Here is a 56455-nt window from a genome sequence, read left to right as displayed (position 1 = left end):
TCGCGTTACAGCAGGAAAACGTTCTGGCACGCCTCCGGTGGCACCCGTTCGAGTTAAACCCGAATATGCCACCCGAGGGCCAAAACCTGCGGGAGCACATAACCGAGAAATACGGCTCGACGGCGGAACAAAGCCAACAGGCCCGCGAGCGCTTGGTTCAAATCGGGGGCGAACTTGGCTTTACCTTTAACTTCAACGACGACAGCCGGATCGTTAACACATTCGCAGCCCACCAACTCTTGGATTGGGCTGAGTCACAGGGCAAACAACACCCGCTGAAACTAACGCTGTTCAAAACTTATTTCACGGATGGCCTGGATGTATCAGACACCGAGGTGCTGCTGAAAGCGGTGCAAGCTGCAGGGTTGGATCGTGACGCAGCACAGGCAGCGCTTGCATCTGGTGCGCATGTAGGGCCGGTACGCGAAAAGCAGCGGTTTTGGACCAGCCGTGGAATCTCGGGCGTGCCATCCATGGTCTTTGGGGGCAAATACTTGCTAACAGGCGCTCAGGGCTCCGAGACCTATTCCCAAGTACTACAGCGGTGCCTGACCGAGGCCGCCTGACCTCTTTTCAACGCTTCGTCTGCGGGGTATGAGGCCCTCATGGAATGGAAGATCACAGACGGTTTGACCGACTATGACGAGGCTTTGTCCTTTATGGAAAAGCGCGTTGCGGCTATCGCAGCCGGCGACGCGGATGAGTGTATCTGGCTTCTGGAACACCCGCCGCTTTACACGGCTGGCACCTCGGCCAAAGCAAGTGATCTGACCGATCCCGACCGGTTCCCTGTCTACGAGGCAAAGCGGGGCGGCGAATATACCTATCATGGCCCTGGCCAACGGGTTGCTTATGTGATGCTTGACCTGAACAAGCGCGGCAAGGACGTGCGGCGCTTTGTAAAGCAACTTGAGGAATGGGTTATCGCGTCCTTGGCCGAGTTTAATGTCACCGGTGAAATCCGCGACGGTCGTGTTGGTGTCTGGGTGCGTCGGGATGACAAACCGCTGACCCCGACTGGTCAACCTGCCGAAGATAAGGTTGCCGCCATTGGGTTGCGCCTGCGCAAATGGGTTAGCTTTCACGGTATTTCGATTAACGTCGAACCCAACCTCGAACACTTCTCAGGCATCGTTCCCTGCGGCATCAGTGAACACGGCGTCACCTCGCTGGTCGATCTAGGGCTGCCCGTTACAACAGCTGACGTGGACATTGCGCTGCAAAAAACCTTTGCTCGCGTGTTCGAGCCGATCGCGCCAATCCCATAGAGACCCGAATCGCGCAACACTCGGGAAGATCACGGACAATTCGTTTCGTGACAGCGTCACTGTTTCCAAAAGAGGTTTGATCTTTAGGGCGTAGCCCGGTGCAAAAGCTAAAATTTACCCAAAAACCACTCAAATGAATACACGAGACCGTTTCAAGAGTAAGATGTATTCACCGTTCTAGAGTGAGTGGTGTGTTAACCGGTCAGCACCGGAAGCCCCCAGTGCATCGGAAAAGTTCTTGTTAACGAGTCTGCCGTTCCGACCCCAAATCGGAACGGCAATTCTATTCCAGAGACGGTTTTGTTGTACGGTCAGACGCTTGCAGTTGCTCGGTCGATTTATTGACCCAATGCGGCTTTGATCTTTTCGGCATGCTGCGCGATCAGATCGAAATCCCCCATTTTTCCCGGCGCACGCAACGGCACGGCTTCGTGACGTGGCAGAACGTGGAAATGCAGGTGAAAGACTTCCTGCCCTCCGGCGGCTTCGTTGAACTGCTGTACGGTGACGCCATCAGCCTCAAATGCGTTCATCACAGCTTTCGATAGCTTTTGAACTGTTGCGATGACTGCCGCCAGCTGCTGAGGCGTCGCGTCCAGAAGATTGCGGCACGGAGTTTTCGGGATCACCAGCAAATGCCCGTCAGACCGAGGCATAATATCCATGAACGCCAAACTCTCGTCATCCTCGTACACACGTGTCGAAGGGATTTCCCCACGCAAGATCTTGGCGAAGATGTTGTCGGTATCGTAAGCGGTCATGTTTGTTCTCCAAGCGCGATATCGACACCAGTTCTGCTGTGCGCCCCAGCGCGGGTCAAGCGACGAATTGAAACCCAAGGCCGAGCCCTTGAAAATCCTGACGTGATACCCAGCTAACAGCTGATTTTGGTCGAAAATAAGCGAGTGGCCCCGCGACCCGCGACAATTATTCTTGATCCAGATCAAACTCGACCATTGAAGGCGCCCCATTCGCAATCTAAAACCAGCAGGAATCCCGCGCGTCGGAGACTTTCAGCTGCGCGGTAGAATTGTAACAGGAGGCACCTAATGGCAGACGCAGCCATTCATGGTCATGATCATGAAGACGAGCGCAGCTTTTTTCAGCGCTGGTTCATGTCGACCAACCACAAGGATATCGGGATTCTTTACCTGATCTTCTCGGCTTTGGCCGGTTTGATTTCGGTTTTGATGACTGTCTATATGCGGCTCGAGCTGATGCACCCCGGTGTGCAGTATATGTGCCTCGAAGGGTTCATGGCTGATCCGTGTACCCCGAATGGTCACCTGTGGAACGTGATGATCACCTACCATGGTGTTCTGATGATGTTCTTCGTAGTCATCCCGGCCCTGTTCGGCGGATTTGGCAACTATTTCATGCCGTTGCAGATCGGTGCGCCTGATATGGCGTTCCCGCGGATGAACAACCTGTCCTTCTGGCTGTACGTCGCTGGTACGTCGCTGGGTGTGGCTTCGCTGCTCAGCCCCGGTGGTAACGATCAGCTCGGTTCGGGTGTTGGCTGGGTTCTCTACCCGCCGCTGTCCACGACCGAGGGCGGCATGTCCATGGACCTTGCGATCTTTGCCGTACACGTATCGGGCGCCTCCTCGATCCTCGGCGCGATCAACATGATCACCACCTTCCTGAACATGCGTGCTCCGGGCATGACCCTGTTCAAGGTGCCGCTGTTCAGCTGGTCGATCTTCGTCACCTCGTGGCTGATTCTGTTGTCCCTGCCGGTTCTGGCAGGCGCGATCACCATGCTGCTGATGGACCGCAACTTTGGCTTCACCTTCTTTGATCCGGCCGGTGGCGGCGATCCGATCCTGTATCAGCACATTCTGTGGTTCTTCGGCCACCCGGAAGTGTATATCGTGATCCTGCCCGGTTTCGGCATCATCAGCCACGTGATTGCGACCTTCGCGCGCAAACCGATCTTTGGCTATCTGCCGATGGTCTGGGCGATTATCGCGATCGGTGTTCTGGGCTTTGTCGTGTGGGCGCACCACATGTACACCGTCGGCATGTCGCTGCGTCAGCAGGCATACTTCATGTTGGCCACGATGGTCATCGCGGTTCCGACTGGGGTTAAGGTCTTCTCGTGGATTGCGACCATGTGGGGCGGTTCCATCGAGTTCAAGACACCGATGCTGTTCGCGTTTGGCTTCCTGTTCCTGTTCACCGTCGGCGGTGTGACCGGTGTGGTTCTGTCGCAGGCCGGTATCGACCGCGCCTATCACGACACCTACTACGTGGTTGCTCACTTCCACTACGTGATGTCGCTGGGGGCCGTGTTCGCGATCTTTGCAGGCGTGTACTTCTACTTCAGCAAGATGACCGGTCGTCAGTATTCCGAGTTTTGGGGCAAGATCCACTTCTGGATGTTCTTCATCGGCGCTAACCTGACGTTCTTCCCGCAGCACTTCCTGGGTCGTCAGGGCATGCCGCGTCGCTATATCGACTATCCCGAGGCATTCGCCCAGTGGAACTTTGTATCGTCGATTGGTGCGTTCATTTCGTTCGCCTCGTTCCTGCTGTTCTTCGGCATCGTGTTCTACGCCCTGTTCCGTGGCGCTAAGGAAACGCGGAACAACCCGTGGAACGAATATGCGGATACGCTGGAATGGACCCTGCCCACCCCGCCGCCCGAACACACGTTCGAGCAGCTGCCGAAGCAGGAAGACTGGGACAAGGGCCACGCCCACTGATCCCAAAAGATCTAAAGAAAGCCCCGCCAAATTGGCGGGGCTTTTCATTTTGCATTCCCTTGTTTTCAGAATATTCGCCAGAACCTGCACGACAGGCTATTCTAGGGGCAACTCCTTATCCAACAGGTCCGGAGGAATCCAATGTCCAAGATTGATTTCTGGTTTTCGATAGGCAGTACATATAGCTTTCTAACCATCATGCGGATGGATGACTGGTGCGTTGAAAACAACACAACAGTCAATTGGCGTCCATTCAATGTACGCGCCATTATGTCCGAACAGAAGAACATCCCCTTCGCCGGGAAACCTGCAAAATCCGCCTATATGTGGCGCGATATCGAGCGTCGTGCAGCCAAGTATCGTTTGCATGCCAACCTGCCCGCGCCCTATCCCGTGTCCGATCTGGCGCTGGCCAATCAGGTTACATTGCTGGGAATGCGTGATGGTTGGGGTAAGTCCTTTGCACAGAACATCTACCGTATCTGGTTCGAGGACGGAATCGAAGCTGGCAGCGAAGCCGCAATGACCGAAGCCCTGCACAGATGCCAGCAGGATCCTCGCATCGTTCTGGCCCGTGCGCGCAGTCCGGACATCGTGTCCGCGCTAGAGGTTGAAACGGATCAGGCCCTTCGGCTCGGCATTTTCGGTGCCCCAAGCCTCGTTGTCCGCGGTGAGGTTTTCTGGGGTGATGATCGCCTGGACGACGCTTTGTCATGGGCCCGCGTCGGGCACGTGACCTGAGCATTTTCCGTCGACACCAAAAGCTGCCGCGCTATTTTCGATCTATGCCTTACCAGTGGAATCAAACCTCAAATACCGAACAAGAGCTGCGACTTTGGCCGCATAACTCTCTGCCGCCTCGCTGGGCGATCCGAGTCGTGTTTTCGCTTTTTATATTCGGACTGCTTCCGCTGATGGCTGTGCTTGGCTCAGCGGTGCTGTGGGGCTTGTTGCCGTTCCTATTGGTGACGGTTTTGGGGCTTTGGCTGGCTATTCAGGCGAACTACAGATCTCGCAGTGTGTTCGAAGTGTTCACTCTGACGGGAACTCAGGCGCGTCTTGTGCACCATAACCCCCGCACCGGCCAGCAGGAATGGGTTTGCAACCGTTATTGGGCTCGGCCAGAGATGCACAAACACGGCGGCCCGGTTCCGAACTACGTAACCCTGACAGGCGACGGTAGAGAAGTGGAAATCGGCGCGTTTCTCTCAGAAGAAGAGCGCATAGCGTTGTACGGTGATCTGACGCAAAAACTGCGCGAACCTGTCGCGCAGTAATTGTTGCTCTTTGCCAGAAAAAGATCAGCAGCCGTTGCTTGATGCCGCACAAAGATGGTCTTTGACCATCGGTCCGACCTTTCCGAAATCCATCTGGCCGGTGTAACGCGTCTTGAGCTCGCCCATCACCTTGCCCATGTCCCGGATCGAGCCAGCACCTGTGGTCGTAATGGCCGTCTGAATCGCCTGAGAGACCTCATCATCATCCAACTGCTTGGGCAGGAATTCTTCGATGACTTCAACCTCACGCAGTTCACGTTCAGCTAGGTCCAGCCGTCCACCCTCTTCATAGGCACGGGCGCTTTCCTTGCGCTGCTTGGTCATTTTTCCAAGGATTTCAAGAACCTCGGCATCACCGCAGCCCTTGACTTCTTCGTTGTCCGAGGCGCGCGATGCGATATCGCGGTCCTTGATTGCAGCATTGATCAGCCGCAGCGTCGACAGACGCTCGGCCTCCTTGTCTTTCATTGCTTGCTTCAGGGCAGAGTTCACCCGTGATCGCATATCCATATGATCTGTCCATCCCCATGGAAAAGGAACCCCGACCATATCGAAACAAAAAGCGTGATACAACAGGGGGTGAATATCGCTAAGTTATTGATTTTTATATATAGCCCAAAATTTGAACAGGCTTGACCCAAGCGCTTAACCCTCTTAGGTATGCGCCGGTTTACCTTGCAGGAGAGTCGCGCCATGGCCCAGAACGCCCCGTCCAAGCCCACCGCATGTCTGGCTTTGGCCGACGGAACACTGTTCTACGGGATGGGTTTCGGTGCCACAGGTCAAACCGTGGCTGAACTGTGCTTTAACACCGCCATGACCGGGTATCAGGAGATCATGACCGACCCATCTTACGCAGGTCAGGTCGTAACCTTCACCTTCCCGCATATCGGCAATGTTGGCGTGAACCCCGAGGATGACGAAACCGGCGATCCTGTCGCCGCTGGCATGGTGGTAAAATGGGATCCGACCGAACCATCGAACTGGCGTTCGGCGGAAGAGTTGAAGACATGGTTGGCGCGCCGTGGACGCATCGCAATCGGTGGCGTAGATACCCGCCGCCTGACCCGCGCAATCCGGCAGCAAGGCGCCCCTCATGTTGCGTTGGCGCATGATCCCAACGGTAATTTCGATATTGAAGCACTAGTCTCTGCCGCCCGTGGCTTTGCCGGGCTGGAAGGCATGGACCTGGCCAAAGATGTCACCTGCGCCCAAAGCTATCGTTGGGACGAAATGCGTTGGGCTTGGCCCGATGGCTACACACGGCAAGAAGCGCCTGCCCATAAGGTCGTGGCGCTGGATTTTGGCGCCAAGCGCAATATCCTGCGGTGTCTGGCCTCGGCCGGTTGTGACGTGACCGTTTTGCCTGCCACAGCCACTGCTGCCGAAGTACTGGCCCACAATCCTGACGGTGTGTTCCTGTCCAACGGCCCAGGCGACCCGGCGGCGACGGGCGAATATGCTGTACCAATGATCAAAGAGGTTCTGGACACCACAGATCTGCCTGTTTTCGGCATTTGCCTGGGTCACCAGATGCTGGCCCTCGCACTGGGCGGTGAAACGGTCAAAATGAACCACGGCCACCACGGCGCAAACCACCCCGTCAAGGATTTGGAAACCGGCAAGGTCGAGATTACCTCGATGAACCACGGCTTTGCTGTCGACGCGCAAACACTGCCTGAGGGCGTGGTTGAAACGCATCGTTCGCTGTTCGACGGTTCCAACTGCGGTATCCGCATGACCAACCGGCCCGTTTATTCGGTACAATACCACCCCGAGGCCTCGCCCGGACCGCAAGACAGCTTTTACCTGTTCGAGCGCTTCGCCACGGCAATGGCTGACAAAAAAGCGCAAGCATAAGATTGCATTGAACAAGGTTAACCGGTTGTTAACCTTAATAGATGAACCCTGACAGCGGTCAAACGTGTCAGGGTTTTTTCATGGTCGCACTGAACCGGCAGCATTTTGCGCGGGCAAGACCGATACCACCAAAGGTCAGGAAACCCTTGGGCGCCTGCCTGTTGGATCGTGGGTTGATTACCCACAATCAGTTGGAAAAAGCGTTGCACCTTCAGACCCGGCAGAACGCTCCACTGGGCGAAATACTGGTTGGCGAAGGTTGGGTGGACAGGCAGGATGTCCTACATGCACTGGCGGAACAGTCCGGGCTGCAAATCGCGGATTTGGATCTTTTTCCCGCGGAAAGTGACGCGTGCCGCCTGAAACCCGTGGATTTCTGGCTACAGAACAATGTCGTCCCATGGAAACACGTTGGTCCGATCCTTTTGATAGCGACATCTCGGCCCGACCATTTTGATACGGTACGCGCCGCGTTCAAAAACACAGATTACACCGTAATACCTGTCCTAGCGCCGGCCGAACACATCGACCGGGAAATCGCTCGTGTACATTCATGCCACCTTGCACAAGCCGCGGAGGTTCGTGTCCCCGCTGAACAAAGCTGCCGTTCATGGACGTTAAACGCGCGGATGAAGCCTGTTGTCGGCGTGATCACCATTGCGTTCCTGTTCACAGTCTTCCCCGCCAGTGGATTAGCCCTTCTAGTCACCTTAGCGACGCTCTCGCTAATCTTGTTCATGGTGCTTCGCGTCGCGGGATTGATAGCCTTTCTAACGAAACCTCAAAACGACCACGACATTGACGACAAACATACGACAGTTGGCAAACGGCCTTGTGTATCGATCCTAGTCCCTCTGTACAAGGAGCGCGAAATCGCGAACGCTCTGATCAGACGGTTGCATCGTCTGACCTATCCCAAAGCGCTGCTGGACGTCATTCTTGTGCTAGAGGAATCCGACGAGGTCACGCGTACTGCGCTTTCCAGTGTCGACCTGCCCAGTTGGATCCGGATAGTTGAAGTCCCCGCGTTGAACGGGCTGACGACAAAGCCTCGCGCCATGAACTACGCGCTGGATTTTTGCAGAGGTGATATCTTGGGGGTTTGGGACGCCGAAGATGCACCGCAGCCCGATCAACTTGAACGCGTCGTTTCCACATTCGCGCGCATGGACGAGGACGTAGTCTGCCTTCAGGGCGTCCTGGATTATTACAATCCCAGAACAAACTGGCGCTCGCGCTGTTTTACGATCGAATACAGCAGCTGGTTCCGCGTCATATTGCAAGGAATTGCCCGCATGGGTCTGGTCGTTCCGTTGGGGGGCACAACCTTTTTCTTTCGACGCGACAAGCTGGTCGAACTGGGTGGGTGGGACGCGCATAACGTCACCGAGGATGCCGACCTTGGGGTAAGGCTCAGCCGCGCTGGATACCGGACCGAGATGGTCGACACCACCACGTTTGAAGAAGCGAATTTCCGCGCCTGGCCCTGGGTCAAGCAAAGGTCGCGTTGGCTCAAGGGGTTCATGGTCACTTATCTTGTGCACATGCGCGCGCCGTTGCGCCTGCTTAATGATCTGGGGTTAAAACGGTTTCTGGGCGTGCAGGCGTTCTTTCTGGGTACAGTCGGACAGTTTCTACTGGCCCCGGTCCTGTGGTTGTTCTGGCTGACAACCCTGGGTCAGCCCGGCCCGCTGGATCAGATCCTGTCAAACAATGTCATTTTCGATCTTATTTGTCTTTTCGTCGCCGCCGAGATCACCAATCTGCTCGTCGGAATTCTGGCTGTAGCAGCCAAGGAAAGACGTTTTCTACTGCCCTGGGTTCCAACCATGCCCCTGTATTTTCCGCTGGGCGTTCTGGCGGCCTACAAAGCCCTGTGGGAGTTGGTCAACAATCCTTTCTTCTGGGACAAAACACAGCACGGACAGGCAGGAGAAGACGTGAAACTGCCCTGACGCTTAGGCTTCGCGCCGAACGGCATCCTGTTTCAGACGAGTCATGAAGGCGACCGAGATATGTTCCTTCAACGCGCGTGCGGCGGCCTCTTCGTCGCGTGCAGCGATAGCCTCGACGATTGCCTTGTGTTCACTTTGGGCAATCTCTCCACGCCCGCGAACAGCCAGCGAGGTCGTTGCCATCAACGCCATAGTGCGATGCACCAGGTCCAACTGCTGCACCAGATAGCGGTTATGCGAGGCCAAATGGATTTGCTCATGAAACCGACGGTTGGCGCGCGACAGCGCGGTGGGGTCATCGACCAGCGCATCATCGGCGGCGACCATATCCTGTAGCACCCGGATTTCCTCTTCGGTCGCATGCTTGGCGGCCAGGCTTGCGGCCAGCCCTTCCAACTCGCGTCGCACCACATAAAGTTCAGCCATCTGGTTATGGTCCAGCGAAGCTACGATCAGCGAACGCCCGTCCCGTTCCAATAGCGATTGCGTCTCTAGCCGCTGCAATGCCTCACGGATGGGGGTGCGCGACACGCCAAACCGTTCGGCAAGCTCGCTTTCGACCAGCCGGTCGCCAGGCTTGTAAACGCCCACATCAATCGCTTCGAGTATCAGGCTATAAGCGTCTTTGGACGGCTGTCTGGATTGGGGCATCGGGTGGTTCATCTCCTGGTTCGAACATGTCTATCCGCCTCCGGCCCTTCGGATCAAGTGCGGCATTGAAAACCAACTCGCCACGCCCTAAACCCAACCCCATGGTCAAACCTGCCTTTTCCCACGTCACCCAATGGGTGTTCGATCTGGACAATACGCTTTACCCGCCTCACATGCGCCTGTTCGATCAGATCGAGGTGCTGATGACCGACTACGTGGTGCAGGCCATCGGGGTCGACCGGGCTGAGGCGGATCGGCTGCGGTCGCACTACTGGCGCGCATATGGCACCACGCTGGCCGGGTTGATGGCCGAGCATGATCTGGACCCCGACCCTTATCTGCACGCGGTTCATCAAGTTGACCTAAGCCATATGGACCCCGACGCCGAGCTGGCTGATCACATTCGGTCCCTGCCCGGCCGCCGGATCGTCTATACCAACGGTAGCGCACCTTACGCCGAGCGCGTTTTGGCCGCGCGTGGCCTCAGCGGATTGTTCGATGCGATCTACGGAGTCGAACATGCGGGCTATCGCCCCAAACCCGAACAGGTCGCGTTCGAGGCGATTTTTGCCCAAGACGGAATCGACGCCAAGCAAGCCGCCATGTTCGAAGATGACCCACGCAATCTGGCCGCGCCGCACGCGATGGGAATGCGCACTGTCCACGTCGCGCCCGAGCCGCACAGGGCCGATCACATCCACCACCACACCGACGACCTGACGTCATTTCTGGCCCGCCTGCGATAGGCTGTCACACTGCGACCATCTGTGTATTTCGCGGGTGCAGCATCGCCCCTATATGCGCCTCAGCGACGAACAGAATCGGAGAAACCCATGAGCGCGATCGAGGCCCCTCGGCGCCTGCCGATCTGGCAGCGCCTGTTGTTTGCAATTCCACTGTTTGGCTGGATGGCCAAGGACGTCGCCCAGAGCGACGGCGACGATTGGGGTTATACAGCCCTGGCGATCTTCAGCATGTGGGGGTGTTCCATCTTGCTATTCGGCCTGCCGGGTCTCTACATCCCTGCCGTGATGATGGTTCCGGTGATGTTCCTGATCCTCATCCTGATTTCACGCGGGTGACATACGGGACAGGATGTCACTTGGCACCCCGCGTGGAACCGCACTAGGTTCTGCCCAAACGGAGGCCAAGCCCATGACAGATAGCTGTGACATCTTGATTTCCGGCGGCGGAATCGCCGGGTTGACCGCCGCGGCGGCATTCGGAACAGCCGGGTTCGACGTCATCTGCGTCGACCCCACCCCTCCGGTGATGGAACGCGACGTGGACGGGTCCGACATGCGGACCACGGCCTTTCTGCAACCGGCGCACGGGCTTTTGGATCAATGTGGGCTTTGGGCGCGGCTGGACGACCATGCAGCCCCGCTGCAGATCATGCGCATCGTGGACGCGGGCGGCGATGTGCCCGAACCCCGCGTCGTGCGTGATTTCAACGCCGCTGATATTTCGGACCAGCCGTTTGGCTGGAACCTGCCCAACTGGTTGCTGCGGCGCGAGATGGTGGCGCGTCTGTCCGATCTGCCCAACGTGGATTTCCGCCCCGGCACCGGCACGGTCAGCCTGTTCACTCGCACCAATGAGGCGCGCGTGGGCCTCAGCGACGGCAGCCGTGTCCGCTGCAAGCTGGTCGTGGCCGCGGACGGGCGCAGCTCCCCCATGCGCGAGGCGGCGGGGATCGGTGTCCAAACCACCCGCTATGGCCAAAAGGCGCTGGCCTTTGCCGTCACGCATCCAGTCCCGCACGAAAATGTCTCGACCGAGATCCACCGCTCGGGCGGGCCGTTCACGCTAGTCCCACTGCCCGACTGGCAGGATCAGCCTTCCTCAGCGATTGTGTGGATGGAGCGTGGGCCGCGCGCAGTTGAATTGCTGCACACTGAACCCGACGCGTTCGAGGCGCTGATGACCGAACGCTCGTGTGGATTGTTCGGGCCGCTGAAACTGGCTTCGCGCCGGACGATCTGGCCGATCATAAGCCAATCGGCCGAGCGTCTGTCCGGCGAACGCATCGCCCTGATGGCCGAGGCCGCCCATGTGGTGCCGCCCATCGGCGCGCAAGGATTGAACATGTCACTGGGTGATCTGCGCAGCCTGCTGGATCTCGCGACAGCCCGCCCCGAGGGGCTGGGCGACGCGCAGATGCTGGACGCCTATCACAAGTCCCGCCACGCCGAGATAGAGATGCGTGTTAAAGGCATCGATCTACTTAACCGCGCTTCGATGATCGAGGCACGGCCGCTGCGTGATGCGCGGGCCATGGGACTGAATGCGCTTTATTCCCTGCCGCCGGTGCGCAAGACGCTTATGCAGATGGGCCTGGGTGTGCGCTGATCAGCACTTAGATCACCTGATCCAGCACCCGCTTCAAACGCGCGATTGTGCCATCCACATCATAGAGCTTGTCCAGCCCGAACAAGCCCAGACGGAAAGTACTGAACCCCTCGGGCTCATCACACTGTAGGGGCACGCCCGCCGCAATCTGCATCCCCAAAGCCGCAAATTTCTTGCCGTTCTGCACTTCGGCATCGTCAGTGTAGCTGACAACAACGCCCGGCGCTCCGAACCCATCAGCCGCGACCGAGACAATGCCCTTGTCCTTCAGCATCGCCCGAACACCATTTCCTAGTGCCCATTGAGCCTCGCGCAGTTTTTCAAACCCATAGTCGCGGGTCTCGACCATCGTGTCGCGGAATTCCTTCAGCGCATCGGTGGGCATGGTGGCGTGATAGGCGTGCCCGCCCGCCTCGTACGCTTGCATGATCTGCCGCCATTTCTTGAGGTCCACGGCAAAACTGTCAGAACTTGTTTCCTCCAGTCGCGCCTCGGCGCGCTCTGACAGCATAACCAGACCGGCACAGGGCGACGCGCTCCATCCTTTTTGCGGAGCCGAGATCAATACATCCACGCCCGTCGCTTTCATATCGACCCAAGCACACCCAGAAGCGATGCAATCAAGCACCATCAAAGCACCGACCTCATGCGCCGCCTCAGCCATGGCCGTCACATAATCGTCCGGCAGAATAACCCCCGCCGAGGTTTCCACATGCGGGGCAAAAACCACATCCGGGCGTTGATCACGAATGGTCGCCACAACCTCGTCTATCGGTGCAGGTGCGAAAGGGGATGGGCTGGAATTCCCGGTTTGCCGCGCCTTGAGCACGGTGGCCGAGGCCGTCAACCCTCCGGCCTCGATGATCTGGCTCCAGCGATACGAGAACCAGCCGTTACGTACGACAACCACATTGGCGTTGCGGGCAAACTGCCGCGCGACAGCCTCCATCCCATAGGTGCCGCCGCCGGGTATGACAGCCACACCATCTGCATTGTAGACGTTCCTCAGCATGTCAGAAATATCCAGCATGACCCGTTGAAACTTAGCCGACATATGGTTCAGCGAACGATCGGTGAATACCACTGAAAACTCTTCAAACCCATCTGGGTCAACTGTGTCCAAAAGCGCTGCCATGAGTGTTCCTTTCAAATAAACCAGCTGACCAATCAGTTGGGCCAGTTCGGATCAGCGGCAATGTAACCTTCAAAATTGACCCAAGGGAACCCAGTAACTTCAACAAAAAATTTACTTTTTCGGGTGGCAATAGGTCAATAAATGACGCCAATTAGTGTCACCAGCTCTTTACACTCATACGTGTTTCTGACCAGATACATTCACTTTACGGAAGAAAGGTATTTCCTAACGTGACGGCGCCTAAGCGGATCAGTTTTCAAGTTGTTCGGGACGAGGTGAAGCGGAGGATAGAAACCCGCATCTGGCCGCAGGGAGCGTTGCTGCCCACCGAAACGCAGCTTGCCGAGGAATTCAACTGCGCGCGCGCGACCGTCAACCGCGCGTTGCGAGAACTGGCCGATCAAGGCTTTGTGGAACGCAAGCGCAAAAGCGGAACGCGGGTTAAGAAAGAACCCAGCAAACATGCCAAACTGGAGTTTTCACTGGCCCGCCAAACGGTCGAAAGACAAAACTCCACTTACAGGTATTCGCTGGTAGAACGAAACGTGGTCGATAGCCCGGGTTGGCTGGCATCGCAAATGAGCGTGGCTCACGATGCACGCGTTCTGCACGTGATCTGTATGCACTACGCCGACAACCGTCCCTTTCAGCTAGAGGAACGCTGGATCAATATCGCCGCGGTACCAGAGGTCGAGTTTGCAGACCTGAATGAGCATGGCCCGCATGAATGGCTGTTGAAGGCCGCCCCGTTTACCGAGGCCGAGGTCGCCTTTTGCGCCGTCTCGGCGGATGGTCGCCTTGCCGAATTCATGGGGACCACGACCGGGGCGTCAATGATACAGCTTGAGCGTACGACATGGCGAGATGGCCAACCGATGACTTTTGCGCGCATGACGCATCATCCCGGCTATTGCATCCGTACCAAATACTGATCAGCCAATTGGACCCGGCAACCTTTCTTCGCTGAGCAGAACGTTGGCCTCGACATCCCCGGCGCCCGGCAGTGTCATGATCCGGCGACGCAGCACGCGTTCGAAATCGGCAAGATCGCGCGCGACAACTCGAAGGCGATAGTCGTAAAGCCCCAGCACGTGCTCGACCGTTTGCACTTCGGGGATGGCGCTGACGGCACGTTCGAAATCTTCCAAGCTGATTTGCCCTTTCCGAGCCAGCTTTACCCCAAGAAAAACCGTAACCCCGAACCCAAGGGCTTCGGCGTTCAGGCGTAGCCGACGCCCCTTGATCACACCGGCCTGCTCCAGTCGTCTAATGCGGCGCCACGTCGCTGGTTGAGAAAGACCCAGCTTTCGCCCCAGGGCTCCGGCGCTCTGACCGGCATCCTGCACCAGTGCCCGTAGGATTTTGCGGTCAAGTTCGTCCAGTTCAATCATACCGGCAACACCAGATCACTTTTGACGCGCGCTATATGCATCAGCGCTTCGATATCCGCGATGTGCGGCAGCGTCAGAATCTGTTCCCGATAGACCTGCTGGTAATGCGACATGTCCCGTGCCAGAACCGAGAGCCGTACATCGACGCGCCCCAGAAAGGTCTGTATCTCGATGACCTCTGCCACACCTCGCGCTGCCGCAGTGAATTCATCAAAGGCGCGGGATTGCGTCTTGTCCAGAGTAACCCGCAAAGACACTTCAACTGCATATCCAAGCGCGGCCCAGTCGATCACGGCCTCTTGCCCTTGAATTATCCCGGCCTCGTGCATTTTTTCCAGACGTCGCCAGCAGAGGCTGGCGCTGATCCGGCTTCGCTCCGCCAATTCCGAAGTCGCCAGACTGGGGTCCGCCTGCAAGTGACGCAGAAGACGCCGGTCAATATCGTCGAGCATGATTTTTTCCATTATCTGACTGACTGCGAATAAATTCTCATCTGAGTGCGCGAATTTCAAGAAAAATGCCATCGCATTCCCCATCGCAAGCCAGTAGAACCATCCGCAATCGAAAACAGAAAGGACCGGCGACATGCGCGTCTATTACGATCGCGATTGCGACATCAACCTGATCAAAGACAAGAAAGTGGCAATCCTGGGCTATGGCTCGCAGGGCCACGCTCACGCGCTGAACCTGCGCGACTCGGGTGCGAAGAACCTTGTTGTGGCGCTGCGCGAAGGCTCGGCCTCGGCCAAGAAAGCCGAAGCTGAAGGTCTCACCGTTATGGGTATCGCCGAAGCCGCCGCCTGGTGTGACCTGATCATGTTCACCATGCCCGATGAACTGCAGGCCGAAACCTACAAGAAATACGTGCATGACAACATCAAGCCCGGCGCGGCCATCGCGTTCGCCCACGGCCTGAACGTCCACTTTGGCCTGATTGAGCCGAAAGAAGGCGTCGACGTCATCATGATGGCCCCCAAAGGCCCCGGCCACACCGTGCGCGGCGAATACGTCAAAGGCGGCGGCGTGCCCTGTCTGGTAGCTGTCGACAAAGACGAAACCGGCAAGGCGCTGGAAATCGGTCTGTCCTATTGCTCGGCCATCGGCGGCGGTCGTTCGGGCATCATCGAGACCAACTTCCGCGAAGAATGCGAAACCGACCTGTTCGGTGAGCAGGCCGTTCTGTGCGGTGGTCTGGTCGAACTAATCCGCTGCGGCTTTGAAACTCTGGTCGAAGCCGGTTACGCGCCTGAGATGGCCTATTTCGAGTGTCTGCACGAAGTGAAGCTGATCGTGGACCTGATCTATGAAGGCGGCATCGCGAACATGGATTACTCGATCTCGAACACGGCTGAGTACGGCCAGTACGTCACCGGCCCGCGTATCCTGAAATACGACGAGACCAAAGCGCGTATGAAAGAAGTTCTGAACGACATCCAACAGGGTAAATTCGTTCGCGACTTCATGCTGGAAAACGCCGTTGGCCAGCCGACCATCAAAGCGTCGCGCCGCGCCAATGACGAGCACATGATCGAGGAAACCGGTGCAAAACTTCGCGCCATGATGCCCTGGATCTCGGCCGGCAAAATGGTCGACAAAGAAAAGAACTGATCCCCACGGGATCACGCGAAAAGGCGGCCTTCGGGTCGCCTTTTTTGTCCCAATCGGAGGCCGCGCATGGTCGATCAACCCACATCCCGCGACTGGAGCGGCGTCATCGCACTTGGCCTGATATGGGGTGGCACCTTCATGGTCGTGGCTATGGCGTTGGAAGGGTACGGCCCCGTCACGGTTGCAACCGCACGGACCACTTTGGGGGCAGTCACTTTGTTGGCAATGATGGCTGTGACTGGTCGCAAATTGCCTGCGGGCGATACCAAGCTGTGGTTTTTTATTGCGATCATCGGCCTGTTATCGACCGCGTTGCCCTTTCTGCTGCTGAGTTGGGGGCAGCAATATGTACCTTCGGCCTTTGCAGGGCTGTCGATGGCAGCGATTCCGCTAATGGTACTGCCACTAGCGCATTTCTTCTCGGACGAGCCGTTGAATCTGCGCAGATTTCTAGGCGTATCGCTGGGTTTTTCCGGGGCTTTGGTGCTGATCGGCCCCGGTCTGGCGCAGATCGGACAAGGGGCTGAACCACTGGCGCAACTGGCCTGTATCGGGGCAGCACTCTGCTATTCCTGCGCGTCGATCTTCACCCGACGTTGTCCACCGATTGATCCGGTCGCGTTGGCGGCGTTGTCGCTGATGGTCGGGGCGGTTTTATTGTTGCCCGTCATGCTACTGACCGAGGGCGTCCCACAATGGCAGGGCACGCGCCCTGGCCTGGCAATCATCGCGCTTGGTCTGCTACCCACCGCCTTCGCCACCCTTTTACGCGTGTCCATCATCCGCAGCGCGGGGTCAGTGTTCCTGACGCTGGTCAACTATCAGGTGCCCATCTGGTCGATGGTCTTTGGTGCGTGGATTCTGTCCGAGGCGTTGCCACTGAGATTCTTCATAGCGCTGGCCATGATCCTCACCGGGTTGGCCATCAGCCAATGGTTCAGCCTGCGCCGGATGCTGATCGGGCGTTAACCAGCCACAGCCTCGACCTCGGCCACGATGCCGTCGACGACCTGCGCCAGAAGCGCGTCATCCTCGCACTCGGCCATCACACGGATCAAGGGTTCCGTCCCCGATTTACGGATCAGCAAACGGCCCTGTCCGTTGAGCCGCGCCTCGGCATCAGCAATGGCAGCCTGCACGCTGGCGACTTCCAGCGGAGTTTGACCTTCACCATAGCGCACATTCTTCAGCAGCTGCGGAACCGTCTCGAACTGTACGGCCAATTCCGAAGCTTTACGGCTGGAATGCACCATCTCGGCCAAGAAATGCAGCCCGGCCATCAGCCCGTCGCCCGTGGTGGCATAGTCGCTCATGACGATGTGGCCCGATTGTTCTCCGCCCAAGTTGAAGCCGCCTTCACGCATCCTCTCAACAACATAGCGGTCGCCAACCGCCGTTCGTTCAAGGCGCAGACCCAACGCGGTCAAGTGCCGCTCCAGCCCCAGATTGGACATAACCGTCGCAACCAGCGCTCCGCCCTGCAAGCGTCCCGCCTTTGACCAACTGCCAGCAAGCAGCGCCATCAACTGGTCGCCGTCGGCCACCTTGCCATGTTCGTCGACCATCACCACACGGTCCGCATCGCCGTCCAGACAAATGCCAACATCCGCGCCATGGGCCACCACAGTCTCGGCCGCCAACTGGGGATTGGTCGAGCCGCAATTCAGGTTGATGTTCTTTCCGTTTGGCGCAATCCCGACAGGGATGACGTCCGCCCCCAATTCCCACAACACTTCCGGGGCTGTTCGGTGTGCCGCACCATTGGCGCAATCGACCACCACTTTGAGGCCGTCCAACCGCAGATCGCGGGACAGAGAGGACTTTACCCGCTCGCCATATCGAAAGCGGGCATCATCAACGCGGCGCGCACGACCAATGTTCTGGGCTTGCGCGGGTTTGACACCTTCTTCGATCAGACGCTCGATCTCAATCTCGGCCTGATCCGATAGCTTGAACCCATCGGGGCCAAAAAACTTGATCCCGTTGTCTTCGGCCGGGTTGTGGCTGGCCGAGATCATCACGCCCAGATCCGCCCGCATCGACCGGGTCATCAACCCGACCGCAGGGGTCGGAACCGGCCCCAGCAGCAAAACGTTCATACCAGTCGAAGTCAGCCCCGCCGTTAGCGCGTTTTCCAGCATATAGCCTGACAGACGCGTGTCCTTGCCGATCACGACGCGATGTGCGCCAGACTGGTCACGACGGAAATACCGACCTACGGCTGCGCCAATGCGCAGGGCCATTTCGGCCGTGATCGGATGAGTATTGGCAGTGCCCCGCACCCCATCGGTTCCGAACAGCTTGCGCATTGATATGTCTCCGTCGTTTCTTGCCTGCGACCGGATTACCGGACGGCAGCCCACAGACGCAAGGCCTGAGCGGTCTCAGCCACGTCGTGAACCCGCAGGATCTGCACCCCTTGTGCCAGACCGGCCAACCCGACTGCAATCGAACCCGGAGCACGGGCGTCCTTGCGCGTCTCTTTGCCGATCTGCCCGATGAACCCCTTGCGCGATACGCCCAGCAGTATCGGACAGCCCAGCCCGTGAAACAGGCTGAGATTGCGCAGCAGCGTCAGGTTATGGGCCTCAGTCTTACCAAAACCAATGCCGGGATCGACGATGATGTGGTCTCGACGCAGCCCGAGGACTTCTAGGTTCTGTACCTGCTGGTCCAAAAAATCATACACGTCGAGCAGCACGTCATCATAGCGTGGTTCATCCTGCATCGTGGCGGGATCGCCCTGCATATGCATGACACAGACCGGCGCGCCAATTTGCGCACAAAACGGGGCCAGATCTGGATCGAAGGTAAAGCCCGAGACATCGTTGATCAGCCCCGCCCCTGCCCGCCACGCCGCTTTGGCAACGCTTGCTTTGCGCGTGTCTATCGAAATCAGCGCCTGCGTTTGTTCTCGGATCGCTTGGATCAGAGGCTCCGTCCGGGCGATCTCTTCATCTTCCGGGATGAAAGCAGCCCCGGGCCGGGTGGATTCGCCACCAATATCCAGGATCGTCGCATCCTGCGCGACCATCTGTTCGGCCGCACGGCATGCAGACTGGACTGAGTTATGCATCCCACCGTCCGAGAAACTATCCGGTGTCGCGTTGAGGATACCCATGATCTGAGCCCGATTCATGTCCAACCCCGCTATCGGCGCGCGAGGATGGGACAGAGATTCCAGGATATCGTCGGGCATGTCCTGTGCCGCGACAATGGAAGAGCATTCTGAGCGACTCAGCCGTTCCGCATGGGTAAACCAAAGCGCCTGCCCCGCCAAAGACACGGCGCCATCGGGCCGCCGCGCGCCGTTCTGGACCAGCGGACGGTAATAGGTTGTCACAGTTGCGCCTGCTCCACAGAGATTGCTCGCAGTGGTGTTTCAGGATCGCCCGGCAACGCACCACCGATGACCATCATCTCGCTGGCTTCGAACGTCGCTGCAAACCAAGCCGCCAGCGCCACGGCGTCCGATGGCGCAGCCGAAGGGCCATCAACCGCATCCAGAACAATCTTGGACGGCGCCCAGACGCAAATCTGCCCGTTTTTCATTGCCCAATCCAATTCCGTCCGCGTCGAGACGACGACGCAGCGGTGATCCCGTGCGGCCAGAACCCAGGCGTTTTGCTCGATCGCCAATAAGTCGATCCGGCGTTGTGTCATCGCATGTCCCGTTTGCGGAACAGCCATGTCAGCTGCGCCCACACACAGGATCAGCGGGCGCTGACGATTTTCCAACTGATCGATCCATCCAGTCAGGTTGCTCGACGCAATCGCCTCATTCGATAGAAAGACCAGACGGGGATGCGGGCGTTCTTCTTCGACCACATCATGGTGCACTGCGTCCTTGCCGCGCACAATTTCGACCCCCAAAGCACCGGGACCCCGATCCAGTTTTTCGATGCGAACAAAAGCCCTTACAGCCTGTGGCTCTAGCAAAATACGTTCTGCCACCCGGTCGGCCAGTGTTTCCAGAAGGTTCAACCTTTCAGCAGCCAGTTCAAAGGCGATCGCCTCGGTCACACGATCGTAAGACAAGATGCGGTCAACATCATCGTCAATCGGGTCTGTCAGTGGCCGCACCTCAACCACAATGTTAAAACAAACCCGCTGCGTTGTGCCGCGTTCAGCCTGAAAGGCACCGATCTCGACCTCGACAATATGATCCCGCAACGAAATGCGATCCAAGGGACCTCGGGTCGCGGTAGCCTCGGAACGCTCCGAAGGATGCGCGAAGGCAAGGCGGATTTCAGAACTCATAGGTCGGACCTTTTCGGGCTTTGGGACTGATCTGCCCAAATTAGACGTTGCGGGCGCGTATAGCACCGCAACAAACGCCTTTCCAGCCATCGAATGCGTCGTCAGGTCACGCGGAACCAACTCATCATACCCGATGCGGCATGACCCAGCATGTGACAATGCAACAACCAGCTGCCCGGATTGTCTGCAACCAGAACAACCTGGCGCGATTGCCCGCGCCCCAAAAGAACCGTATCGCGCCACGGACCAAGGCTGCCATCCGACAGAACGATGCGAAAGTGATGACCGTGCATGTGCATAGCATGAGGAAAGGCTGTTTCGTTGGCAAACTCAATCCGATGCGTTTCGCCCAATCGTGCGTCCAAAAACGGATCCTTTGGGCGCTCGGCATACCCGTTCAGCGCCCAGAAACGACCCAGCTGCGCCAGTTCCTGTCCTGACAACTCGGTCTCGCCCAGTTTGGCTGAACTTAACCAACGCATCGCGCCGCCTTGCATCGACATCCGATGCAAAGGCGTACCCTCGACCGAGAGTTCGGGCAGCGGATTGGGCGGTAGCGCCGCGATACCGGTTCGCACTGCTTCACCTGGGCCAGATACATCAAAGCGCACAAGACCAAAGCCCCCGTCCCGCTCAAAACTCACAAGGCTGGCTGTCTCGGACGCGGAGGCGCGCACGTCCACGATCATGTCCGCCCGTTGCGCCGGACCCAGTGGGAAACGATCGGTTATCTCCAGCGGAGTTTCCAGCGGCATCCCGTCTAGCGCCACGATCCAACCCGTCAGCCCATCTATGCCAAGATCAAATATTCGGGCGTTGGATGCATTGATCAGGCGCAGGCGCAGACGCTCGGAAGCTCTGACTTTATACGAAGGGTCGAACTGACCGTTGACCGTAACGATATTGCCCAATCGTCCGGCATGGCTGAGATCATGCCCGTTGTCGAAATCATTGGTGATCTGGGCTGTTTCAGAGTCCAGCCGCCAGTCATCCAACATCAGCGTCAGATCACGATCCACGTCGGGTTTATCGGATTCCTCGATGATCAGCGGGCCATAAAGTCCACGCGCCACCTGTTCGATTGTGCGGTTATGAGAATGATACCAATACGTCCCGGCGTCAGGCACGGCGAAATCATAGTCGAAAGTGGATCCGGGCTCGATGACGTCCTGCGTCAGGCCCGGCACACCGTCCATCGCGTTGTCAATCCGAATGCCGTGCCAGTGAACCGACGTGGCCTGAGGCAGAGCATTCGAAAGCTGGCGCTGCACACGCCCACCCTGCGGCACACGGATTTCTGTACCCGGTACAGTCCCGCCAAAGCTCCAAACCGGTGTTTCAGGATATTCAGCCGGTGCGATCTGCTGCACCACCTCTCGCGCCACCAGCTCGGGATAAGCGGCCAGACCCACTTTGGGAAACACAGATAGCGCGACAGACGCGCCCAGGAATTGTCGACGATTTAACAGCATTGCGGGCCTCCTGGCGCGCAACATAGATCAAAAAACGCCCCGCGCCATTCAGCTTCCAGCGCGGGTGCGTCAGTTAGTTACTCGCCGTGCGATGTTTGTGCCGGTAGAAAATGTGCACGCCGATCCGTGCGGTTTCCGTATAGACACGCGCCCAAGAGGGCCGAACGGCTGTTGTGTGGTAGTGAGTGGCACCTTCGGTCAACGCAGGCACGTCACCGTCGATGGCCGCACGTGCGACTTTCGAAACACGTTCATAGGCTCTTTTCTCGCGGATTACTTCCTTGCGGCCATCACAGGTATAGGTGAACTGGCACTGGTATTTCTTACCTGTCCCCTGCTTGATCACTCCGCACAGCGTATCGGGAAAACGTCCGCTGTCGACTCGGTTCAGGATGACCTCGGCCACGGCAAACTGTCCGCGCACACTTTCGCCACGCGCCTCGAAGTACAGTGCTTCGGCCAGGCACTTGAAGTGCTCGTCCCCAGTGGCCTTGGGCTGTTGGTCCAGCCAGTTCTTTGAGTAGGATATTTTTTGTGGTTCAGCCGCCTTTCGGGGCTTGAACAAATTCAGGTATTCGCGGAAGTTTTGACCGGGCAATTCAGTCCGGGCCACAAGTTCACGCTTTGCAGTATCGGTGGCTTCCCTCTCAGCGACGGAAACACTTGGCAGCACGGTTGCTGCCATCGTGGCAACAGCCATTATGTAACGTAGCATTCAGATAACCTCGCATAGGCACATGATGCGCCAAACCCTCCCCCGGCGGGCGCGACGAGGCTCATACCGAATTGAATCGGAAACGTCCAGTTTTGTCGAAAAAGCAAGTGGAAAATCGCCGTTACGTCAAAAATAACCCACGGCGAAGCTTGTTGTTTCCTACTATTCTTAGGGTTTCAGAAGGCTGTCAACCCCCAAGTCTGGACGAAATCGCCAGTTGAGCGGCAGCCAGCCGAGCCACAGGCACCCTGAAGGGAGAACATGAGACATAGTCGAACCCCAGATCTCGACAAACGGCGATTGATTCGGGGTTTCCACCGTGTTCACCGCACACAGACAAGGTCACGTCAGGTTGCGATTGCCGCCCCCTCTCGGCCCCGAGCTTGAGCAGTTCCCCAACACCGTCCGCATCCAATACATGGAACGGATCTTCGGCAAAGACACCTTGTCGGACATAGGCGGACATAAACCGCCCCGCGTCATCCCGCGACAGCCCGTAGGTCATCTGGGTCAGATCGTTGGTTCCGAAACTTAGAAACGAGGTCTGTGGCGCGATCTCATCTGCGCGCAGGCAGGCGCGCGGTGTTTCAACCATCACACCCAACCTGTATTCGAATTCCTGCCCGCGCTCGGCCGCAACCGAAGCCGCAACAGAGTCGATCCGCGATTTGACCAGCTCAACCTCGCGTTTCGCGGAAACCAGCGGGATCATCACCTCGGGCACGACAGGTTCGCCATTTTTGCTGGCTTCGATCGTCGCTTCAAAGATCGCGCGGGCCTGCATGTCATAAATCTCGGGCACAGTGACACCCAATCGGACACCGCGCAGCCCCAACATGGGGTTGTATTCCGTCATCGCCGCCACGCGACGTTCAACGTCCGAGACCGGGAGGTCAAGCGCTTCGGCTAATTCGCGTTGACCGCCGCGTGTGGTGGGCAGGAATTCATGCAAAGGCGGGTCGAACAGGCGGATACAGACGGGCTGCCCTTCCATAATCCGGAACAGTTCGACAAAATCCTCGCGCTGCATCGGCAATAGACGTTCCAGAACCGCCTCGCGACCCGATGAGGTTTGCGCAAAAATCATCTCGCGCATAACAATCAGGCGGCCGGGATCAAAGAACATATGCTCGGTCCGGCACAGCCCAATGCCCTGCGCCAAAAAGTTCCGCGCCGTCTGCGCATCGGCAGGCGTATCGGCGTTCGCGCGAATGGCAATGTCGCGTTCAGCGTCGGCCCAGGCCATAAGTGTCTGAAAACAATCATCCAACGCCGCTTCCAGCATCGCAGGTTTCCCAGCAAGGACTTGCCCCGAACTGCCATCGATAGTCAGCGTATCTCCGGTTTTGAACACACGTCCGTCAGGTGCGGTCAACATCCGTTTCTTGGTTTGAAAACGCATCTCGGACGCACCGACAATACAAGGCAGACCGAGACCCCGACCAATAACGGCCGCGTGACTGGTCATCCCGCCTTTTTCAGTCAGAACCGCGACGGCCGCGTGCATCCCGCGCACATCCTCGGGCGCGGTTTCACGTCGCACCAGGATACACGGCTCTCCACGAGCAGCGCTGGCCTGCGCTTCGGCGGCGGTAAACACCATTTTGCCAGTCGCGGCGCCGGGGCTGGCGGCGATTCCGGTCGTCAGAACATCTCGCTTCGCCTCGGGGTGGACCTGACGGTGCAGTAATTCGTTCAGCGAATGCGGATCAACCCGCATCACCGCCTCTTGCGGTGGAATGATACCGTCTTCGGCTAGTCGCACTGCAATCCGCATCGCGGCCCGCGCGCTGCGTTGCACGCGAACACCGTCCAAAATGTGGACATGGCCGTTTTCGATCACGAATTCGACCTGCATTTCCTCGCGCAGCTTGATCCGCATCAGCGCGGCATGCGCCTTGAGTTCCGCAAAGGCTTCGGGCGCCACTTCCTCGAGCGACTTACCGCGCGGATCCTTTTCCAGATAGAGCGCGGCAACACCCTCGCCCAACGCATCACGGCCCTGGCTCTGGCTCAGGTATCGCCCGGTCAACTGAGGCATCCCAGTCGTAGGTTCCACCAATTGCAAAACACCCGAGCCGCACTCACCCTGACCGACACCCGGGATCATCTCCTGAATGACGAGGCCCAATCCGGCATCCGCAGGCGCACCTTTAGCCTGTCGCAGAAGGCGTGCCGAAGTCCCATCCCATGCTCGTGCCATCGACCGTAAAACGGCGACAAGTTGCTCGCCGCGATCCTGCGGAAAGGTTTCGTCCGTTTCATCTTCGTAGGCACGCAGCGATTGTTGCAGACCTTCGCGCCCATCGGCGTCGATATCATCGAACACGTCTGCATCCAACCGCGCGACGTGAACCGCGTAGCTTTGCACGAAACGCAGATACAGGGCGGCCGCAGCCTCGACGCCCATCGAATCCGACAGGTCCACATATCGCGCATCATTCATTCCGATATTCAGGATCGCACCTGGACCGCCCCAATCAGGGTCCTCGGAGCTGGGTCGCACGCACAACAGTGTCGATTGGTCGAACTGCTCAAGAATAGCGTCGATATCAGGGACCTGTCCCTTGGCGATTGCCTGAACAGCATCAAAGGATAACGCCACTGTGCGCGGCACCGGTAATTCCAGACGGACAAGCCGTTGTAGACATTTCGCGCGGCCACCATGCGACGCCGTGGTGACAGGCGCGGTGGATGTGATCAGCGTGGTATGCGGGTTATTCTGCACTGCGGCACCTTTTGGTTTGACCGCAGCATAAGCCCCTGCACCAATGGCGCAAGGGCCATCTGGCTTAGCCTTCGATCTTGCTGAGGTCCGCCACGCGCGCGCAAACCTGACGGATCTGGCTGAGCAGGTTCAGACGGTTGCGCCGCAGGATGTCATTGTCGGTATTGACCTGAACATCTTCGAAGAACGCATCCACCGGACCGCGCAGTGCGGCCATGGCGGTCATTGCAGCGGGGAAATCCTCGGCCTTCTGCGCGGCTTCGATCTGGCCCTGCGCGTTTTCCAGCGCCGCAAACAGCGCCTTTTCGCTGTCGGTCTCGGCGAATTTCACATCCGCACCGTAGGAATACTCGACCCCGTCCTTTTCCTCGGCCTGTGTGAGGATGTTGTTGGCGCGTTTGAAGCCCTGAACAAGGTTCTCGCCATCCTCGGTCGCGATCACCGCGTTCAGAGCACGAGCGCGTTTGACCAACAGGTTGAGGTCATCATTGCCGTCCATCGCGATACAGGCGTCGATGATGTCGTGGCGGATGCCCTCGTCTCGCAGGAACACCTTGAGGCGGTCGTGGAAGAAGGACAGCAGGTCCGCCGGAGCATTGCTGACGATCGCTGTCGCGGCTTCGACCTGATGAGCCAGCCCATGAACCTCTTGCGCGGCGGCCTCAGCATCCTCGGCCTTGGCTTGTTTCGCCTTGGCCTCTAGCAGGGCTGCCTGCCATTCGGGCAGTTTCAGCAGGCTTCCCAATGCCGACGTGAAGGTATCATTCAATGACAGGCGCAAATCGTTGGTCAGGATCAACCGGATCACCCCAAGCGCCGCACGGCGCAGCGCAAACGGGTCTTTCGAGCCCGTCGGCTTTTCGTCAATCGCCCAGAACCCCGTCAGCGTGTCCAGCTTGTCGGCCAGCGCCACCGCCACCGAGACCGACGCGGTCGGCACATCATCCGACGGGCCAAGCGGCGAGTAATGCTCCTGACTGGCCTGCCCCACCTCGGCTGGCAATTCGGCAGCCTGAGCGTAGTAGCGGCCCATCAAGCCCTGCAATTCGGGAAATTCGAACACCATCTCGGATGACAGATCGGCCTTACATGCCTGTGCGGCCATCATCGCCAGTTCGGGCGTCGCACCCGTTGCCCCGGCCAGTTCATGCGCCAGCACGGCGATGCGCAGAACCCGCTCGCCCTGCGAGCCCAGTTCGGCATGGAACGTCACCGCATTCAGTTTCTCGACCCAAGGTTCGAACCCGTCGGACTTGACGATGCGCAGGTCATTTTCCCAGAAGAACTTCGCATCCGCAAGACGGGCCGACAGCACCTTTTGGTTCCCTGCCAGAATGGTCGCACCATTGTCGGCGGTTTCGCGGTTGGCGACGGTTATGAACTTTTCAATCCGACCGGTCTTGGGGTTCTTCACCGAAAAGAACTTCTGATGTTCTTTCATCGAGGTCTGCAGAACCTCAGGGGGCAGGTCCAGAAATTCGTCATCGATCTTACCCATCAGAACCACCGGCCATTCGACCAGACCGGCAACCTCAGCCAGCAGGCCCTTGTCATCGACCACTTCCAGACCGGCAGCAAAGGCCATGTTCTGCGCGTCGTTCCAGATATGCTCGGCCCGGTCCACAGGGTTCAGGTCTACAAAAGCTGCTTTCAGCTTGGCGGCGTAGTCTTCGAAAGACGTGACCGAGAATCGATCCGGAGCCAGGAAACGGTGCCCCCCAGTGGTATCCCCGGATTTGATCCCCTCGACCTCAAGCGGTACGACCTGAGCGCCCGCTTCATCCGACAGGATGCACAGGATTGAATGCAAAGGGCGCACCCAGCGCAACGGACCGCTGCCCCAACGCATCGACTTGGGCCAAGGGAAGTTACGGATGGTGGCCTCCAGCACGTCGGCCACGATCTCGGCCGCTGGACGGCCCGCTTTTTCGATAGTGGCGAAATAAACCGGGCCTTTTGGCGTTTCGCGCTCTTCCAACTGATCGCGCGTCAGTCCCGCACCGCGCAGGAAGCCTTCGATGGCTTTGTCGGGCGCGCCAACTTTGGGGCCCTTGCGTTCTTCGCGGATGGTGGGGCTTTCCGCCAGCAGGCCCTCGATCGCCAGCGTCAGGCGGCGCGGCGTGGTCAGAGCGGCAGCCCCGGCATAGGTCAGACCGGCCTCGACCAAACCATCGGTGATCCGCTTTTTCAGGTCTTCGCCGGCACGGGTTTGCATGCGGGCGGGGATTTCCTCGGAAAACAGTTCGATCAGCAGGTCGGGCATGGTCGGTCCTTAGAAGTTCACGATCGTCTGGATGACGATGGCATTGGCAATATCCACAAAGAAGGCGGATACAAGGGGCAACACGATAAAGGCAATAGGCGAAGGGCCATATCGCTTGGTGACAGCGGTCATATTCGCGATAGCGGTGGGGGTTGCACCCAGGGCGAACCCGCCGAACCCGGCGGCCAGAACAGCGGCCCGGTAGTTGCCGCCCATGACCGGAAACAGCACCCAGATTACAAACACAACGGCCAGCAGCGTCTGCGCCGTCATGATCACCACAATCGCAAGCCCCAGCTCAGCGATCGTCCATAGCTGCAGGCTCATCAATGACATTGCCAGAAACGCACCCAGCGAGAATTCCGAAAGCAAAGCAAGCGAAGGCGTACGCGCAACAGGATGCGCGTTTGGAAACAGCGCCGAGCGCAAGTTGGCAATGACGATACCCATGATCAGACAGGGGACGAACAAAGGCAGCTTAAGCCCCGCCGCATTGATCACCTGGTGCAGGATGTACCCCGCAACGATCGCGATGTTCAGATACAGCATCACCCGCATGATGGTCAGGTGATCCACCTTTGCCTCTGCCTCGGTGGGTTTGTCGGGCAAACCGACCGTATGTTCTTCGTCGGGACGTTCTGGTGTCAGGTTCTTGCCTTCGACCAGAAATCGCGCGATCGGACCGCCGACCAAAGCTGCCAGAACAAGACCCAGAGTTGCCACGGCAACACCCAGTTCAGTTGCACCTTCCAAACCGGTCACTGCGCCAACCTCGGGTGCCCAGGCGATGGCAGTCCCATGCCCGCCAATCAATGCTGCCGACCCGAACAAGACCCCGGCCTGTACCGGATAACCGAAGATCGCTGCGCCAACAGCGCCGATTCCGTTTTGCAGAACTATTGTGATCAGCGTCAGGATCAAAAGCAAAAACAGCGGCTTACCACCAGCAACTAAATCAGAAAGTCTGGCGTTCAGCCCAATTCCGGCAAAGAATACAACCAACAGGAAATCGCGCGCAGCCAGTCCAAACGACATCTCGATGCCGAAGACCAGATACAGCGCCAACAGAAAGACCGAGGCCAGCAACCCTCCGGTCACGGGCTCGGGGATGTTGAACTGCCGCAACACCTCGACACGGGCGTTGATCTCGGCCCCGACCAAATAAACGGCAAACCCCATCGTAGCTGTCAGAAAGTCGGGAACTTGCAACATCTGCTGGATCATAGCTTCATTCCTGCGGTCGCGGCGGGCATTCCTCGCCTACGACCGTTCCGTCATAGGCTTTTTCACCGCAGTTGTTCAGCGCGTGCCAAACATAGCCCTTGCCATCTTGAGTGACTGCAACGATACGATCGACGCCATAGTGAATGTTCTTTTGCCCCATGAATGCCTGTGCCTGCCCGGTCTTCAACGCATCCGCGATGGCAACGGCATTGTAGCAGTCGAACCATCCTGGCGCGGTCAACGGTTCGGCATTGTCCAACGCCACGAAGCCTGACAACTGGTCCAAGCTCAGATCGGTTTCAAAACACGCTCGATACCGGATCGGAGAGCTATCGGCATCAATCGCCTGAAACGCAGAATAGGTGATCGGTTCTGGCTGATCGGTCTCAACGACCACCAGATTGACATCCCGCCCCGGCTGCGGTTCGACCGTGTAGTAAAACCCATAGACCTGAAGATAATACATTCCCACACCGGCCAAAACAGCCGAGCCAAGCAACAGAAGAGCAAGCAGTTTTCCGGTCATTGTTTACGCAACCTCTTTCAAATGCGCGGGAAATCGGACAGGGTCCGGCACGTAACAGGTTGATACGAGGCTTATCGAATGGACTCCACCCTTACCGTCGGACTCTTCGGCGCTTTGTTCGCGATCATGAACCCAATCACCAACCTGCCCGTTTTCCTCAGCGTGACCGAAGGGTTGTCCCCCGCCGATCAGCGTAAGGTGGCCGCGAAAGTGACGGTCTATTGCCTGATCCTTGGTGGCGCCTTTGCAGCCATCGGCAATCAGGCGTTGGGGTTGTTTGGCATTTCGGTCGATGACCTGCGTGTCGCGGGTGGGCTGGTCGTTCTGATGATCGGCCTCAACATGCTGAGCGGCAACCAAAGCACGACCCATCATGGGACCGAGGATGAAAAACAGTCCTACCCCGAACCCGACACCGTTGCGTTCTACCCCTTGGCCTTCCCGATTCTGGTCGGGCCAGGCACGATCACGACACTGATCCTCTATGCTCATCACATCACCAAACCAGTGGATGCGATGCTTTATGCAGGCGTTTTTTTTGTTGTCCTGCTGTTGCTGTTCGTTACCTTCTGGAACGCATCGGCGCTGGCCAAACGCTTGTCCGCAAACGCGCGCGTTATTATGAGCCGCTTCATGGGCATGATCCTGTCGGCCATCGCCATCAGCATGATCGCCGATGGCCTCAAAGTTTTGCTGCCCGGATTGGCGTGATCTGGCCATCAAGCCTCGTACCCGGCAGCCTCGGTCATCACAAACGCATCGGCGCATTGCTTGGCCAACGCCCGCACCCGCCCGATATAGGCCTGTCGCTCGGTAACGGAAATCACCCCACGCGCGTCCAACAGGTTGAAGATATGGCTTGCCTTGATGCACTGATCATAAGCCGGATGCGCCATCACGATGCGCTTGCCCGTCTTTGGATCATCATGCTCTTGCGCCAGAATAGTGGCGCATTCTGCCTCGGCCTCTTCAAAGTGGCGCAGCAGGACCTCGGTATTGGCAACGTCAAAATTCCAGCGGGCGTATTCTTCCTCGGTCTGTTTGAAGATATCGCCATATTTCAACGGGCTGGGCGACTGCGGATCGTTGAAGGGCATGTCCATTACATGGTCGATGCCCAACACATACATTGCCAGACGCTCCAACCCGTAGGTCAGCTCACCCGAGACAGGCGCGCAATCGTGGCCCCCGACCTGTTGGAAATAGGTGAACTGGCTGACTTCCATACCGTCGCACCAAACCTCCCAGCCCAGACCCCAGGCCCCAAGGGTGGGACTTTCCCAGTCATCCTCGACAAAACGGATGTCGTGCAGCTCCATGTCGATACCGATCGCCTCAAGCGAACCCAGATACAGCTCTTGCAGGTCCGGTGGGCTAGGTTTGATCAACACCTGATACTGATAGTAGTGCTGCAATCGATTGGGGTTCTCGCCATATCGCCCGTCGGTCGGGCGGCGCGAAGGTTGAACATAGGCCGCCGCCCAAGCTTTGGAACCCAAGGCGCGCAACGTGGTCGCCGGATGGAAGGTGCCGGCACCGACCTCCATATCGTAAGGCTGCAGGATCGCGCAGCCTTTCGAGGCCCAATAGGTCTGAAGCCGCAGAATAATCTCTTGAAAAGAACGAGGTGTACTGGACTGATCGGTCATGACATTCCCTTTGGACGCTTGGGCGCCGGTTCCGGTGGGTTTTTCCTTTCCTATGCAAGGGGCCGGGGGGCGTCAACGGCACAAGTGGTCTCGCCTGTCACTGAGCGGCCACACTGTAAATTCCCCGTATTCGGGGCATGGCAATCCACACCCCTGATCGCGTAGTCTGCGCCGCAGAAAAACACTGCGGACATAGGCAGACAATGACACGCATATTTACGGCAATTCTGTTTCTAATTCTCTTCGGCCTTCGCGCCTCATACGCGCAACAAGACACTGGGGTCTGGGTTCAGGTTGAAGCCCGCCCGACTTTGGCCGCAGCACAAGAGCGCGCGAGGGCGTACGCAGAAGTATTACCTGATGTGAACGGCTTTCGCTTGAACTCTGGATGGTATGCCATTGTTATTGGTCCTTATTTACGCGGCGATGCCGAACAGGTTCTGAATGTTTACCGGTCCGAAGGGCAAATCCCCGCGGACAGCTACATCACGTTCTCCAACGTTCTGGGGCAGCAGTTCTGGCCTTCCGATGCGGCCCTGTCAGAACCGGAAACTGTAGCGCCACCAGTCGAACAACAGCCCGATCAGCCCGTTGCCGGGCTGACACCGCAAGCCTCGGACGAAACACGGTCACAGGCGCTGCAATCAGAGCGCCGACTGACGGCTCAGGAACGCAGGAATCTGCAGACCGCTTTGCAAGCCGCCGGTTTCTACAACGCAACAATCGACGGCGCATTCGGGCAAGGCACCCGGCGATCGATGGCCGATTGGCAGCGTTTCAATGGTTTCGAGGCGACGGGCGTTCTAACCACGGCACAGCGCACAGCCCTGATGGACGCCTATAACGCACCTTTGATCAACGTCGGGATGGCACGCCATTCGGATATGAAGGCGGGGATCGATCTGGATCTGCCATTGGGCGTGGTCTCGTTTGACCGCTACGAGGCGCCATTCGTGCATTTCACGAACAGTACCGATCTGGGCGCAAAGGCGCTGCTGATCAGCCAGACCGGCGATAAGAACACGCTGCGCGCTTTGTACGAAGTCATGCAGTCGCTAGAGATCGTCCCTTTGGAAGGGCCGCGTCAACTAAGCGGCAACAGCTTTACCCTTGAAGGACGTGGAAACGATGTCGTTTCCTATACCGAGGCGCGCCTGGACAATGGGCAGATCAAGGGCTTCACGCTGGTTTGGCCTGATGGAGATGACGCCCGGCGGATGCGGGTACTGGCCGCGATGAAAGCCAGCTTTGCAACGAACAACGCCGTTCTCGACGCCGCGGCTGGCGCAGATGCTGAACAGCGGATCGATCTTGTGTCTGGCCTTCAGATACGCAAGCCTCGCCTGTCACGGTCCGGGTTCTTTGCCGACACCAACGGCACCGTACTTACTGTGGCCGAGGCGGCAGACAGCTGCGCCCGTGTAACTCTGGACGGAGATCAGGAACTTCAGGTCGCCTGGCGGGATTCCGACCTAGGTATCGCAGTTCTGCAACCGCGCAGCGCATTGGCCCCGCTGAGCGTAGCTGAATTCAGCGCAATCGCCCCCCGAATTCAGGCTGAAGTAGCAGTGTCTGGCTTTTCGTACCAAGGTGCATTGGGCGCGCCCACGCTGACTTTCGGCCAGATCGCCGATGTGCGCGGGCTGAACGGGGAAGAAGGCGTGAAGCGCCTAGCCCTCGCGGCTCAGCCCGGTGACGCCGGAGGGCCTGTATTCGACGGGAACGGTCAAGTGGTTGGTATGTTGTTGCCGACCCCATCCGACGGTCGCACCCTGCCCGCTTCGGTCAGTCTGGCGGCGACGGTATCCAGCCTGAACCAGATTTTGGACAAAGCGGGCGTATCCGGCGTATCCGGTCAACCGTCCTCTCAGATCACACCTAACGAACTGAACCGTCGGGCAATCGGAATGACGGTGCTGGTCCACTGTTGGGACTGATCCCGCCTCAATCAATTCAACGCCGCCTTTAGGGGCGGCGTTTTTAGTTACAAAATATCTGGCGTGATCCGGATCAGCGTAGGGCCTTGCGCATCAAAAGCAGCGCGGACGGCAGCCTGCATGTCTTCAAGACTGACTGGCTCTGCGGACCGGGCACCGAAGGCTTCGGCCAGCTTGCAAAAGTCGGGGTTCCTCGCCACAACCGCGTTCGGCGCGATCTGACTGCGAACCATGCTGTCTTCGATCTCTCTCAGCTTGCCATTGTCCCAAAGGATAATGGGAAGAGACAGGCCAAGTTCGACTGCAACGCCCAGCTCCATCATCGTGTAATGAAACCCGTAATCTCCTGCGAGTACCGCCGTAGGTTCGCCGCGCCGTGCCACTGCGCCTCCGATCCCGGCGGGAAGGGCATAGCCCAGCGTCCCAAACCCGGTGGGATGGTGCCAGTGGTAAGGGAAGGTCATATCCCAGACCTCTTTGCCCACATAGGCAAGCTGGGTCATGTCCGAATAGATCATTGTCTCGGCCGGCATCGCCTCGCGCAGCGCGTCCAGCACGGGGACAATGCCGGGGCGTTCGGCGTCCACTTCGATCCGCCATTTCGCTCGGGCTTGGGCGACCTCGTCTTCGGTCCAGCCGGTTGCTGGTTTCACATGGTCGATTGCGGCCCAAAGTGCGTGAGCAAAACTTTCCCCGTCCACTTGCAACTTAACCGCCGCCCGGTGGCGGTCGGACAAGACAGCAGGGTCAAGGTCGACGCGCACTAGATTGCCAGAATGCCCCAGATCGTCGCGCCACAGATCGACCTCGCCCAGCTCGGACCCAACCACGACAACCAGATCGGCGGAGGCAATGACCTCGGCACTGCTGGGTCGGGGCAGATAGGCACCAAAATCAAGCGCATAGTTCAACCCGGCCATGCCACGCCCCGCATAGGTGGTGAAACAGGCTGCCCCCAGTTGGGTCAGGATCTGCCGCCACAGGTTGGACCGCGTCCCGCCCCCAAGGATGAACAAGGGCCTGCGGGCGATATTCAGCAGCGACATAACCGACGCGACGTCCGGCGGCGCGGCTTTGGTGCGCAGCCCCGGTTGGTTGGGAAACGGGGCCGGATCTGCTTCGGCCTCAAGCTTTTTGATCGGCACCTGAATATGCTTGGGACGCGGGCGCGACAGTTCGAATTCCTCAAAGGCGCGCTCGACCAGCCCGTAAGCGGCTTGGGCCGAATTTGCCTGCACCGACCAATCCGCAACCGTATCGGCGGCCCCACGCTGGTCCTTCATCTGATGCAACTGGCCCTTTGACGCCTCGGTCTCGTCCAGACATGAGGACAGAACCAGCATCGGCACCGAATCCGAATATCCCTGCCCCATCGGTGTCATGATGTTGCATAGGCCCGGCCCGGTAATCACATAAGCCACCCCCGGTTTGCCTGTTGCACGGGCATATCCGTCGGCCATGAACCCAGCCCCTTGCTCGTGCCGGGCCAGAACATGGGTGATACCTGCTTCTTCGATCCCACGATACATTTCCTGGTTGTGCACACCGGGAATGCCAAAAATCACATCCACACCGCGATCCCGAAGCATATGCGAGATTTGCGCGCCGAGGGGTCTTTTCATCAGTTTCTCCAGAATTGAACGGTGAACAGGGCGTAAACGGCAAGGAGCTCAAGCCGCCCAACCAACATCCCGATGGACAGCAGCCACTTGGCCGTATCGCTCAGCCCCGCGAAATTGCCCGCCGGGCCGATCTGATCGCCAAGCCCCGGCCCTACATTGGCCAACGCCGTCGCCGCGCCCGAGACCGAGGTGATAAAGTCCAGCCCCGTCAGCGCCAAAGCCCAAGCCAGAACGCCCATCGACAGCACAAAGAACATGAAAAAGCTCATCACCGAGGTCAGAACATCCGTGCTGATGGGGCGCCCATCATATAAAGGCATAAAGACCCCGTGCGGAGACCGGATCCGACGAATCTGAGTTTTGATGGATGCAAATAGCAACTGATAGCGGAAGACTTTGATCGAACAGGCAGTCGAACCCGCACACCCCCCGATCAGACCGATCAGAAAGAACACCATCACCGGAAAGCTGCCCCATGTCATGTAGTTGACGCTGGCGTATCCGGTTCCCGAGATAATGGAGGTAATGTTGAACAAGGACTCGCGAAATGCCTGTTCCCAATGATGCGGAAAGACCAAAAGCAGAAAGACCGTCATCACGGCGACCAGCACCAGAATAGTCGCCAGAAACGTGCGGATCTGGCTGTCTTTCCACAATGAGCTTGTATTGCCGTTCGCCAGCTGGACGTAACGAACAAACGGCAGTGCTGCCAAAATCATGAATACCGATGCTGCATATTCGGTAGGCCCGGAAAACGTTGCAAACGACGCATCATAGTTCGAGAACCCGCCAGTTGCGATCGTTGTCATCGAATGCACAACGGCGTCAAAAAAGCTCATTCCAAAACCGGCGTAGACCAAAACGCAGACAAAGGTCAGAAACACATAAATCAGTGATATCTGCCCAGCGATTTCCTGCGCGCGAGGCAGGATTTTCCCCATGGTCTCAAACCCTTCCGAGCGGAAAATCTGCATCCCGCCCACCCGGAGCTCGGGCAAAAACACCATAGCCACAACGATAATCCCGATGCCACCCAGCCATTGCAGGACGCCGCGCCACAAAAGCAATCCCTGCGGCAGAGCATCCAACCCCGTGATCACAGTCGAACCGGTGGTCGTCAGCCCCGACATCGCCTCAAAATAAGCATCGACGAAACGAAGCTCGGTCGCCCCAAACAAAAATGGGATGGCACCAAAGAACGGCAGCGCGACCCAAACCCCTGTTGTCAGCAAAAAGGTCTGACGGATCGTCAGACCTTCGCCCACACCGTTCGAGCAGCTCATCGCCAGAATAACGCCGGTCAGGACCGTAATGATCCCACTTTCAAGGAAAACATGCCATTCGTCGCGCCCTTCAATCAGGTCCGCGATCAAAGGCAGCACCATGGTCGCCCCAAGAATGGCGACCAATAGGCCAATCACATATCCAACCGGGCGTATATCCGTCATGAGGCGCAGCGTTGGCGCGCCTGCACGACTGTGTCAAGCGGATGCCCCGATTTACTTATCGGATTTATTGGCAGCAGCCGGCATCGCAGGCGGCTTCGAAGGGGCACGAGGCCGGCGCGCAGCAGGCGCAGGTTTCTCAGCAGCGGGTTTTGCGGCCACGGATTTCGACGCAGCAGCTTTGGGGGCTACTTTGATCGGAGTCGGCTTGGCTGACGCCGCTTTGGTCGGGGCCGTTTTGGGTGCCGGGGCTTTAACCGGAGTCGATTTGGCCGGCGCTGCTTTGGCTGTTGTTTTGGGCGCGACCGGCTTGGATGCCGCAGCCGCAGGCTTGGTGGCCGCCGGTTTCGGTGCCGCTTTCGCTGTCGCAGGTTTTGGCGCAACAGATTTCGTCGCAGGTCTGGCGGCGGAAGGAGCCTTAGTTGCAGCTGTTTTCGCAACCGCAGGCTTGGCCGGTGTCTGAGCGGGTTTCACCGCCTTGGCCGGGGCTGGTTTTGAGACAACACGTTTCGGTGATTCGGTCGCTGTCTTCGCTGCGGGTTTGACCTTTGCAGCCGGTTTCGGCTTAGCAACCGGAGCTGCAGTTGCCTTGGAAGCTGGTGCTGTGGTCTTGGTCGCAGGTTTTGGCGCAACAGGTGCGGGCACCGATGAAGACGCATGCAATGCTTGAACGGGAACGAAAGGCAGCTCCATCGCCGAGCACGCCAGAATGTGCATGATTTTCATCTGGTTGCTGACCGCATAGCCCGCCATCCGAATGGCGGCAGCCTGAAATTCCAGCGGCTGGGTAATCGGATTCATACGTAGTTACTCCTCTGAAAACGACGCAGCCTGCATGACGGTAAGAAGCCAGAGACGCCGCGATGTTTCGGGCACCCTTCGGTGTCGCTCTGATTCAGGCGTTGCACGTATCGGCTTCCTTCAGAAGTGACCTTTGCCGCAATCAAACGGCGCAGTCACGGCTGCATTCGGCCTCAGTCTACTTGAAAGACCGTGCGCTTGCAGCATTTTTTGCTGCGCTGCGGCAAAAACATGCCGTAAGTTTGAAGTTGAGACTTTTTGACCTCACCCTACGTGGAAAAGGGTCGCAAACAATTTCGGGTCAATGCTGGCGGATACGAAGGTCGGGCCTTCAGTCAGGACCGAAACCGCATCGTGGCTGTGCAGGCTTTCCTGATGGCTGGCGACCACTCGGAAATCACCGACGTGATGATCGGCCAGCAATTCGGCGCAGAACAAACGAGCGGCGTCCTCGACAAAAATCGGGTTGGCGGCGTTCAGCTCGGCAAAAGCCTGTTCATCCTCGCGCTTGACCATGACCTGCGTTTCCGTGGGCACTGCGCGACGGCACAGAGCGATCAGGTCTTCGAACCAAAGACAATCGGCGTCGCAGTCCACCACGACCGAAATCCGCGCGACCGAGCGCTGTGAATGAGGCGTCGCCAACTGCCCCCGCGTCGAGCGCGCATGCTCGCTGAGTTCCAGCGAACAAGGGCAGGTCGAGGAATAGACATAGTCCAGATGCATGATCTTCTGGCGAACGCCGTTCTGTTCGACCAGTTCCAGCGCGATGTCGTAGTATTGATAACCTTCCAAACCCGAGCGCAGGCTTTGCACCTTATCAGGGAAGGAAAACCGCATCTGGATGCGCGCATCAAAGCTGTCCAGATCGGTCATGTAATCATCCAGCGCGGCTTCCATCACCTCAAAGCTGAAGGTGCGCTCGGCGTGTTTGTAGAAGGACCGCATGATGCGGGACATGTTGATACCCTTCTTTTCCGCCTCAAGGCTGACTGACCCGGTGACCGAGGTCTCAAGGGTCAAATCCTCACCTTCTTTGCGATGAAAGCGGATCGGCAGGCGGAAATTGGAAATGCCCACATGCTGAATTTGCTGCTTTGCCCCCCGGATCAGGCTGGAGGGGCCGTTTTGCAGGTCGGGCAGCGTGGCGCGATATGCAGCATCCACCTCGAACCCTTCGGGATACTCACGTGACAGCGACGGATAGTTCACCGGTACCAGCCCCGGAACCAGACGTGCGATCGCCGGATCAAGCTGGCTGATTTCGGCCTCTGTCGCGCTTTCGGCCCACTTTCGCAGCACTTTCAGCGCGGCTTCGGCCTGATCATGGTTGGGGGCGTCGTCAATGTCACGGGGATGCACGTTCATCGATCAGAGTTCCTCGGGGTTGGTCGCCGGAGTATATACGGGCTCGGCGCGTTTTCCAGTTTATCCGTATACGCCGGAAAACACAGCCCGGATCGAATTTTGGTGCGGAATGAGCGATTTACTACCCCGCACACATTTCTTTGACCCGGGAATACCTGATTTGACGCTCCGCTATTGTTGAGAAACGTCCAATGCGTGCCCGATATCGGCAAGCAGGTCATCTGCATCCTCAAGCCCGACCGAAAAACGGATCAGACCCGGTGTGATGCCCAACTCTTCCTTTTGCGTATCGCTCAGACGCTGATGCGTGGTCGTCGCCGGGTGCGTAGAGATTGATTTGGCATCACCCAGATTGTTCGAGATCACCGGGATCGTCAGCGCGTTCAGGAACTTGAAGGCCGCGTCCTTGCCGCCCTTGATATCCAGCGACAGAACCGTGCCGCCCTTGCCCCCCAGTTGCGTCTGTACCAGCGCATTCTGCGCGTGGGTTTTCAAACCAGGGTACAAAGTGCGTTCCAACGCTGGATGCCCCTCAAGCGCCTCAGCGATGATCTGCGCGGATCCAGCCTGAGCGTTGACGCGCAGCGCCATCGTCTCAAGCCCTTTCAGCATCACCCAGGCGTTAAACGGGCTAAGCGCCCCGCCGGTGTGTTTCAAATAAGGTTCAACGGTGCCGCGGATGAAGTCTTTGGTGCCGATGATGACGCCGCCCAGCGCCCGGCCCTGCCCGTCGATATGTTTGGTCGCGGAATAGACCACCACATCCGCACCCTGCTGAATCGCGCGCGAGAACACGGGCGTCGAGAATACATTGTCCACAATCACCAGCGCGCCAACGGCATGTGCCAGCTTGGCGACGGCCTCGATGTCGATCACCTCTAGGGTCGGGTTCGACATAGATTCGAAAAACACCGCCTTGGTATCGGGACGGATCGCAGCCTGCCACGCGTCCAGATCGGTGCCGTCTACAAAACTCACTTCGACCCCAAAACGGGTCAGGATGTTTTCCAGAATATAAAGGCATGAGCCGAACAGCGCCTTGGCCGACACCACATGATCGCCAGCCTTCAGCATCGAGGTCAGCGCAGCATTCACAGCAGCCATGCCCGATGCGGTGGCAAAGGCGTCCTCGCCCCCTTCCAGAGCGGCAATACGCTGTTCAAACATGGACACGGTCGGGTTGCCATAGCGGGCATAGATGAACTCATCCGGGCCGGTCTCGATAAAACGGGCCTCGGCCTGCTCGGCGGTATCATAGACAAAGCCCTGCGTCAGAAAGATCGCCTCGGACACCTCGTTATACTGACTGCGGCGGATGCCACCATGGACGGCTTGTGTGCGTTTGTTCCAGTTCTCGCTCATGTCATTCCTTTCGGCCCGGTTTGGGCGCGCAAATAAAAAACCCCAGACGCGGTCAAGCGAAAGGGGCCCTTCATCCTGACCTTTTAGCGGTGTTGTTTAGCGTGGCCCGCAATCCGGTATCAAATCGCCACGTGGTCTTGATGCCATTACGCCGCAGTTGCAAAGGCGTCAACCCTGACTGGTGCAACGTCACGGTTCTGTAACCTGTCTTTCACCCAATCGTCATAGCGTCATGACAGACGAGCACCACTACATCTTGTGCGAGGCTGAGCAGATGCCAATAGTCAGGATCAATGTCGAAGACGACCAGATTTTCCTCCATCGCAGCCCCCGTCCCGTCTATAGCGTGCTGCGGCGTACAAGGGATGTATCGGGCCCTGTCGTCGTCATGACCCACGGGTATAAATACAGGCCCGACGACGCCAAAGCCTGCCCACATCGACATATTTTGGCCCTGAATCCGGATGGTACGTACTTTGGTTGTCCAAGCTGGCCACAGCAGCTTGGGTTCGGCGCGGGGTTCGCTGATGAAGGGCTGGGGATCGCATTTGGCTGGAACGCCCAGGGGCCAGTATGGGCGGCGCGTCGTCGCGCCGTCGAGGCCGGCCGCGCATTGGCCGGGCTGATCCGCGATTTGCGTCGGTTGAACCCGGGAAGACCGATACATTTCATCGGCCATTCAATGGGTGTCGAACTGGCGCTTGAGGCTTTGCACCACTCTGGATCCGGGGCGTTGAACCGCATTATCTCGTTGACGGGGGCAGCCTACCAAAGTCGAGCGCTTTGTGCGTTGGACACACCGGCCGGTCGATCTGCGGAATTCGTTAATGTGACCAGCCGGGAAAACGATCTGTTTGACATGGCTTATGAATGGCTGATCCAGCCACCCCGACGTGGAGACCGTAGCATAGGAACAGGGCTACAAGCCCCAAACGCTGTCACGCTACAACTGGATTGTCCGCAAACTTTGGCCCATCTGTCCCGCGTCGTACAGCCAGTCGGCATGCCCCAGCGTCTCATCTGTCATTGGTCAAGCTATACTCGACCGGGCGTTTTGCGGTTGTATAACGCGTTGCTGCGCCACGACGACCGTTTGTGTCTGGGTTGCCTGCAGACTGGCCTGCCCGACCTGCCAGCGCCACGCTGGTCACGGTTGTTTGCGCTCCCCCGGCCACACGCCCTCTTGCCCTTTGCGCAGAAAGCCTCATGATCCCCTCAAGCTGAGGAGACATTATGATCGATCTGTATTTCTGGCCGACGCCGAATGGCTGGAAGGCGTCCATAGCGCTGGAAGAAATGGACCTGCCCTACACCACCCACCTGATCAATATCGGCAAAGGTGACCAGTTCGACCCAGAATTCCTGAAAATCGCGCCCAACAACCGGATGCCCGCCATCGTTGACCCCGACGGCCCGGATGGAAGGCCGATCTCGGTTTTCGAAAGCGGTGCCATCCTGATGTATCTGGCACGCAAGACAGGGCGGTTCTACGGCAAGACCGAGCGTGACCGGATCGCTGTTGAGGAATGGTTGATGTGGCAAATGGGCGGGGTCGGACCCATGGCCGGTCAGGCGCACCACTTTTTGAAATACGCCCCGCAACTGGACCCGCCACAAGACCTGCCCTATGCCAAGGATCGCTATCGCACCGAGGTTGGCCGGCTTTACGGCGTGCTCGACCGGCGGCTGGCCGAGAACGAATATGTCGCGGGCGATTTCTACTCCATTGCAGACATGTCGATCTGGGGCTGGGCCAGTCTGTGGGAAGGCCAGCAACAGGTGCTGGAGGACAAGCCACATTTCACCCGCTGGCTGGAAACCGTCAGTGCCCGCCCCGGTGTTCAGGCCGGTCGGGCGCTACATGCCGAATTGCGCGGGGACCATCGAGACAAGCAGTCGCAGAGCAATTTGTTCAAGCGGTAAATTAGGTCACAAGCCTTGCTAACCTGCGGATGATGCGTGGCTTGTACTGACAGCGGGCGAATTATCCGCCACCGGCGGGACGGCCCGCTGATACAGATGCCACGTCGTGTGCCCCAGAATCGGCAGTGTAAAAATCAGGCCCAAAAACGCCGGAACCAGCGACAGCAGCATCGTGACCGAGATGATCGCAGCCCAGCTCAGCATCACCACGGGGTTCTCGGTGACAACCCGGATTGATGTGAGCATGGCAGAGACGAAATTGGTCTCGCGATCCAGCAGCATGGGCATGGCAACGACAGTTGTCGAGAACAGGACCGCTGACAGAAATGCCCCTATGGCCGTGCCGACAGCAAGAAACGTCCATCCCTGCGGAGTGAAAAATACGGTGTTCAGAAACCCGTCCAAGTCCGAAAAAGAGGCGTCCTGTAGGATAATCGCCAGCCATAGCCGAATCTGGTAAACCCACACCCAGAATATGAAAAGGGTAACAAAGGCCATCCAGCCCATCTCACGCTTTCGCTGATTGGCCATGACGGTTAGGATTTCAGACCATCCGAAGTCCTCTCTGTTTTGCAACCGGCGTGACATTTCGTACAGCCCAGCGGCCGCAAATGGTGCAATCAACGGAAAGCCGACAATGGCCGGAATGATCATCCAGATCTTAGCCAGCCAGACCATGACCCAAACCAGAAGAATTCCGAACACCGCATAGAACAGACCGAAAAAGCCGCTCATGACCGGGCGCGCCAGAAAGTCAGAGAAGCCCGCTTTTAACGAGGCGGTTATATCGTCGACAGTGATTGTATTGACGTCGGCCCTGTCCTGCTGCTGGGGCGTCAGGTCCTCTGGCGGTGTGGAATCTGCGGTTTTGGATGGCATGACACGTTCCTCCCAAAGCGTGGCGTGGTGGTCTGTCGGCGCGCCCAACATCTAATGATGAAATTGTGCATCAGCGCTGGCGTTTGGACAAGGCAGGAGTGTATGGCAGCGCCTAGGCTCCCTCCCCCCGTACCAACACGTCCAACATCCCCGAGATATCCTCGATCTCTTCCGCGATCACATGGGTCACGGAATGCGCCCGTTGCATCCGCCCTGTAACCCGCAACAACCGCCCCGAGATCACCGCGCGACGGAACGCCTCGTACATCGCGCGCCAGACCACCACGTTCACGATGCCGGTCTCGTCCTCAAGCGTCAGAAAGATCACGCCCTTGGCGGTTCCCGGTCTCTGCCGCAAGATCACCAGCCCGGCCACGGTCACACGGGCGTTATCGGGGGGATCGTCCAGCCGATTGGCTGGCAGGCAAGCGGGTGGGCGCGGCCAGTCTCGGTTTGGAACTGCACGGCGAACAGGGGCAACAAGCATGAGAACAAAAATAGAACATATAACAGGAATGTCCAGTCGCGGCATCCCGAGTCGCAAATGAGGGTGGAAAGACCTAAATGGCTTGACTAAGGAAGGTTTCGAACATCGTAAAAGGAAGACGCACGCAATGGCAAAGATCACCTATGTCGAGCATGGCGGTACCGAGCACACCGTCGAGGTCGCCAACGGACTGACCGTCATGGAAGGGGCCCGTGACAACAACATCCCCGGCATCGAGGCCGATTGCGGCGGCGCCTGCGCCTGCTCGACTTGCCATGTCTATATCCACCCTGATTGGGTCGAGAAAGTGCCCGTCAAAGACGACATGGAAGAGGACATGCTGGACTTTGCGTTTGAGCCCGACCCTGCCCGCTCGCGCCTGACCTGCCAGATCAAAGTGACGGATGAACTGGACGGTCTCGTCGTACAAATGCCGGAAAAACAGATCTGATGCGGTCCAAAGCGCCGCGTTTCCCCGCCCGCCTGTGGCAATGTCAGGTACGCGGCGCAATTCTAACGCTGGGCTTTTGGCTGGCGGGGGTAGACTTCGTCACCGCTGCCGAGACAATTACAGCTGCGCGTTATACTGAACCCACAACACGATATACGCATGGAGTTCTGGGCGACGATATCGAATATGGCGCACTGGAAATAACCGTCGAAAGCATAGACCCTAAAAAGCTTCAGAAAACGCCAAGAAACCCGGCGGTCCTAACCATCCGGCTCCCGCAGGACCGGGTCTTCGAAGACCTCGCCCCTCGTCTGGCCGATATCGATCTTGACGGATCAAACGAGGTCATCGTCGTTGAAACCAGCGTACACGAGGGCGCTCAACTCGCAATCTACAACGCGCGTGGGGACAAGATCGCCGCCACCCCCCACATCGGCGCGCGAAACCGCTGGCTCGCCCCGGCTGGAATTTGGGATCTGGACAATGACGGCCACATCGAAATCGCCTATATCGACCGCCCGCATCTGGCCAAAACCCTCCGCATCTGGCGCTACAAAGATCGCGAACTGAGCGAGATCGCAACCCTGCCCGGCCTGACCAACCATCAGATCGGCGACGCATTTATCGCCGGAGGCCTGCGCTACTGCACGACAGGCCCCAAACTGATCCTGGCCAGCGCCGACTGGTCCCGCATCATCAGCGTCTCCTACAATGGCGGCTGGCAAACCACCGACCTTGGCCCACTCAAAGACCGCAGGGACCTGACCTCAGCCCCAAACTGCTGATCCGCCCTTCATCTGGCCAAAAATACCTTGGGGGTGAGGCCGAAAGGCCGAGGGGGCAAAGCCCCCTTCCGCAAAAAATCAAGACGGGCGCAGCCCGGCAATCAGATCACAAAGCCCGCCAGCCGATATCGCGACGGAAGAACCCTCCGGGCCAGTCAATCCCGTCAACCATCGCATAAGCCCGGTCGCGCGCGTCCTGCAGTGTCTCGCCCCGAGCAGTGACGTTCAGAACCCGACCACCCGACGCAAGTACTTGCCCGTCTGCCGCCTTGGTCCCGGCATGAAAAACCATGTTCTTGCTGTCCTCGGGCAACACGTCCAGACCGCCAATCACACTGCCCTTCTCGTAAGAACCGGGATAGCCATTGGCCGCCATCACAACGGTCAGCGCGTGATCGTCGGCCCAGTTCACCTGCGCCTCGCCTAAACGGCCCTCGGCTGCGGCATGCATCAGATCCATCGCCTGAGCGCCCAGGCGCATCATCAGCACCTGACATTCAGGATCGCCGAAGCGCACATTGTATTCCACCAGTCGCGGCTGCCCGTCCTTGATCATCAAACCCGCATAGAGAACCCCCTGAAACGGCATCCCGCGCTTTTTCATCTCGGCCACGGTCGGCTTGATGATCTCTTCCATCGCGCGAGCCTCGACGTCGGCGCTCAGGATCGGGGCCGGAGAATACGCCCCCATCCCGCCCGTGTTTAGCCCGGTATCGCCCTCACCCACGCGCTTATGATCCTGCGCGGTACCAACGGACAGGATATCCTCACCATCACACAACACAAACAGCGAGGCCTCCTCGCCCTCCATGAATTCCTCGATCACCACCTCGGCCCCGGCCCCGCCAAAAGCACCCCCGAACATGTCGTCGACGGCCTCAAGCGCGGTGGCTTCGTCCATCGCCACAATCACGCCCTTGCCGGCGGCCAGACCATCGGCCTTGACCACAATAGGCGCGCCCTGTTCGCGGATATAGGCCTTGGCAGGCTCGGCTTCAGTAAAACGCCCATAGGCGGCGGTCGGCGCACCCGAGGCGTCGCAGATTTCCTTGGTAAAGCTCTTGGATGCCTCCAACTGCGCCGCATCAGCTGAGGGGCCAAAGACCAGCACACCCGCTTCGCGCAGGCGGTCTGCTACACCAGCGGCCAGCGGGGCCTCGGGGCCGACAATCACGAAATCAATCGCGTTTTCCTCGGCAAAGCTGACAACCGCGCCGCCATTTTCAATATCCAGCGCCGCGCACTCGGCGATCTGCGCGATCCCGGAATTACCTGGTGCCACAATCAGACGGTCACATTTGGGGTTCTGCATCACCGCCCAGGCCAGGCTGTGTTCGCGCCCACCGCTTCCGAGAATGAGGATATTCATGACTGCTCTCCGATCTGCTTGGCCTCGCCTTCCGCGCGTTCTAAGCTGGGTGGGCATTTGACACAAGGCGCTGAAATGTCCGACCTGCTTGACGACCCCATTCCCGGCCAAAACACCCCGGAATATACAGTTTCTGACATCTCGGGTGAGGTGAAACGCACGCTGGAAGGCACGTTCGGCCGAATCCGTGTGCGCGGCGAGGTCGGGCGCGTGTTCAAGGCGCGCTCGGGCCATCTGTACTATGATATCAAGGATGACCGGAACGTGCTGGCTTGCACCACGTGGAAGGGTCAGATCTCGGGCCTGTCCGTGGTGCCCGAAGAAGGGCTTGAGGTCGTCGTAACCGGGCGTCTCACCGCGTTTGGCGCGCAATCGAAATACAACCTGAATGTCGATGAGGTCGCCGTCGCAGGCCAAGGCGCACTGATGGCGTTGCTGGAAAAGCGCAAGAAACAGCTAGAGGCCGAAGGGCTGTTCGCGCCTGAACGCAAGAAACCCCTGCCCTATCTACCGCAGATCATCGGCGTAGTGACATCACCATCTGGCGCGGTGATCCGCGATATCCTACACCGCCTGCGCGATCGGTTCCCGCGCAAGGTGCTGATCTGGCCTGTCGCCGTGCAAGGATCGAACTGCGCGCCCGAGGTCGCCAACGCGATCAACGGTTTCAACCAACTCTCGCCCGGAGGTGCGCTGCCCCGCCCTGACCTGATCATCGTCGCCCGCGGCGGCGGGTCGATCGAAGACCTGTGGGGTTTCAACGAAGAAGCGGTCGCACGCGCGGCGGCGGCCTCGGAGATCCCGCTGATCTCGGCTGTGGGGCATGAAACTGATACAACGCTGATCGACTTCGTCTCGGACCGTCGCGCCCCCACACCCACTGCAGCCGCCGAACTGGCCGTGCCCGTTCGAATGGAGCTACTGGCCTGGACCGGCGAGCAAGGCGCGCGCCTGTCCCGCGCCGCGACCGATGCCGTGCAACGCCGCAGCCAACGCCTGCGCGACTTGTCCCGCGCCCTGCCGCGCCCGGACAGCCTGTTGAACTCTCCACGCCAACGACTTGATTTGATTGCAGATCGCTTAACCCCAGCGCTGGAGCGCGGCGTGCAAAACCGCCAGTTGCAAGTGGTGCGGCTCTCTGCCCATCTGCGGCCCTCAACTCTGCGCAATCTTGTAAGCAGCCGACAAGAGGCGGTGCGGAACCTGTCCTCGCGCCTGTCACTGCGCCCCATCCAGCGCGAGATCGAGGTGCAGCGCCAAACTCTCTCGAGGTTAAGCGAACGGATGAGCGCGGCCCACACCCTGCGTTTGGACCGGATGCGGCAACAGCTAGAGGCCACGGACCGCCTGCGCGAAACGCTCAGCTACAAGGCGACGTTGCAACGTGGTTACGCCGTGGTACGAGCCGACGATCAAGTGATAACCACGAAGAAACAGGCTGCAAAACACGACGCGTTAGAGATTGAATTTGCCGATGGCATGCTCAACACAGGGCAGTCTAAGGCGCCGCGACCTGCACCAAAAAAATCGCCTAAAAAAAACGCACCGGATCAAGGCTCATTGTTCTAAGTGACACTTAAACTCCGACCTCTGGCCCGAGGCATATCATCTCTTCGTCGATGTCCTCGGCCTCATACAATTCGGTCTGGTCGGGATTTCCTTCAAATTGAGCAATCAACCCAGCGCCAGACCGGGTAAAGCGCCAGCATTGTGGATCAAGCCTGTCTTCATAGAGGAAACAGATCTGATCCTCCTGCTCATACCAGACGCCCTCTTTGCAATCGCCATCCAAAAAGGACCAAATCACCCGACGGTTCGGCAGGTACCGTTCGACACCATAAACCTCGCCCTGAAACCCGTAAAACAGGGTTTTACCGCGCGTATAGTCATCGAACTCGGACCCGGACAGGGCCGTCTGGGCACCCACCGCCTGCGCGGAAAGGGCTAAAAGAATCACGATGTGTCTCAGCATGCAGTCATTCTGTCAGAAGCCGGAAGACAAGGCCAATTACCATTGCGTCAGACCACCCTGCCCTGACGTAACCCGTTGAATTGACCGCATGATCATGGCGTTCTGGTTTGATCACCAACCCGGAGACCAACGCGTGACCACTGTTCTGCTGATTTTCGCATCCGCCTGTGCGCTGGCTTACATGCCAATGGCCCCAAAACCTGTCAGCACGGCGAGAACATTTTTTAAGACCGCTTCAGTTGGCACACTGGCCGTCATTGCGGTTTTCAGCGGTGCGCCATTGCTCTTGTCGACGGCACTTGCCCTTTGCGCAATCGGGGATGCGTTACTGTCACGCGAAACGGAGCAGACCTTCATGGCCGGTATCGGAGCGTTTGCCGCCGGGCATCTGGCCTATATTGCGTTGTTTCTCACGCATCCGTCCAGCGACCCGGGCTTGATTTGGGAACGACCGGCAATGTTCTGGTCGTTGATCGTTTTGGGTATTATTGCCGCCACGTTGCTGACCACGCGCGCAGCTGACCTGAAAGGCCCGGTGCTTGCCTATATTCCGATCATTTTGGGGATGGGGATCGCGGTTTTGACCCTACCGGATACAGACGCGCTGTGGTTGGCCCTGCCCGCTGCCCTTGCCTTCATCGCCTCAGACCTGATCCTGGCCACCGAGAAATTCCTTTTGCCCCCTAACCACCCATCCCGGAAACTTACACCCTATCCGATTTGGATCTTGTACTGGGGGGCGCAGGTGGGGTTACTGCTGGCGTTTGCCTGACCCTTTGCAACCGCTGCGAATCCGCATTAGGTGAGGGGAACACCTGCGGAGACCAAAAATGGCGTTTTTCTCAAAGCTAAAGAACAAGCTTTTCAAATCCTCGTCCCGCCTTGAACAGGGGCTGGACGCAATCGTCGAGGATGGCGGCGAGGAAACAACAACCCCGGACCCGATCATACCAGAGCCCGAACCGCAGCCTGAACCTGTTCCGGAAGTACCTCAACCAACGCCGGAACCAGTACCCGCACCACAACCAACACCCGCCCCTGTACCCCCGCCACAGCCGGTCGAAACGCCCGACCCGTCGCCTGCCGATCCACAACCCGCGCCACCCCCTCCCGAAGCTACGTCTTCCAAAGGCGTGCTGGGGCGTCTGTTTGGCCGAAGTGAGCCAAAGACCGTTGTCCGCCGTGCGCTGGATGACGACATGCTGGAACAGCTCGAGGAACTGCTGATCGCCTCGGATATGGGCGTCGACACTGCCCTGCGCGTAACCTCGAACATGGCCGAGGGGCGGTACGGTCGCAAACTCTCGACGCAAGAAATCAAACAGCTTCTTGCGCAGGAAGTCGCCCGCGTCATGGAGCCGGTGGCGAAACCCCTTCCTATTTACCCAAAACGCCCGCAGGTGGTGCTGGTCGTGGGCGTTAACGGATCCGGCAAGACCACAACCATTGGCAAGCTTGCAAGCCAGTTCAAAACCGCCGGGAAAAAGGTCGTCATTGCCGCCGGAGACACCTTCCGCGCTGCCGCAGTTGAACAGCTGCAGGTCTGGGGGGATCGCGCCGGAGTGCCGGTCCTGACTGCTCCGGAAGGCTCGGACCCTGCTTCTCTTGCCTTTGACGCACTCACCAAAGCACAAGAGGAAGGCGCGGATCTTCTGATGATCGACACGGCGGGTCGTTTGCAAAACCGCACAGACCTGATGGAAGAACTCGCCAAAATCGTCCGTGTCATCCGCAAGGTCGACGAAACCGCTCCGCATAACACCCTTCTGGTACTGGACGCGACCACCGGGCAAAACGCACTCAGCCAAGTTGAAACCTTCCGCAAGCTGGCGGATGTGTCGGGGCTTGTGATGACGAAACTCGACGGAACGGCCAAGGGCGGGGTTTTAGTCGCGCTGGCCGACAAGTTCGGTCTTCCGATCCACGCAATCGGAGTTGGTGAACAAATCGACGACCTCGCGCCTTTCGATCCCGAAGAGTTTGCCGCAGCTCTGACTGGGCTGGAAAACTGATCCGCCCCTTCATCTGGCTAAAAATATCCTTCGGGGGTCCGGGGGTGGAAAACCCCCGGCCTCACCACCCGTGAAAGAGCACTTGTATTGAGCGACTGGCTGATATCACTGGAAGGCACCGAAGCAGGTCACCAGTTGGCACTGGCGCTGGCGCTTATGGCTGCCTTTCTGCACGCAGCCTTCGGAGCGTTACAAAAGGGACGCCACGACCCCTGGATGTCGCGCGGGGCTATCGACGCCTGCTATTGCCTGATGGCTGCCCCCTTTGCGCTTTTTGTCGTGCCCTGGCCTGAACCCTACATGTGGCCCATCTTTGCCGTCGTGTGGGTGATCCATATCTTGTACAAAACGCTTCAGGCGTTGGCCTATACCAAGGGATCGTACACGGTCGTTTATCCTGTGGTACGTGGCACCGGCCCGCTGTTCACCGTCATCGGCGCTTATCTTTTGTTCGGTGAAACCTTTACCGGAACCCAATGGTTCGGAGTCGCCGTCCTTCTTGCCGGTATCTTCGGTCTGGCCGCCTACAACTTCAAATTTCTCGAAACAAATCGTGAGACGTTGGGCATTGCCCTTGCATTGGCCATCGCGACGGGGCTGTTCGTGGCGCTGTATACAACCTATGACGCCTATGGCATCCGCGCCACGGCGGATCCTTTCACGTTTCTGGCGTGGTTCTTCATGATCGACGGGGCTGCGATGCCATTCTACGCATTTCTCAGATGGCGGGCCATGATCCATCGTCCGGCTCTTGGACCTTTGATGCTGCGCGGACTCGCCGGAGGTATCATCGCGCCGCTGTCTTTTGGCTCGATCATGCTGGCCACCCGACTGGACAAGGTCGGCGAAGCCGCTGTGCTGCGTGAAACCTCAACGGTATTTGCTGCACTGATCGGTTGGTTGATCCTCAAAGAAACCGTCGGCCCCAGACGGATTGCGTTGATGGCATTGATTGCACTTGGCGCCGTAATAGTTGAAATGGGCGGGTAAGCAGCAGGAATCCGTGATGACAGGCAAAAAAGAGATCAACCCTTTCCTGAAACAGGCGCTGGAGCTTGGGCCTCCGTTGGCCTTTTTTTTCATCTACCTGCGTCTGCGCGACGACAGCTTTGAATTCGCGGGAACCGAATACTCGGGGTTCATCGTGGCCACCATTATCTTTGTCCCACTTATGTTAGGGGCAATGGCTGTTCTGTGGGTACTGACCGGGAAACTCAGCCGAATGCAAATATTCACCGCGTTCATGGTGATCTTCTTCGGTGGTTTGACAGCATGGTTCAACGACGAGCGGTTTTTCAAGATGAAAACCACGCTGGTGTACGGGTTCTTCTCCGCGATCCTTGGCATAGGCCTGCTGCAGGGCAAATCCTACTTGGCCTATGTGCTGGATGATATGCTGCCGATGCGGCACGAAGGGTGGATGATACTGACCCGCCGTCTGTGCGGGTGCTTCGCAGTTCTTGCTGTGGCGAATGAACTGGTGTGGCGGACCCTGTCGACTGATCTATGGGTGAAAATCGAAACCTTCGCGTTTCCAATCGCGCTGATGGCGTTTTTAATGCTGCAATTCAGCATGTTGCAGGCTTACATGGAAGAACCCGACCAAAATGAAAATCAGGACGGCTGAAGGTTCAGAAGGTCACGGACGTCGCTCTGATACAAAATAAATGCACAAAAACCTTGGCTAAAAGCGTTTGCTGTGAAAAGTTGTGGGACCACTCACAATCCCTTGGGTTAAACCACCAATATGACGCCCTTTCCAAACACCGGCTTTCTGGCCGAGGCATCTGACCGGCTGAGAACCATGCTATCGGCTCAGGCGACCGAGATCTCCTTGACCCAAGGAGATGTACTTTTTGAACAGGGGGACGAGGGCGACGCTCTCTATGCGATCCTTGAAGGAACGCTTGAAGTCTCCTTTCTGGCGATGAGCGGCCGCAAGCTGTCTCTGACCCTTATGAAACCCGGAGAAGTGTTTGGTGAGATCGGTCTGTTCGACAACGGCCCACGCACCGCCACCATTGCCGCCGCCGAGCCGTCTCGTGTTCTTCGCGTCCGACGCAAGGACGTCATGAACCAGATTCGTCAGCACCCCGACCTTGCGGTTGATATGATCAGGCTGGCCGGATTGCGGATGCGCTGGATGGGCTCTCAGTTGAACGAACAGGTCTTTTTGCCGATGCCGATCCGTCTGGCACGTAAACTGCTGCACCTGTCTGACCTGCAAGGCGACGCAAGCAATCGCATCACTCTGTCGCAAAGCGAACTGGCTGAATTCGTTGGCGCAACGCGAGAGGCGGTGTCAAAGACGATCTCGACCTGGAAGCGGGACAAAGTGGTCGAGGCATCGCGCGGTGGTCTTGAGATCCACGACTTTGACGCGCTGCGGGAACTTGCAGATTCTGATTTGATCTGACGGGCTGTGACCTGCTTCACATACTCTCCCAGTCGTTAAGACTATCTTAATAACTGTTACCGTAGGAGGTCAGAGAATCATCCCCGATATCTGTCCACTGACCTCTCCCTGTATCAGAGCCACGTGCCTTCCCCGGCGCGTGGCTCTTTCTATTAGCCAGCCTTAAAAAAGCGCGAAAAACAAAAGGCCAGAGCGCTTGCTCTGGCCTTCCACTGTTTTTTGCAAGTTGATTACTGTTCCAGACTCAGCGCGACAAAGCGAGGATCTCCGCCGCGACGTACCAGCAGAAGCAGCGATTTGCGCCCTGCTTCGCCTGCTTCCACCATGCGCGTTTCGAAATCTTCGATCGATGTTACTTTTTGCTGCCCGGCCTCAGTAATCAGGTCACCAGCGCGCAAACCTTTGGCATAGGCTTCCGACGCTTCATCAACTTCGGTCACCACAAGACCTTCGGCCTCTGCATCCAAGGCCAAATCTGACCGTAGCTCATCCGTCAGTGGTGAGATGGTCAGGCCCAGAATATCGGCGTTTTCTTCAACCGGCGCTTCGGGCGCATCTTCTTCACTGCTCTCAGACCGCTCAGCGTCTTCGCGGCGGCCCAACGTCACCAGAACGGTCTGCGTTCCGCCGTCGCGATGCACCACAACACGGACTGCTTTGCCAACTGTGGTCTCTCCTACCTGACGGACCAGACCACGGGTATCTTCGACCTCGACCCCATCAAAGCTGAGGATCACGTCGCCTGCCAGCAGCCCGGCGTCCTTGGCCGGACCATCCGGCACGTCACTGATCAGCGCGCCGCCCGGTTTGTCCAGACCCATCGCCTCGGCCATATCCTCGGTCACGTCCTGAATGCGCACACCCAGCCAACCACGGCGCGTTTCACCGAACTCGCGCAGCTGGTCCACGACCTTGATCACGACGTTTGACGCCATCGAAAAACCAATCCCGATCGAGCCGCCATTGGGGGAAAGGATCGCGGTGTTCACTCCGATTACCTCGCCCTCCATGTTGAAAAGCGGACCGCCCGAGTTACCCCGGTTGATTGCGGCATCCGTCTGAATGTAGTCATCATACGATCCGCTGAGCGCCCGATTGCGCGCAGATACGATACCGGCCGAGACCGAGAATCCCTGACCCAACGGATTACCCATTGCAATCACCCAATCGCCCACGCGGGCCACATCGCTGTCACCGAACTGCACATATTGCAGCGGCCCCGACGCCTCGACCTTAAGAAGCGCGATATCGGTTTTCTCATCGGTGCCAATCACTTTGGCGGGCAGCTCTTTTACAGGCTGACCATCGCCGGGGAAGAACTCGATCAGGATTTCATCGGCTTCTGCGATGACGTGATTGTTGGTTACGATGAACCCATCTTCAGAAATCACAAATCCCGAGCCCAGCGCATTACTGCGGCGCGGGGCGTTCTGACCATTATTCCCGCGGTCCTGAAATTCGCGGAAAAAATCCTCAAACGGAGACCCTTCGGGTACGATCCCCTGAGGACCGGATTGGCCTTCGATCAGAGTTGACGTTGTGATGTTGACCACCGCCGGGCTGATCTTTTCGGCCAGAGGAGCAAGGCTTTCGCCCCGTGCCTGCGCGGCGACGGTCTGCGCCAGCACCAACAGCATCCCGACAAAGGCCAACCACATCAGCCGCGTGAAACCAACAACCTCGTCCCGCCGGACGGAAATACTGCGCGCTTGTGCCTGCACTTGGGAACTCCTTGTCGTCAACTCTAACTGGATCGCCCTTAGGCGTTCCTCCTTGGCAACCAATGTAGTCGGTTTGGCCAAGCCCGCAACTGAGGATCGCGGAGAAATCACCGGCAAGTGAAAACCCTGTGTTAAAACCCGACCTGATGCGCGCCCCACAGCAGCACCAATCCACTGACCACACAAAGCAGCCCCGCCAGTCGCCGTGCTTGTTCGGGCAGCGCACGCAGCGCCTCGAGCATACGCTCAATAAGCGAAGGGGCCAGCGCATAGGCCAGCCCCTCGACAATCAACACCAGCCCGAAGGCCAGAAGGATCATGCCCATTACCGACCGCCTTGGCCGGAAGGCGACTTCAGATAGTTAAAGAACTCAGAGTCCGGACTCAGAACTAACGAGCTGTTGCCCCCCTGCAGCGCCTGTTCATAGGCCGACAGGGAACGGTAGAACTCAAAGAACTCAGGATCCGCACCATAGGCTTCGGCAAAGATCGCGTTGCGTTCGGCGTCGGCTTCACCACGAATGATCTCGGCCTCTCGGTTTGCATCCGAGACCAGTTCAACCACAGTACGATCAGCCTGCGCCCGCACACGCTGCGCCGCCTCGTTACCACGGGCGCGCTCATCGGTGGCCTCACGTTCCCGCTCGGCTTTCATCCGGTCAAAGGTCGCCTGCAGGTTGGCCTGCGGCAGATCTGTTGCTTTCAGACGTACGTCGATAACAGTCACACCCAGCGCGCGTGCTTCAGCAATCGCGCTGTTGCGAATGCGCAGCATCAGTGCGGCCCGGTCCGAACTAAGAATATCGCGGGACGACACCGAACCCAGGACCTCACGGGTCTCGGCACGAAGGATGCTATCCAGACGATTTTCGGCAACCGGGATGCCACCGGTACCAACAGCCTGACGGAACTGGTTCAGGTCCGCGATCCGGTACCGGGCAAAGGCATCGACCACCAGACGTCGATCATCCAGAGGCGTGACTTCAAGCGGTTGTACGTCGATCGACAGAATGCGGTCGTCATAGCGCACGACCTCATCAAAGATCGGCAGTTTAAAGGCAAGGCCCGGCGTTTCCTTGACATCGACAACTCGGCCAAACCGCAGAACCAGAGCACGTTCGCGCTCATCGACGATAAAGATCGAAGACAGTCCAAGGACGCCGATAATTACAAGGATGATGAGGATAATGGGTGATTTACGCATCAGTTGCTCTCCTGCCCAGAGTTGCGGCGCAGTTCGTTCAACGGCAGGTAAGGTACAACCCCCTGCCCCGAACCGGTCGAGTTCTCATCAAGGATGATCTTGTCGACATCTCCCAAAACCTGCTCCATCCGTTCCAGATACAGGCGCTTGCGCGTCACTTCAGGTGCCTTGCTGTATTCTTCCAGAACCGCGCTGAAACGGCTGGCCTCACCCTGTGCGCTGTTGATCTGTTGAGCGCGATACGCCTCCGCCTGTTCCAGAACCTGCGCGGCCTCACCACGGGCTTCCGCCAAAACTTGGTTGGCATAGGCGTCAGCAACGTTCTGCAATCGATCCCGCTCTTGCGCGGCAGCCTGAACGTCACGGAAGGCGGCGATCACGTCTTGCGGCGGGTCGGCTTTGTCAAAGTTCACACGAATGATGTTTACGCCCGAATCGTAGCTGTCCATCGTGGACTGGATCAACTCTTGCAGGCGTTCACCGATGATACCACGATCCCGGTTCAGGATCGGCGCCAGCTCGCTTTGAGCAATAATCTCACGCATCGCCGATTCCGACACAGCCTGGATGGTTTGGCGCGGATCACGCAGGTTGAACAGGTATTTTGCCGGATCGTTGATGTTCCAGACAACCTGATAATCGATGTCTACTACGTTTTCGTCGCCGGTCAGCATAAGACCATCATCGCTACCGCGTGCACCGCCCATATCCTCGGTCTGTTCGCGCGTAACCGGGATGACTTCGGCAGTTACAAAGGGCCACGGGGCAAAGTTAAGACCGGGATTCCCGACAGAGGAGAACTCGCCCAGGAAAAGCTCTACCGACTGCTCTTCTGGTTTCACTGTGTAAAAACTAGCAGCCGCCCATAGTCCGGCCGCGACCAGCGCGCCAATTGCTATGGTCCCTTTGGTAAAGATGGGACCGCCGCCCCCGCTGCCCTGACCATTGCCGCCACGGCCCGAGCCACCACGACCGCCCATCAGAACGCGCAGTTGCTCTTGCCCTTTTTTCATCAGCTCGTCGATCTCGGGGATCTGCGGGCCATCGCCTTCGGGCGGGCGTTGCCCGTTCCCGTTGTTACCCCGATTTCCTCCGCCGCCAGAAGAGCCTCCGCCCCCCCAGGGGCCACCGCTGTTGCCCGCCATGTGTATCTATTCCCTTGTGTTGGACCGTGTGATCACGGGTTCCCTTGTAACTTGTGTGCGCGCGGTTGCAAATCAAGCAGTGCGCACAGGTTGCCGCATTGTCACCAGCTCTTCGGCCATGACTGGGTGAACCGCAACCGTCCGATCAAAATCTTCCTTGGTCGCGCCCATTTTTACGGCGATTCCGGCCAGCTGGATCATTTCACCTGCGCCGGGGGCGACAATGTGACAGCCCAGAACCTTGCGTGTCGCCTGAGACACGATCAGCTTCATCAGTACCCTCTGAGTACCACCTGCAAACGCCTTTTGCATTGGCTTGAACGAAGTAGCATACACCTCGATCGGCTCCTGCGCGGCGGCATCTTCTTCGCTCAGGCCCACAGTGCCCATTTCGGGCTGGGTGAAAATGGCGGTGGGGATGAGGTCATGATCCACGGGCGTGGGGTTGCCCTTGAACACGGTTTCCACAAAAGCCATGCCCTCGCGGATCGCAACCGGGGTCAAGTTTACACGA

55 protein-coding genes and 1 riboswitch (2 of these 56 only partly in view) are annotated in these 56455 nt (G+C 58.2%); of the genes, 26 read left to right on the top strand and 29 right to left on the bottom strand.

What is annotated here, in order from left to right:
• Both ACR0DX_RS03810 and lipB read left to right on the top strand, forming a co-directional pair.
• Positions 1 to 566, top strand: partial view of a DsbA family oxidoreductase gene (locus ACR0DX_RS03810; RefSeq protein WP_170527363.1) — the 3' portion only. It extends 94 nt beyond the left edge of the window; the window shows 566 of its 660 coding nt (coding positions 95-660); its start codon lies beyond the left edge, outside the window; it ends in the stop codon at positions 564 to 566.
• Positions 567 to 605: 39 nt separating this feature from the next.
• Complete coding sequence (gene lipB / locus ACR0DX_RS03805) at positions 606 to 1268, top strand: lipoyl(octanoyl) transferase LipB (RefSeq protein WP_170352824.1); 663 nt, start codon at positions 606 to 608, stop codon at positions 1266 to 1268.
• A gap of 338 nt (positions 1269 to 1606) precedes the next feature.
• On the opposite strand, the gene ACR0DX_RS03800 is transcribed toward lipB, so the two are convergent.
• Entirely contained in the window at positions 1607 to 2029 is a 423-nt protein-coding gene (locus ACR0DX_RS03800; RefSeq protein WP_170352823.1) for an HIT family protein, read from the bottom strand.
• Between the two features lie 288 nt (positions 2030 to 2317).
• Between ACR0DX_RS03800 and ctaD the strand changes: the two genes are divergently transcribed.
• The 3 genes from ctaD to ACR0DX_RS03785 all read left to right on the top strand — a co-directional run bounded on the left by ctaD (position 2318) and on the right by ACR0DX_RS03785 (position 5253).
• A complete protein-coding gene (ctaD, locus tag ACR0DX_RS03795; protein WP_170352822.1) occupies positions 2318 to 3976 on the top strand; it encodes a cytochrome c oxidase subunit I in 1659 nt (552 codons plus the stop codon).
• Between the two features lie 141 nt (positions 3977 to 4117).
• A complete protein-coding gene (locus ACR0DX_RS03790; protein ID WP_170352821.1) occupies positions 4118 to 4717 on the top strand; it encodes a 2-hydroxychromene-2-carboxylate isomerase in 600 nt (199 codons plus the stop codon).
• A 44-nt stretch (positions 4718 to 4761) separates the two neighbouring features.
• Complete coding sequence (locus ACR0DX_RS03785) at positions 4762 to 5253, top strand: DUF2244 domain-containing protein (RefSeq protein WP_170352820.1); 492 nt, start codon at positions 4762 to 4764, stop codon at positions 5251 to 5253.
• Positions 5254 to 5277: 24 nt separating this feature from the next.
• Here the strand turns inward: ACR0DX_RS03785 and ACR0DX_RS03780 are convergent, their stop codons facing one another.
• The gene (locus ACR0DX_RS03780; RefSeq protein WP_170352819.1) at positions 5278 to 5763 is read right to left on the bottom strand and encodes a GatB/YqeY domain-containing protein; all 486 of its coding nucleotides are present in this window, start codon (positions 5761 to 5763) and stop codon (positions 5278 to 5280) included.
• 183 nt (positions 5764 to 5946) lie between these two features.
• Between ACR0DX_RS03780 and carA the strand changes: the two genes are divergently transcribed.
• On the top strand, positions 5947 to 7113 hold the full coding sequence (carA, locus tag ACR0DX_RS03775) for a glutamine-hydrolyzing carbamoyl-phosphate synthase small subunit (protein ID WP_480845213.1): 1167 nt from the start codon (positions 5947 to 5949) through the stop codon (positions 7111 to 7113).
• 80 nt (positions 7114 to 7193) lie between these two features.
• Positions 7194 to 9068 (top strand): glycosyltransferase, encoded by a 1875-nt coding sequence (locus ACR0DX_RS03770; RefSeq protein ID WP_170352817.1) that lies wholly within the window; start codon positions 7194 to 7196, stop codon positions 9066 to 9068.
• 3 nt (positions 9069 to 9071) lie between these two features.
• Here the strand turns inward: ACR0DX_RS03770 and ACR0DX_RS03765 are convergent, their stop codons facing one another.
• Positions 9072 to 9719 carry a GntR family transcriptional regulator gene (locus ACR0DX_RS03765; protein ID WP_170352816.1) on the bottom strand — a complete coding sequence of 216 codons (648 nt, stop codon included), beginning with the start codon at positions 9717 to 9719 and terminating at the stop codon, positions 9072 to 9074.
• A 101-nt stretch (positions 9720 to 9820) separates the two neighbouring features.
• Between ACR0DX_RS03765 and ACR0DX_RS03760 the strand changes: the two genes are divergently transcribed.
• The 3 genes from ACR0DX_RS03760 to ACR0DX_RS03750 all read left to right on the top strand — a co-directional run bounded on the left by ACR0DX_RS03760 (position 9821) and on the right by ACR0DX_RS03750 (position 12071).
• On the top strand, positions 9821 to 10465 hold the full coding sequence (locus ACR0DX_RS03760; protein WP_170352815.1) for a pyrimidine 5'-nucleotidase: 645 nt from the start codon (positions 9821 to 9823) through the stop codon (positions 10463 to 10465).
• An 87-nt stretch (positions 10466 to 10552) separates the two neighbouring features.
• The gene (locus ACR0DX_RS03755) at positions 10553 to 10801 is read left to right on the top strand and encodes a hypothetical protein (protein WP_170352814.1); all 249 of its coding nucleotides are present in this window, start codon (positions 10553 to 10555) and stop codon (positions 10799 to 10801) included.
• 73 nt (positions 10802 to 10874) lie between these two features.
• Positions 10875 to 12071 (top strand): UbiH/UbiF family hydroxylase, encoded by a 1197-nt coding sequence (locus tag ACR0DX_RS03750; protein ID WP_170352813.1) that lies wholly within the window; start codon positions 10875 to 10877, stop codon positions 12069 to 12071.
• A gap of 7 nt (positions 12072 to 12078) precedes the next feature.
• On the opposite strand, the gene ACR0DX_RS03745 is transcribed toward ACR0DX_RS03750, so the two are convergent.
• Positions 12079 to 13206, bottom strand: a complete 1128-nt coding sequence (locus ACR0DX_RS03745; RefSeq protein WP_170724190.1) for an aminotransferase class V-fold PLP-dependent enzyme — start codon at positions 13204 to 13206, stop codon at positions 12079 to 12081.
• 230 nt (positions 13207 to 13436) lie between these two features.
• On the opposite strand from ACR0DX_RS03745, the gene ACR0DX_RS03740 reads away from it, so the two are divergent.
• Positions 13437 to 14138 carry a GntR family transcriptional regulator gene (locus ACR0DX_RS03740; RefSeq protein ID WP_170352811.1) on the top strand — a complete coding sequence of 234 codons (702 nt, stop codon included), beginning with the start codon at positions 13437 to 13439 and terminating at the stop codon, positions 14136 to 14138.
• Here ACR0DX_RS03740 and ACR0DX_RS03735 read toward each other — a convergent pair whose 3' ends face one another.
• Entirely contained in the window at positions 14139 to 14597 is a 459-nt protein-coding gene (locus tag ACR0DX_RS03735; RefSeq protein ID WP_170352810.1) for an Lrp/AsnC family transcriptional regulator, read from the bottom strand.
• Complete coding sequence (locus tag ACR0DX_RS03730) at positions 14594 to 15049, bottom strand: Lrp/AsnC family transcriptional regulator (RefSeq protein ID WP_170352809.1); 456 nt, start codon at positions 15047 to 15049, stop codon at positions 14594 to 14596. Before ACR0DX_RS03730 ends, ACR0DX_RS03735 begins: the two co-directional genes overlap by 4 nt.
• A 133-nt stretch (positions 15050 to 15182) precedes the next feature.
• Between ACR0DX_RS03730 and ilvC the strand changes: the two genes are divergently transcribed.
• Together ilvC and ACR0DX_RS03720 are read left to right on the top strand one after the other, a co-directional pair.
• The gene (gene ilvC, locus ACR0DX_RS03725) at positions 15183 to 16205 is read left to right on the top strand and encodes a ketol-acid reductoisomerase (RefSeq protein WP_170352808.1); all 1023 of its coding nucleotides are present in this window, start codon (positions 15183 to 15185) and stop codon (positions 16203 to 16205) included.
• Between the two features lie 66 nt (positions 16206 to 16271).
• Positions 16272 to 17174 (top strand): DMT family transporter, encoded by a 903-nt coding sequence (locus ACR0DX_RS03720; protein WP_480496267.1) that lies wholly within the window; start codon positions 16272 to 16274, stop codon positions 17172 to 17174.
• On the opposite strand, the gene glmM is transcribed toward ACR0DX_RS03720, so the two are convergent.
• The 9 genes from glmM to ACR0DX_RS03675 all read right to left on the bottom strand — a co-directional run bounded on the left by glmM (position 17171) and on the right by ACR0DX_RS03675 (position 29393).
• The gene (gene glmM, locus ACR0DX_RS03715) at positions 17171 to 18514 is read right to left on the bottom strand and encodes a phosphoglucosamine mutase (RefSeq protein ID WP_170352806.1); all 1344 of its coding nucleotides are present in this window, start codon (positions 18512 to 18514) and stop codon (positions 17171 to 17173) included. The two genes, ACR0DX_RS03720 and glmM, sit on opposite strands and share 4 nt — an antisense overlap.
• 35 nt (positions 18515 to 18549) lie before the next feature.
• The gene (gene folP, locus ACR0DX_RS03710) at positions 18550 to 19548 is read right to left on the bottom strand and encodes a dihydropteroate synthase (protein WP_480845207.1); all 999 of its coding nucleotides are present in this window, start codon (positions 19546 to 19548) and stop codon (positions 18550 to 18552) included.
• Positions 19545 to 20465 carry a dihydroneopterin aldolase gene (locus tag ACR0DX_RS03705; protein WP_170352804.1) on the bottom strand — a complete coding sequence of 307 codons (921 nt, stop codon included), beginning with the start codon at positions 20463 to 20465 and terminating at the stop codon, positions 19545 to 19547. Before ACR0DX_RS03705 ends, folP begins: the two co-directional genes overlap by 4 nt.
• A 101-nt stretch (positions 20466 to 20566) precedes the next feature.
• A complete protein-coding gene (locus tag ACR0DX_RS03700; protein ID WP_170352803.1) occupies positions 20567 to 21937 on the bottom strand; it encodes a multicopper oxidase family protein in 1371 nt (456 codons plus the stop codon).
• A 73-nt stretch (positions 21938 to 22010) separates the two neighbouring features.
• On the bottom strand, positions 22011 to 22652 hold the full coding sequence (locus ACR0DX_RS03695; protein WP_170352802.1) for a cell wall hydrolase: 642 nt from the start codon (positions 22650 to 22652) through the stop codon (positions 22011 to 22013).
• Positions 22653 to 22839: 187 nt separating this feature from the next.
• Entirely contained in the window at positions 22840 to 25380 is a 2541-nt protein-coding gene (locus ACR0DX_RS03690; RefSeq protein WP_480845203.1) for a putative PEP-binding protein, read from the bottom strand.
• Between the two features lie 64 nt (positions 25381 to 25444).
• The gene (glyS, locus tag ACR0DX_RS03685; RefSeq protein ID WP_170352801.1) at positions 25445 to 27643 is read right to left on the bottom strand and encodes a glycine--tRNA ligase subunit beta; all 2199 of its coding nucleotides are present in this window, start codon (positions 27641 to 27643) and stop codon (positions 25445 to 25447) included.
• Between the two features lie 9 nt (positions 27644 to 27652).
• Positions 27653 to 28867: a sodium/glutamate symporter gene (gene gltS, locus ACR0DX_RS03680; RefSeq protein WP_170352800.1), complete on the bottom strand. Its 1215-nt coding sequence runs from the start codon at positions 28865 to 28867 to the stop codon at positions 27653 to 27655.
• A 4-nt stretch (positions 28868 to 28871) separates the two neighbouring features.
• Entirely contained in the window at positions 28872 to 29393 is a 522-nt protein-coding gene (locus ACR0DX_RS03675) for a DUF6446 family protein (protein ID WP_170352799.1), read from the bottom strand.
• Between the two features lie 78 nt (positions 29394 to 29471).
• On the opposite strand from ACR0DX_RS03675, the gene ACR0DX_RS03670 reads away from it, so the two are divergent.
• Positions 29472 to 30104, top strand: a complete 633-nt coding sequence (locus ACR0DX_RS03670) for a MarC family protein (RefSeq protein WP_170352798.1) — start codon at positions 29472 to 29474, stop codon at positions 30102 to 30104.
• Between the two features lie 8 nt (positions 30105 to 30112).
• On the opposite strand, the gene ACR0DX_RS03665 is transcribed toward ACR0DX_RS03670, so the two are convergent.
• Positions 30113 to 31042 (bottom strand): glycine--tRNA ligase subunit alpha, encoded by a 930-nt coding sequence (locus ACR0DX_RS03665; protein ID WP_170352797.1) that lies wholly within the window; start codon positions 31040 to 31042, stop codon positions 30113 to 30115.
• Between the two features lie 203 nt (positions 31043 to 31245).
• Between ACR0DX_RS03665 and ACR0DX_RS03660 the strand changes: the two genes are divergently transcribed.
• Entirely contained in the window at positions 31246 to 32979 is a 1734-nt protein-coding gene (locus ACR0DX_RS03660; protein WP_170724193.1) for a serine protease, read from the top strand.
• Positions 32980 to 33026: 47 nt separating this feature from the next.
• On the opposite strand, the gene ACR0DX_RS03655 is transcribed toward ACR0DX_RS03660, so the two are convergent.
• Positions 33027 to 34601: a thiamine pyrophosphate-binding protein gene (locus tag ACR0DX_RS03655; RefSeq protein ID WP_170352795.1), complete on the bottom strand. Its 1575-nt coding sequence runs from the start codon at positions 34599 to 34601 to the stop codon at positions 33027 to 33029.
• Positions 34601 to 36049, bottom strand: a complete 1449-nt coding sequence (locus ACR0DX_RS03650; protein WP_170352794.1) for a TrkH family potassium uptake protein — start codon at positions 36047 to 36049, stop codon at positions 34601 to 34603. The genes ACR0DX_RS03655 and ACR0DX_RS03650 overlap by 1 nt, the downstream gene beginning before the upstream one ends.
• Here ACR0DX_RS03650 and ACR0DX_RS03645 point away from each other — a divergent pair.
• The gene (locus tag ACR0DX_RS03645) at positions 36048 to 36509 is read left to right on the top strand and encodes a hypothetical protein (RefSeq protein ID WP_170352793.1); all 462 of its coding nucleotides are present in this window, start codon (positions 36048 to 36050) and stop codon (positions 36507 to 36509) included. The genes ACR0DX_RS03650 and ACR0DX_RS03645 overlap by 2 nt on opposite strands.
• A 602-nt stretch (positions 36510 to 37111) precedes the next feature.
• On the opposite strand, the gene folE2 is transcribed toward ACR0DX_RS03645, so the two are convergent.
• Both folE2 and metZ read right to left on the bottom strand, forming a co-directional pair.
• A complete protein-coding gene (gene folE2, locus ACR0DX_RS03640; RefSeq protein ID WP_170352792.1) occupies positions 37112 to 38215 on the bottom strand; it encodes a GTP cyclohydrolase FolE2 in 1104 nt (367 codons plus the stop codon).
• Positions 38216 to 38386: 171 nt separating this feature from the next.
• Entirely contained in the window at positions 38387 to 39577 is a 1191-nt protein-coding gene (metZ, locus tag ACR0DX_RS03635; RefSeq protein WP_170352791.1) for an O-succinylhomoserine sulfhydrylase, read from the bottom strand.
• A gap of 63 nt (positions 39578 to 39640) precedes the next feature.
• Positions 39641 to 39718, bottom strand: a riboswitch (SAM riboswitch).
• Positions 39719 to 39809: 91 nt separating this feature from the next.
• Between metZ and ACR0DX_RS03630 the strand changes: the two genes are divergently transcribed.
• Both ACR0DX_RS03630 and ACR0DX_RS03625 read left to right on the top strand, forming a co-directional pair.
• Entirely contained in the window at positions 39810 to 40787 is a 978-nt protein-coding gene (locus ACR0DX_RS03630) for an alpha/beta hydrolase (RefSeq protein WP_480845197.1), read from the top strand.
• A gap of 23 nt (positions 40788 to 40810) precedes the next feature.
• Complete coding sequence (locus ACR0DX_RS03625; RefSeq protein WP_170352790.1) at positions 40811 to 41500, top strand: glutathione S-transferase N-terminal domain-containing protein; 690 nt, start codon at positions 40811 to 40813, stop codon at positions 41498 to 41500.
• Positions 41501 to 41518: 18 nt separating this feature from the next.
• On the opposite strand, the gene ACR0DX_RS03620 is transcribed toward ACR0DX_RS03625, so the two are convergent.
• The gene (locus ACR0DX_RS03620; protein ID WP_170352789.1) at positions 41519 to 42379 is read right to left on the bottom strand and encodes a DUF2189 domain-containing protein; all 861 of its coding nucleotides are present in this window, start codon (positions 42377 to 42379) and stop codon (positions 41519 to 41521) included.
• A gap of 112 nt (positions 42380 to 42491) precedes the next feature.
• Positions 42492 to 42866 carry an OB-fold nucleic acid binding domain-containing protein gene (locus tag ACR0DX_RS03615; RefSeq protein ID WP_234899408.1) on the bottom strand — a complete coding sequence of 125 codons (375 nt, stop codon included), beginning with the start codon at positions 42864 to 42866 and terminating at the stop codon, positions 42492 to 42494.
• 127 nt (positions 42867 to 42993) lie between these two features.
• Between ACR0DX_RS03615 and ACR0DX_RS03610 the strand changes: the two genes are divergently transcribed.
• Together ACR0DX_RS03610 and ACR0DX_RS03605 are read left to right on the top strand one after the other, a co-directional pair.
• Entirely contained in the window at positions 42994 to 43317 is a 324-nt protein-coding gene (locus ACR0DX_RS03610) for a 2Fe-2S iron-sulfur cluster-binding protein (RefSeq protein WP_170352787.1), read from the top strand.
• Positions 43317 to 44102, top strand: a complete 786-nt coding sequence (locus tag ACR0DX_RS03605; protein ID WP_480845192.1) for an FG-GAP repeat domain-containing protein — start codon at positions 43317 to 43319, stop codon at positions 44100 to 44102. The genes ACR0DX_RS03610 and ACR0DX_RS03605 overlap by 1 nt, the downstream gene beginning before the upstream one ends.
• A 106-nt stretch (positions 44103 to 44208) precedes the next feature.
• On the opposite strand, the gene purD is transcribed toward ACR0DX_RS03605, so the two are convergent.
• Positions 44209 to 45471, bottom strand: coding sequence for a phosphoribosylamine--glycine ligase (gene purD, locus ACR0DX_RS03600; RefSeq protein WP_170724195.1), 1263 nt, complete (start codon positions 45469 to 45471; stop codon positions 44209 to 44211).
• A gap of 75 nt (positions 45472 to 45546) precedes the next feature.
• Here purD and xseA point away from each other — a divergent pair, with 75 nt between their 5' ends.
• Positions 45547 to 47040, top strand: a complete 1494-nt coding sequence (xseA, locus tag ACR0DX_RS03595; protein ID WP_480845190.1) for an exodeoxyribonuclease VII large subunit — start codon at positions 45547 to 45549, stop codon at positions 47038 to 47040.
• A gap of 7 nt (positions 47041 to 47047) precedes the next feature.
• Here xseA and ACR0DX_RS03590 read toward each other — a convergent pair whose 3' ends face one another.
• Positions 47048 to 47443, bottom strand: coding sequence for a hypothetical protein (locus ACR0DX_RS03590; RefSeq protein ID WP_170352784.1), 396 nt, complete (start codon positions 47441 to 47443; stop codon positions 47048 to 47050).
• Between the two features lie 94 nt (positions 47444 to 47537).
• Between ACR0DX_RS03590 and ACR0DX_RS03585 the strand changes: the two genes are divergently transcribed.
• The 5 genes from ACR0DX_RS03585 to ACR0DX_RS03565 all read left to right on the top strand — a co-directional run bounded on the left by ACR0DX_RS03585 (position 47538) and on the right by ACR0DX_RS03565 (position 51871).
• Positions 47538 to 48215: a lysoplasmalogenase gene (locus tag ACR0DX_RS03585; protein ID WP_170352783.1), complete on the top strand. Its 678-nt coding sequence runs from the start codon at positions 47538 to 47540 to the stop codon at positions 48213 to 48215.
• 58 nt (positions 48216 to 48273) lie between these two features.
• Complete coding sequence (gene ftsY, locus ACR0DX_RS03580) at positions 48274 to 49455, top strand: signal recognition particle-docking protein FtsY (protein ID WP_480845187.1); 1182 nt, start codon at positions 48274 to 48276, stop codon at positions 49453 to 49455.
• 87 nt (positions 49456 to 49542) lie between these two features.
• The gene (locus ACR0DX_RS03575) at positions 49543 to 50445 is read left to right on the top strand and encodes an EamA family transporter (protein ID WP_170352781.1); all 903 of its coding nucleotides are present in this window, start codon (positions 49543 to 49545) and stop codon (positions 50443 to 50445) included.
• Positions 50446 to 50461: 16 nt separating this feature from the next.
• Positions 50462 to 51082, top strand: coding sequence for an inner membrane-spanning protein YciB (locus ACR0DX_RS03570; RefSeq protein WP_170352780.1), 621 nt, complete (start codon positions 50462 to 50464; stop codon positions 51080 to 51082).
• Positions 51083 to 51202: 120 nt separating this feature from the next.
• On the top strand, positions 51203 to 51871 hold the full coding sequence (locus ACR0DX_RS03565; protein ID WP_170352779.1) for a Crp/Fnr family transcriptional regulator: 669 nt from the start codon (positions 51203 to 51205) through the stop codon (positions 51869 to 51871).
• A 230-nt stretch (positions 51872 to 52101) separates the two neighbouring features.
• On the opposite strand, the gene ACR0DX_RS03560 is transcribed toward ACR0DX_RS03565, so the two are convergent.
• The 5 genes from ACR0DX_RS03560 to gor all read right to left on the bottom strand — a co-directional run.
• Positions 52102 to 53592 (bottom strand): Do family serine endopeptidase, encoded by a 1491-nt coding sequence (locus ACR0DX_RS03560; RefSeq protein WP_480845184.1) that lies wholly within the window; start codon positions 53590 to 53592, stop codon positions 52102 to 52104.
• Positions 53593 to 53723: 131 nt separating this feature from the next.
• Positions 53724 to 53918: a DUF2065 domain-containing protein gene (locus ACR0DX_RS03555; RefSeq protein WP_170352778.1), complete on the bottom strand. Its 195-nt coding sequence runs from the start codon at positions 53916 to 53918 to the stop codon at positions 53724 to 53726.
• Positions 53918 to 54796, bottom strand: coding sequence for a protease modulator HflC (gene hflC, locus ACR0DX_RS03550; protein ID WP_170352777.1), 879 nt, complete (start codon positions 54794 to 54796; stop codon positions 53918 to 53920). The genes ACR0DX_RS03555 and hflC overlap by 1 nt, the downstream gene beginning before the upstream one ends.
• Positions 54796 to 55941, bottom strand: a complete 1146-nt coding sequence (gene hflK / locus ACR0DX_RS03545; protein ID WP_170352776.1) for an FtsH protease activity modulator HflK — start codon at positions 55939 to 55941, stop codon at positions 54796 to 54798. The genes hflC and hflK overlap by 1 nt, the downstream gene beginning before the upstream one ends.
• 72 nt (positions 55942 to 56013) lie before the next feature.
• On the bottom strand, positions 56014 to 56455 hold the end of the coding sequence (gor, locus tag ACR0DX_RS03540; RefSeq protein WP_170352775.1) for a glutathione-disulfide reductase. 917 nt of this gene lie beyond the right edge of the window; only the last 442 of its 1359 coding nucleotides appear in the window; its start codon lies off the right edge, out of view; it ends in the stop codon at positions 56014 to 56016.

Source organism: Ruegeria sp. D3 (genome assembly GCF_056534465.1).
Note: the sequence above shows the minus strand (reverse complement) of the source record. Positions and strands in the feature narration are given on the sequence as shown.

Bases quoted from the DNA above. Each gene is read 5' to 3' on its own strand.
- ACR0DX_RS03660 (WP_170724193.1), top strand. From the start codon at position 31,246: ATGACACGCATATTTACGGCAATTCTGTTTCTAATTCTCTTCGGCCTT.
- xseA (WP_480845190.1), top strand. From the start codon at position 45,547: ATGTCCGACCTGCTTGACGACCCCATTCCCGGCCAAAACACCCCGGAA.
- ilvC (WP_170352808.1), top strand. From the start codon at position 15,183: ATGCGCGTCTATTACGATCGCGATTGCGACATCAACCTGATCAAAGAC.
- folE2 (WP_170352792.1), bottom strand. From the start codon at position 38,215: ATGAACGTGCATCCCCGTGACATTGACGACGCCCCCAACCATGATCAG.
- ACR0DX_RS03645 (WP_170352793.1), top strand. From the start codon at position 36,048: ATGAGGCGCAGCGTTGGCGCGCCTGCACGACTGTGTCAAGCGGATGCC.
- ACR0DX_RS03760 (WP_170352815.1), top strand. From the start codon at position 9,821: ATGGTCAAACCTGCCTTTTCCCACGTCACCCAATGGGTGTTCGATCTG.
- ACR0DX_RS03630 (WP_480845197.1), top strand. From the start codon at position 39,810: ATGACAGACGAGCACCACTACATCTTGTGCGAGGCTGAGCAGATGCCA.
- ACR0DX_RS03670 (WP_170352798.1), top strand. From the start codon at position 29,472: ATGGACTCCACCCTTACCGTCGGACTCTTCGGCGCTTTGTTCGCGATC.
- ACR0DX_RS03655 (WP_170352795.1), bottom strand. From the start codon at position 34,601: ATGAAAAGACCCCTCGGCGCGCAAATCTCGCATATGCTTCGGGATCGC.
- gltS (WP_170352800.1), bottom strand. From the start codon at position 28,867: ATGATCCAGCAGATGTTGCAAGTTCCCGACTTTCTGACAGCTACGATG.
- ACR0DX_RS03755 (WP_170352814.1), top strand. From the start codon at position 10,553: ATGAGCGCGATCGAGGCCCCTCGGCGCCTGCCGATCTGGCAGCGCCTG.
- ACR0DX_RS03735 (WP_170352810.1), bottom strand. From the start codon at position 14,597: ATGATTGAACTGGACGAACTTGACCGCAAAATCCTACGGGCACTGGTG.
- ACR0DX_RS03565 (WP_170352779.1), top strand. From the start codon at position 51,203: ATGACGCCCTTTCCAAACACCGGCTTTCTGGCCGAGGCATCTGACCGG.
- ACR0DX_RS03705 (WP_170352804.1), bottom strand. From the start codon at position 20,465: ATGAGTTCTGAAATCCGCCTTGCCTTCGCGCATCCTTCGGAGCGTTCC.
- glmM (WP_170352806.1), bottom strand. From the start codon at position 18,514: ATGCGCAAGCTGTTCGGAACCGATGGGGTGCGGGGCACTGCCAATACT.
- ACR0DX_RS03800 (WP_170352823.1), bottom strand. From the start codon at position 2,029: ATGACCGCTTACGATACCGACAACATCTTCGCCAAGATCTTGCGTGGG.
- ACR0DX_RS03615 (WP_234899408.1), bottom strand. From the start codon at position 42,866: ATGCTTGTTGCCCCTGTTCGCCGTGCAGTTCCAAACCGAGACTGGCCG.
- ACR0DX_RS03585 (WP_170352783.1), top strand. From the start codon at position 47,538: ATGGCGTTCTGGTTTGATCACCAACCCGGAGACCAACGCGTGACCACT.
- ACR0DX_RS03665 (WP_170352797.1), bottom strand. From the start codon at position 31,042: ATGACCGATCAGTCCAGTACACCTCGTTCTTTTCAAGAGATTATTCTG.
- ACR0DX_RS03730 (WP_170352809.1), bottom strand. From the start codon at position 15,049: ATGCTCGACGATATTGACCGGCGTCTTCTGCGTCACTTGCAGGCGGAC.
- ACR0DX_RS03610 (WP_170352787.1), top strand. From the start codon at position 42,994: ATGGCAAAGATCACCTATGTCGAGCATGGCGGTACCGAGCACACCGTC.
- hflC (WP_170352777.1), bottom strand. From the start codon at position 54,796: ATGCGTAAATCACCCATTATCCTCATCATCCTTGTAATTATCGGCGTC.
- ACR0DX_RS03590 (WP_170352784.1), bottom strand. From the start codon at position 47,443: ATGCTGAGACACATCGTGATTCTTTTAGCCCTTTCCGCGCAGGCGGTG.
- ACR0DX_RS03720 (WP_480496267.1), top strand. From the start codon at position 16,272: ATGGTCGATCAACCCACATCCCGCGACTGGAGCGGCGTCATCGCACTT.
- ACR0DX_RS03555 (WP_170352778.1), bottom strand. From the start codon at position 53,918: ATGGGCATGATCCTTCTGGCCTTCGGGCTGGTGTTGATTGTCGAGGGG.
- ACR0DX_RS03745 (WP_170724190.1), bottom strand. From the start codon at position 13,206: ATGGCAGCGCTTTTGGACACAGTTGACCCAGATGGGTTTGAAGAGTTT.
- ACR0DX_RS03750 (WP_170352813.1), top strand. From the start codon at position 10,875: ATGACAGATAGCTGTGACATCTTGATTTCCGGCGGCGGAATCGCCGGG.
- ACR0DX_RS03620 (WP_170352789.1), bottom strand. From the start codon at position 42,379: ATGCCATCCAAAACCGCAGATTCCACACCGCCAGAGGACCTGACGCCC.
- ACR0DX_RS03785 (WP_170352820.1), top strand. From the start codon at position 4,762: ATGCCTTACCAGTGGAATCAAACCTCAAATACCGAACAAGAGCTGCGA.
- glyS (WP_170352801.1), bottom strand. From the start codon at position 27,643: ATGCCCGACCTGCTGATCGAACTGTTTTCCGAGGAAATCCCCGCCCGC.
- ACR0DX_RS03765 (WP_170352816.1), bottom strand. From the start codon at position 9,719: ATGCCCCAATCCAGACAGCCGTCCAAAGACGCTTATAGCCTGATACTC.
- ctaD (WP_170352822.1), top strand. From the start codon at position 2,318: ATGGCAGACGCAGCCATTCATGGTCATGATCATGAAGACGAGCGCAGC.
- ACR0DX_RS03700 (WP_170352803.1), bottom strand. From the start codon at position 21,937: ATGCTGTTAAATCGTCGACAATTCCTGGGCGCGTCTGTCGCGCTATCT.
- ACR0DX_RS03605 (WP_480845192.1), top strand. From the start codon at position 43,317: ATGCGGTCCAAAGCGCCGCGTTTCCCCGCCCGCCTGTGGCAATGTCAG.
- ACR0DX_RS03780 (WP_170352819.1), bottom strand. From the start codon at position 5,763: ATGGATATGCGATCACGGGTGAACTCTGCCCTGAAGCAAGCAATGAAA.
- ACR0DX_RS03695 (WP_170352802.1), bottom strand. From the start codon at position 22,652: ATGCTACGTTACATAATGGCTGTTGCCACGATGGCAGCAACCGTGCTG.
- metZ (WP_170352791.1), bottom strand. From the start codon at position 39,577: ATGAGCGAGAACTGGAACAAACGCACACAAGCCGTCCATGGTGGCATC.
- ftsY (WP_480845187.1), top strand. From the start codon at position 48,274: ATGGCGTTTTTCTCAAAGCTAAAGAACAAGCTTTTCAAATCCTCGTCC.
- purD (WP_170724195.1), bottom strand. From the start codon at position 45,471: ATGAATATCCTCATTCTCGGAAGCGGTGGGCGCGAACACAGCCTGGCC.
- ACR0DX_RS03625 (WP_170352790.1), top strand. From the start codon at position 40,811: ATGATCGATCTGTATTTCTGGCCGACGCCGAATGGCTGGAAGGCGTCC.
- ACR0DX_RS03790 (WP_170352821.1), top strand. From the start codon at position 4,118: ATGTCCAAGATTGATTTCTGGTTTTCGATAGGCAGTACATATAGCTTT.
- hflK (WP_170352776.1), bottom strand. From the start codon at position 55,941: ATGGCGGGCAACAGCGGTGGCCCCTGGGGGGGCGGAGGCTCTTCTGGC.
- lipB (WP_170352824.1), top strand. From the start codon at position 606: ATGGAATGGAAGATCACAGACGGTTTGACCGACTATGACGAGGCTTTG.
- ACR0DX_RS03675 (WP_170352799.1), bottom strand. From the start codon at position 29,393: ATGACCGGAAAACTGCTTGCTCTTCTGTTGCTTGGCTCGGCTGTTTTG.
- ACR0DX_RS03770 (WP_170352817.1), top strand. From the start codon at position 7,194: ATGGTCGCACTGAACCGGCAGCATTTTGCGCGGGCAAGACCGATACCA.
- ACR0DX_RS03650 (WP_170352794.1), bottom strand. From the start codon at position 36,049: ATGACGGATATACGCCCGGTTGGATATGTGATTGGCCTATTGGTCGCC.
- ACR0DX_RS03570 (WP_170352780.1), top strand. From the start codon at position 50,462: ATGACAGGCAAAAAAGAGATCAACCCTTTCCTGAAACAGGCGCTGGAG.
- carA (WP_480845213.1), top strand. From the start codon at position 5,947: ATGGCCCAGAACGCCCCGTCCAAGCCCACCGCATGTCTGGCTTTGGCC.